This window comes from Streptomyces sp. NPDC007901 (assembly GCF_042959465.1).
In the GTDB taxonomy this organism is placed as follows: domain Bacteria; phylum Actinomycetota; class Actinomycetes; order Streptomycetales; family Streptomycetaceae; genus Streptomyces.
Window position 1 is genome coordinate 910,797 of the sequence record NZ_JBIBKW010000001.1, and the last position, 57,671, is coordinate 968,467.

Sequence of the window (57,671 nt, forward strand, 5' to 3'; positions counted from 1 at the left end):
CGACGGTCTCCGGGGCGGCGGCTGCCGTCTTCCGGGTGCGACGGGGCTTGGCCTCGACGGCCTCGGCCGTGTCCACGGCGGCTTCGGCGGCGGCTGCCGTCTTGCGGGTGCGACGCGGCTTGGGCTCCTCGGCGGCCTCCGCCTCAGGCGCGGTCGCCACCGGCTCGGCCGGCGCGGCGGTCTTGCGGGTGCGACGACGGGCCGGCGCCACCGGAGCCTCGACGGCTTCCTGCGCAGCCTCCGCGACCTCGGTCACGGTCTCGACCGCCTCGGCGGCCTTCCGGGTGCGGCGGCGCGGCTTGGCCTCGACGGCCTCGGCCGTGTCCACCGCGGTCTCGGCGGCGGCCGCCGTCTTGCGGGTGCGACGCGGCTTCGGCTCCGCGACGACGGTCTCGACCGCCTCGACGGCTGCCACAGGGGCGGCCTCGGGGGCTTCGGCCGCCTTGCGGGTACGGCGACGGGCGGGGGGCGCCGGTGCCTCCTCGGCCACCGGGGCCTCGGTCACCGCGGTCACCTCCGCCACCGGGGCGCTCTCCGCGGACCTGCGGGTGCGACGGCGGCGCGGCTTCTCCGGCTCGGCCGGCTCCACCACGGCCTCGACCGTCTCGACGACGGCCTCCGGCGTCACCGCCACCGGGGCGACGGCCGCCACCGGCTCCTGCGACGCCCCGGCGCGGGTACGGCGACGACGGCGCGGGGTCCGGGTGGCCGCGGGCTCCGACGCGGCGACGGCGCCGGCGGCGGGCGAGGCGGACTCGGCGGCCGGCGCCGTGGACGTCGTACCGTCGACCGATTCCAGTGTCGAACCGCCACGCGTACGGCGACGGCGGCGCGGGGTGCGGGCCGGGCGCTCGCGCTCCTCGGAGCGCGGGGCCTCGTTACGGCCGCCCCGGCCACCGCGACCGCGGCCACCACGGCCACCGGTCTCGCCCAGGTCCTCCAGCTCCTCCGCTTCGAGCCCGGCGCGGGTGCGCTCCGAGCGCGGCAGGACACCCTTGGTGCCCGCGGGGATCTTGAGGTCCTCGAAGAAGTGCGGGGAGGTGGAGTACGTCTCCACCGGGTCGGGGAACTTGAGATCCAGCGCCTTGTTGATCAGCTGCCAGCGCGGGATGTCGTCCCAGTCGACGAACGTGATCGCCGTACCCGAAGCGCCCGCGCGGCCGGTCCGGCCGACCCGGTGCAGGTACGTCTTCTCGTCCTCGGGGGACTGGTAGTTGATGACGTGGGTGACGCCCTCGACGTCGATGCCGCGCGCGGCGACGTCGGTGCAGACGAGGACGTCCACCTTGCCGTTGCGGAACGCGCGCAGCGCCTGCTCGCGGGCGCCCTGGCCCAGGTCGCCGTGGACGGCGCCGGAGGCGAAACCGCGGCGCTGGAGCTGCTCGGCGATGTCGGCGGCGGTGCGCTTGGTGCGGCAGAAGATCATCGCGAGCCCGCGGCCCTCGGCCTGCAGTATGCGCGCGATCATCTCCGGCTTGTCCATGGAGTGCGCGCGGTAGACGAACTGCGCGATGTTCGCGACGGTCGCGCCCTCGTCGTCCGGCGCGGTGGCGCGGATGTGGGTGGGCTGGCTCATGTACCGGCGCGCGAGGCCGATGACCGCGCCCGGCATGGTGGCCGAGAACAGCATGGTCTGGCGCTTGGCCGGCAGCATGTCGATGATCTTCTCGACGTCGGGCAGGAAGCCCAGGTCGAGCATCTCGTCGGCCTCGTCGAGGACGAGCGACTTGATGTGCTTGAGGTCGAGCTTCTTCTGGCCCGCGAGGTCCAGGAGCCGGCCCGGGGTGCCGACGACCACGTCGACGCCCTTCTTCAGGGCCTCGACCTGCGGCTCGTAGGCACGGCCGCCGTAGATGGCGAGAACGCGTACGTTGCGGACCTTGCCGGCCGTCAGGAGGTCGTTGGTGACCTGGGTGCAGAGCTCGCGCGTGGGGACGACGACGAGCGCCTGCGGGGCGTTGGTGAGGGCCTCGGGGGCGGCGCGCCCGGCCTCCACGTCGGCGGGGACGGTCACGCGCTCCAGGAGCGGCAGACCGAAGCCGAGGGTCTTGCCCGTGCCGGTCTTGGCCTGGCCGATGACGTCGGTGCCGGAGAGGGCGACCGGGAGCGTCATCTCCTGGATGGGGAAGGGGTTGATGATGCCGACGGCTTCCAGGGCCTCGGCGGTCTCGGGAAGGATTCCGAGTTCACGAAACGTCGTAGTCAGGGTTTTGCCTCTTCTGTGTGGCGCGGCGCGAGGCGAGCGCGGGGGTCTTTGACGGACCGTGCCGGGGACGTCGGCTGCCTTACGAGCGGGCCGTGGGGGCACGCCGTAGTGCACGGGACCTCTGCCGACGCTCTAGCGCTCGTACCGCTGAGGGTGTGTCCCTCCGGTCGTCGTACGCACAGTGCCGTACGAGCCGGGAGGGCTGTCGGGTCGGAGCCGATCGGGCCACCGACCGGGCATCCTCATACGTGCGGCCTGTCGAGGTACGACCGAATACGTCGGCGTACCAGCAGGCGCATTACCACCATACCCCGGAATCGTGCACATGTGATGGCCGATTTGGTCACGTCGTGGTAGTCACAGTGGATGACCAGGGGCTTCCCTGGGACTTCCCCCGGCTTCCCCCTGGCTTCCCCGGGACTTCCCTGGGGCGGCGGGCGGGCTATTGTGCGCTTCATGACGAGCTCTGACAAGCCTGAGAACGCCTCCGCCGAACCGACCGGTGTCGCCGCCCAGGACTGGGCCCAGGCCGCCGCCGACCCGCAGTACCGTGCCGCGGTCGTGGACCTGCTCGGCGCGCTCGCGTACGGCGAGCTCGCGGCGTTCGAGCGGCTCGCCGAGGACGCCAAGCTGGCGCCCACGCTGGTGGACAAGGCCGAGCTGGCCAAGATGGCGTCCGCGGAGTTCCACCACTTCGAGCGGCTGCGGGACCGGCTGACGGAGATCGGCTCGGACGCCGCGCAGGCGATGGAGCCGTTCGTCGCGGCCCTCGACGGCTTCCACCGGCAGACGGCGCCGTCGGACTGGCTGGAGGGCCTGGTCAAGGCGTACGTCGGCGACTCGATCGCGAGTGACTTCTACCGGGAGGTCGCGGCGCGGCTCGACTCCGACACGCGTGAACTTGTGCTGGCCGTCCTCGACGACACGGGGCACGCCGGGTTCGCGGTGGAGAAGGTACGGGCCGCCATCGACGCCGACCCGCGGGTGGGCGGCAGGCTGGCGCTGTGGGCGCGGCGGTTGATGGGGGAGGCGCTGTCGCAGTCGCAGCGCGTCGTCGCCGACCGGGACGCGCTGTCGACCATGTTGGTGGGCGGGGTGGCCGACGGGTTCGATCTCGCCGAGGTGGGGCGGATGTTCTCGCGGATCACCGAGGCACACACCAAGCGGATGGCCGCGCTGGGGCTGGCCGCGTGACGCGCTGAGGGTGTGTCAGGTCCCGGCGTTCGACAGCTACGCCGGGATCGATCGTCGGCGCAGGTGCCGGCCGGCCGGGCGGAGGAGCAGGGAGAGGGAGGCGGCCGAGATGATCGCCGCGCCCAGGAGGCTCACGAGGACCGTGCCGGGGCCGAGCGCGCTGTGGGTGACGAAGTCGCCGAACAGGGCTCCCGCGATGCCCGTGCAGAACACCAGAGGGCGGGCCGGGAGTCGGTGGGCCAGGCGGCTGGTCGCGGCCCAGGACAGGGCCACGCCGAGCAGTGCGGATCCAAGGACTTCCAGGAGCATCACGAGGGGTCCCTCCCACGGTCGGCCCGTGCTTCACGGTCGTAGCCCGTCATACCCGTGACCTGCGGAATGCAATCCTCCCTCTGTGGGCGACTTGTGCGCCGAATGTGGAGGGGCGACACGGCGGTGCGCCGGCACGGGGGAGTACGGGCAGGAGAGCGCGCCGACATGGCGGAGGGGCCGGGCGGACATGTGTCCGCCCGGCCCCTCCGCGCTGCTGTGGTCAGACCGCGCTGAAGCCGACCTTGCGCACGGTCGGCTCACCGAGCTCGATGTACGCCAGGCGGTCCGTCGGGACCAGGACCTTACGGCCGCGCTCGTCCTCCAGGGACAGCACCTGCGACTTGCCGGCCAGCGCGTCGGCGACGAGGCGCTCGACCTCCTCGGCGTTCAGACCGCTCTCCAGCACGATCTCGCGGGGCGCGTGCTGCACGCCGATCTTGACCTCCACGGCTATGTCCCTCCGACGGTCAGTGAAGTGCGCGACCTTCCGCGCCGTACGCTGCACACATTAGCCCGGTGAGGGGACGTACACGCTGCGCGCCTGCACGCCAAGAGCGAACAGCGGACGGGAATGCGGCGCGCGGACGGCGGCGGACGCCGGGAGGCGGACGTCAGTGGTGGCCGTCGATCCCGTGCAGCGGGAAACCGGCGATGCCCCGCCAGGCCAGCGAGGTCAGCAGCTGTACCGCCTGGTCACGCGGCACGGTGCGGTCGCTGTGCAGCCAGGAACGCGCCACCACCTGGGCCAGGCCGCCGAGGCCGGAGGCCAGCAGCATCGACTCCGCGCGCGGCAGCCCGGTGTCCTCGGCGATCACTTCGCAGATCGCCTCGGCGCACTCGGTGGTGACCTTGTCGACACGCTCGCGCACGGCGGGCTCGTTCGTCAGGTCCGACTCGAAGACGAGACGGAAGGCGCCGCCGTCGTCCTCGACGTACGCGAAATAGGCGTCCATGGTCGCCCGCACGCGCTGCTTGTTGTCCGTCGTCGACGCGAGCGCGCCGCGTACCGCCTGGATCAGGGCCTCGCAGTGCTGGTCCAGCAGGGCCAGGTAGAGGTCGAGCTTGCCCGGGAAGTGCTGGTAGAGCACCGGCTTGCTGACGCCGGCGCGCTCGGCGATGTCGTCCATCGCGGCCGCGTGGTATCCCTGCGCGACGAAAACCTCCTGGGCGGCGCCCAGCAACTGGTTCCGTCGGGCACGGCGCGGCAGGCGGGTGCCCCGCGGGCGCGCCGCCTCTGTCTGCTCGATGGCTGTCACGCCGCCTCCCAAAGTCGTCCACATGCGGATTGCGCCGCGCGGCCATCGTACTTTTCGGTAACCGTGTTGTGCGCGGTGCGAGCGCAGAATTTCACGTACCGGACCGCCGCGAAAGCCGCACAGGGAAAGCACCGGGAAATACGGACAGCCCAGGTGGCCCCGCCGGCGGCCGCTTCCGGTCAGCGATAGTCGTCCTCGTCGAGGGAGACCACGCGTGCCTGTTCGATCAGATCGGCCTCGTTCGCGCGGTCCGGGTCCACTCCGGTGAGCGGGTCGTCGTGGGACGGTGCGATGTCCGTGTGCTGCTCGGCTGCGTCGCCCTCCGGGGCCTCGACGTCGATCTCCGGGGCGTCCTCCGCCTCCAGATCGTCGAGCACGTCGGGGTCGGTGGGGTCATAGGCCATGGTGGGCTCCCTTCCTTCGAACGTCCCTGCCGGAAGCAGGGGGCCACAAACGGGTGCCCTCTTTACGAGCGTAGGAGACACGAGATGCGGACGCTATGCCATCGGCGGTCGTAAGCCCGGGCCCGTGTGCGGCTCGCCCGGGCGACTCTGTGATGGCGAACACACGAACCACTGTGTGATCGTCTCGTAACATTGGCCCATGTCTTCGACCGAGCTGCCATCCGTGCCGCCCACCAGCGTGCTCCCGAAGGCGGCGGCCGTCAGAGTCGCGGAGGGGGAGCGGCTGCGGTCGGTGGGGCTGCCCGGCGTCACTCTTACGATCCGTTCCCGCCCGCCCGCGCGCGAGGGTCTGCCGTCCGCGTTGTTCATCCACGGGCTCGGCGGCTCCTCGCAGAACTGGTCGGAGCTGATGGAGCGGCTCGAAGGCGTCGTGAACGGCGAGGCGGTCGACCTGCCGGGCTTCGGCGACTCACCGCCGCCGGACGACGGCGACTACTCGGTCACCGGGCACGCGCGCGCGGTCATCGGCTACCTCGACACCGCAGGCCGCGGTCCGGTCCATCTCTTCGGCAACTCGCTCGGCGGCGCGGTCGCCACCCGCGTCGCCGCCGTCCGCCCCGACCTCGTCCGCACCCTCACGCTCGTCTCGCCGGCCCTGCCCGAGCTGCGCGTGCAGCGCACGGCCATGCCGACGGTGCTGCTCGGCCTGCCCGGCGTCGCCGGACTGCTCGCCCGCACGACCGGCAAGTGGACCGCGGAGCAGCGCGTACGGGGCGTCCTGGCCCTCTGCTACGGCGATCCAGGCCGGGTCACGCCCGAGGCGTTCGGGCACGCGGTGGAGGAGCTGGAGCGGCGGCTGCGGCTGCCGTACTTCTGGGACGCGATGGCGCGGTCCGCGCGCGGCATCGTCAACGCGTACACGCTGGGCGGCCAGCACGGGCTCTGGCGTCAGGCCGAGCGCGTCCTCGCCCCCACCCTGCTGATCTACGGCGGCCGTGACCAGCTCGTCGGCTACCGCATGGCCCAGAAGGCCGCGCGCAGCTTCCGCCGCTCCCGGCTGCTGTCCATGCCGGACGCCGGGCACGTGGCGATGATGGAGTACCCGGGGGCGGTGGCGGGGGCGTTCTGTGAACTCCTCGCCGACGCCGACGACTTGGGCGGCGAACCGGCCGCGTCGGGTGCGGGGGGCTGAGGAGCGGGTGGGACGCCACAGCCGCCGCGGCCCGGCACCCAAAGGTGACGACGCGGATATAGCGCGCGCGGGCCGCAAGAAGGCCCCTGGGGACGGGGAACGCGGCACTCCGGGGACGACGGTGCCGCGCCCGGCCGACGGCACGCCCACGGGCGGAGCGCCGCGACTGCCGGACGGGACACCGGTGCGGGCCGAGACGCCGGTGCGCGGGACGCCCCGGTTCGCGGACGGCACGCCGGCCCACGGGATGCCTCGGACGGCCGACGGCACGCCCTCCCAGGGGGTCCCACGACTGCCCGACGGCACGCCCGCGCGGGGGGTGCCGCGCTTTGCCGACGGTACGCCCGCCCGTGGCGTTCCTCGTTTCACGGACGGCACGCCGGCCCGGGGGGTCCCGCGGCTGCCGGACGGCACGCCTGCCCAGGGGATGCCTCGCTTCGCCGAGGGCACGCCCGCCCGTGGCGTCCCCCGCTACCCCGATGGCACGCCCGCCCACGGTGTTCCCCGGTTCCCGGACGGGACCCCGGCCCACGGTGTTCCCCGGTTCCCGGACGGGACCCCCGCGCAGGGTGTTCCCCGGGTGCGTGGCGGTCACCCGCAGCAGCGTGAAGCGGGTGGTGGCTGGGGTGAGGTGGGCGGACCGGCCGCCGGCTCCGCGTCGGCCGGGGTGTCGATACCGCGCCAGCGACAGGGTGCTCCCGGCGCACCCCGGCAGGACTACGTCGACGCCTTCGACGAGGACGTCGACGTCTTCGCGCGTCGCCCCGGCATCGGCGCCCGGCGCGCGGAAACGTATCAGCCGGTCTCGGACCCACAGACCTCCGCGCTCCCGTCGGACGGCGGCGACGACGATGGCGCCGACGGCGGCACCCCGGCCGTCGGCGTAACGGCGCAGCCCAAGGGCGGCAAGGGGCGGGCCTTCACCGGGGTCGCGGCCGCCGCCGTCACCACGGTGCTCGCGGTGATCGTCGCCGGGCAGGTGGCCGACGGCCGCGACGGCGGTGCCGCACGGTCGCAGTCGGCCGCCGGCGACACACGGGCCACTGACGGCCCCGCCTCGCGCGGCAACAGCCGTACGACGCCGTCCGCCTCCGCGTCCGCCTCGCCGAGGGTCGCGACGCTGTCGTACGAGCAGGCGATGAACACCAAGTACCCGCTCAGCGCCAAGCTGGCCGGGTCCGGGAAGTTCGACGCCGTGCCCGGGGCCGCCAAGGCGCCCGGCAAGGGGCGCAAGTACACCTACCGCGTCGACGTGGAGCAGGGGCTGGGGCTGGACGGTGAACTGTTCGCCCAGGCCGTGCAGAAGACGCTGAACGACTCCCGCAGCTGGGCCCACGACGGCGCCCGCACCTTCGAGCGCGTCTCCTCCGGCAAGGCCGACTTCGTGATCACGCTCGCCAGTCCCGGGACCACCGCCAAGTGGTGCGCCAAGTCCGGTCTCGACACGACCGAGGACAACGTGTCCTGTGACTCGGCGTCCACCGAACGCGTCATGATCAACGCGTACCGGTGGGCGCAGGGCAGCAAGACGTACGGGGACAAGATCCACGCCTACCGGCAGATGCTGATCAACCACGAGGTCGGCCACCGGCTCGGCTACGGCCATGTGACGTGCGACAAGGACGGCCAGCTCGCGCCGGTCATGCAGCAGCAGACGAAGTTCCTCGACCACGACGGAATCCACTGTCTGCCCAACCCCTGGCCCTACCCCAAGAGTTGACAGGTGGCTCATACATCACATTGACATGCGCAGAAAGTTCGTACATATTTCTGGGTATGTCGTCCCTTCACGCCTCCGCGCGCGCCGCCATCGAGCTGGCGCTCATCGGCGTGACCGCGCTCTGCGTGGCCGACATTCACTGTCGCTGACGCTCGCCTTCCGGCGTTCGCGTCGCGATCTCTCTGTACCGCCGTGACCTGGGTCACGGCTCTTTCGACGACCTGACGCCGGGGCAGACGTCTGTTCACTTTCGTCTCACTCCTCGTCAATCTGTCTCGCTTGTCGAGACGCGCCTTCCGAGAGGTCGTCATTCCGATGCGTCAACCGTCCGTAAACAGCGCCCGCGCGGCGTACGTTTCGCTCGCCCTGGTCGTGGCAGCGGGCGCCGCCGCCTGCGGGCCGAAGGACAACGATGCCAACGGCTCCAGTGGCGACTCCGCGCCGCACAAGGGCGGCACGCTCAGCGTCCTGAACTCCGACCCCCAGTCGGACTTCGACCCGGCCCGCCTGTACACCTCCGGCGGCGGCAACGTGCCCTCCCTGGTCTTCCGCACGCTCACCACCCGCAACCGCGCGAACGGCGCCGCCGGCACCAAGGTCGTCCCCGACCTGGCCACCGACACCGGCCGCCCCAGCAAGAACGCGACCGTGTGGACGTACACGCTGAAGAAGGGCCTGAAGTACGAGGACGGGACCGCGATCACGTCCGCCGACATCAAGTACGGCATCGAGCGGTCCTTCGCCCCCGAACTCTCCGGCGGCGCGCCCTACCTGCGGGACTGGCTGGTCGGGGCGGCCGACTACCAGGGGCCGTACAAGGACAAGAAGGGGCTCTCGGCGATCGGGACGCCGGACGACCGCACGATCGTCTTCCATCTCAACAAGCCCGAGGGCGAGTTCCCGTACCTGGCCACGCAGACGCAGTTCACGCCCGTCCCGAAGACCAAGGACACCGGCACGAAGTACGAGGAGCACCCGATCTCGTCCGGCCCGTACAAGGTCGTCGAGAACGAGAACGACGGTGAGCACCTGGTGCTGGAGCGGAACAAGTACTGGTCCGCCGCCGTCGACGACCAGCGCAAGGCCTACCCGGACAAGATCGACGTCAAGTCCGGTCTTGACTCGTCCGTGATCAACCAGCGGCTGTCGGCGTCCCAGGGCGCGGACGCGGCGGCCGTGACGACGGACACCAACCTCGGTCCGGCCGAGCTCGCCAAGGTCACCGGCGACAAGGAACTCGCCTCGCGCGTCGGCACCGGTCACTTCGGCTACACGAACTACATAGCGTTCAACCCGAAGGTCAAGCCGTTCGACAACCCCAAGGTGCGGCAGGCGATCTCGTACGCCGTCGACCGGTCGTCCGTGGTCAACGCGGCGGGCGGCAGCGCGCTCGCCGAGGCCGCCACCACCTTCCTGCCGAACCAGAAGTCCTTCGGCTACACGCCGTACGACCTCTTCCCGGCCGGGGCCACCGGCAACGCGGCCAAGGCCAAGGAACTGCTGAAGGAGGCGGGCTACCCGAACGGGCTCACGGTCACGCTGACCCACGACAACGCCCAGAACTTCAAGACCAGCCCCGAGATAGCGACCGCGATCCAGGACGCGCTGAAGAAGGCCGGCATCACGGTCAAGCTCCAGGGCCTGGAGGACAACAACTACTCGGACACGGTCCACAGCGTGAAGACCGAGCCGGGCTTCTTTCTCGCCGCGTGGGGTGCCGACTGGCCCTCCGGCGGCCCCTTCCTCGCCCCGATTTTCGACGGCCGGCAGATCGTCAAGGACGGCGCGAACTTCAACGCTTCCCAGCTCAACGATGCATCGGTCAATGCCGAGATTGACGCGATCAACAAGTTGACCGATCTTGACGCGGCCGCCAAGCGGTGGGGTGCACTGGACCAGAAGATCGGCGCGCAGGCGCTGACCGTGCCGCTGTTCCACCCCGTCTACAAGCGACTGGTCGGCAAGGACATCAGGAACGTCGTGATCAGCGACTGGACCGGTGTCCTGGACATCTCCCAGGTCGCGGTGAAGTAGCACCGTGAGCGAGGCACTTGTCGCCTCCCAGGCCCCCGAGGCGCCCGCCTCGGGGGCTTCGGGGGCTCGTCGGTTCTGGCGGCGGCTGCGTACGCAGCGCGCCGCCCTCGTCGCGGCGGCCGTCGTCGCGCTGCTCGTCCTGGTCGCGCTCGCGGCGCCGCTGCTCACCACGCTGGAGGGCCAGGACCCGACCACGTACCACCCCGGCCTGGTGGACTCGGCGCGCGGCGGCGTGCCCATCGGCTCCCTGGGCGGCATCAGCGGCGACCACTGGCTCGGCGTCGAACCGCAGACCGGCCGGGACCTGTTCGCGCGGCTGGTCTACGGCGCCCGGGTCTCCCTGGGCGTCGCGCTGGCGGCGACCACCGTGCAGGTCGTGCTCGGTGTCGTCGTGGGTGTCACGGCCGCGCTCGGCAATCGATGGGTTGATCAACTGTTGAGCAGGATCACCGACATCATCGTGGCCATGCCGCTGATCATCATGGCGCTGGCGCTGCTGGCCGTCGTGCCCAGCAGCTTCCCGAGGCCGGTCCTGGTCTCCCTCATCATCGGCTTCGTCGCCTGGGGCACCATCGGGAAGATCACGCGCGCCGCGACGCTCTCCCTCAAGAACCTCGACTACGTGGCCGCCGCCCGGCTCAGCGGCTGGAGCACCTGGCGGATCGCCCGCCGGGAAGTGCTGCCCGGCCTCGCCGCGCCCGTCATCACCTACGCCGCGCTCATGGTGCCGGCCAACATCTCCATCGAGGCCTCGCTGTCCTTCCTCGGTGTCGGAGTGAAGCCCCCGACCCCGTCCTGGGGACAGATGCTCACCCCCGCCAACGTCTGGTACCAGGCCGCCCCGCAGTACCTGCTGCTGCCCGCGGGCGCCCTGTTCGTGACCGTGCTCGCCCTCACCGTGCTCGGCGACGGCGTCCGCACCGCCCTCGACCCGCGCTCGGCCTCCCGGCTGCGCGTCGGCACGGGCCGCAAGCAGGAGGCGAAGGCGAACGCCGCGACAGAGGCGGCGAAGGCGGCCGCCGCGCTGGAGACGGCGGAGACCACCGTCGCGAAGGAGGCGCGGTCATGAGCGGCTTCGCCGGATTCGCCCTGCGCCGCGCGGTCGGCGCGCTGATCACCCTGCTCGCCATCTCGGTGATCGTGTACGTCGTCTTCTACGTCACCCCCGGCAACGTCGCCCAGATCACCTGCGGCCCGCGCTGCTCGCCGGAACAGGTGCACCAGGTCACCCAGCAGCTCCGCCTCGACGACCCGCTGTACGTGCGGTACTGGCACTTCCTGGTGGGCATCGTCGCCGGCCAGGACTACTCGACCGGCACCTCCGTCGCGCACTGTTCGGCGCCCTGCCTCGGGCTCTCGTACCAGAGCGACCAGCAGGTCACCCAGATCATCCTGAACAAGCTGCCCGTCAGCCTGTCGCTGGTGATCGGCGCGATGGTGCTCTGGCTGCTGCTGGGTGTCGGCACCGGCATCCTCTCCGCCTGGCGGCGCGGCCGGTTCACCGAACGCGCGTTGACCGGCCTCACCCTGGCCGGCATCTCCACGCCGGTCTTCGTCATCGGCCTCGTCCTGATGATCGTGGTCTGCGGGCAGCTGGAGCTGCTGCCGTTCCCGGAGTACGTCTCCTTCTCGGACGACCCCGAGCAGTGGGCGTGGAACCTGCTGCTGCCCTGGCTCACCCTCGCGATCGCCGAGGCGGCCTACTTCGCCCGGCTGACCCGGGCGTCGATGCTGGAGACCCTCGCCGAGGACCACATCCGCACCTTCCGGGCCTACGGCGTCGGCGAACGGTCGATCGTCGGCCGGCACGCGCTGCGCGGCGCGCTGGCGCCGATCATCGCCCTGAACGCCAACGACTTCGGCAGTGCCGTGGGCGGAGCGGTCCTCATCGAGACCCTCTTCGGCCTCCCTGGCATCGGCCAGGAGCTCGTCCACGCCGTGACCGTGGTCGACCTGCCCGTCGTGGTCGGCATGGTCCTCGTCATCGGCTTCTTCGTGGTCCTCGCCAACGCCCTCGCGGACGTGCTGTACGCGGTGGCCGACCGACGGGTGGTACTGACGTGAGTCTCGTCCGAGTCACTGACCTGACCGTCGAGTTCGGCGACCTGCGGGCCGTGGACGGGCTCTCCTTCCAGCTGGAGCGGGGCGCCGCCCTCGCCCTGGTCGGCGAGTCCGGCTCCGGCAAGTCCACGGTCGCCTCGGCCCTGCTGGGCCTGCACCACGGCACGGGCGCGCGGGTCGGCGGTTCCATCGAGGTGGCCGGCGTCGACGTCCAGCAGGCCTCCGACGGCGAACTGCGGCGGCTGCGCGGTGCGAAGGCGGCGATGGTCTTCCAGGACCCGCTGTCCTCCCTCGACCCGTACTACGCGATCGGCGACCAGATCGCCGAGGTCCACCGCGTGCACACGCGCGTGTCGCGGCGAGCGGCACGCGCGCGTGCGGTGGAGGTCCTGGACCGGGTCGGCATCCCGGACGCCGCGCGCCGCTCCCGTTCCCGCCCGCACGAGTTCAGCGGCGGTATGCGCCAGCGCGCGCTGATCGCCATGGCGCTCTCCTGCGAACCCGACCTGCTGATCGCCGACGAGCCCACCACCGCCCTCGACGTGACCGTCCAGGCCCAGATCCTCGACCTGCTGCACACCCTGCGCGAGGAGACCGGCATGGGCCTGCTGCTCGTCACGCACGACGTGGGCGTCGCCGCCGAGAGCGTCGACCAGGTGCTCGTCATGCGGCACGGGCGGGCGGTCGAGCAGGGGCCGGTCACCGCCGTGCTCGGGGCGCCCGCACAGCCGTACACCCGCGAACTGCTCTCCGCCGTCCCGCGCGTGGACGCCGTCCGCGCTCCCTCGGCGGCCTCCGACGAGGTCGTCCTGGAGGCGACCGGTCTGCGGCGCGAGTTCGGACGCGGCAAGCGGGCCGTCACGGCCGTGGACGACGTGTCGCTGACCGTCCGCCGGGGCGAGACCCTCGGCATCGTCGGCGAGAGCGGCAGCGGGAAGACCACGCTCGGCCGGATGCTGGTCGGGCTGCTGGAGCCGACGGCGGGGGAGGTCCGCCACGACGGGCACGCGCGCGTGGGTGTGGACCCGGCCGTCCAGATGGTCTTCCAGGACCCGGTGTCCTCCCTCAACCCCCGGCGCAGCGTGGGCGAGTCGATCGCCGACCCGCTGAGGGCGCGCGGCGAAGGCGAAGAGGGTCGCATCCGGGAGCGCGTGACCGAACTGCTGGAGCGCGTGGGGCTCGAAGGGGCGCACTACGACCGCTATCCGCACGAGTTCAGCGGTGGTCAGCGCCAGCGCGTGGGCATCGCGCGGGCGCTCGCGGCCGACCCGCGCGTCATCGTCTGCGACGAGCCGGTCTCCGCGCTCGACGTCACCACCCAGGCCCAGGTCGTCGCCCTGCTCGGCGGACTCCAGCGGGAACTCGGCCTCGCGCTCGTCTTCGTCGCCCACGACCTCGCCGTCGTACGGCAGGTCAGCGACCGGGTCGCGGTCATGCGCCGCGGGCGGATCGTGGAGAGCGGGCCCGCCGACGAGGTCTACGACAACGCCCGGGACCCGTACACCCGGCAACTCCTGGCCGCCGTACCCGCGCTCGACCCCGAGGCCGCGGCCCGGCGGCGGGCGGCGCGGCGGGAGCCGGCGACGGCGTGACGTTCCTGCAGTTCCGGGCGTGACGTTCCGCCGCCGTTCGATCGCCTAGCGCGACCGAACGCCACCCGCACGGGAAAGTTACGACCGTTCACCCCTTTTGGTGGCGCGATGGACAACCGTCCGTCGCGCCACCGCCTTGTCCGCATACGTTCGTCCCGCTGCGAGCCACCGGAGCAACGGTGGCTCCCCTTACGGGAGATCGATCGGGGGTGCACACGTGCGCATCGGACTGCTTACGGAGGGTGGTTATCCGTATGTGAGCGGTGACGCCAGGCTCTGGTGCGACCGGCTCGTGCGCGGGCTCGGGCAGCACCAGTTCGACGTCTACGCGCTCAGCCGCAGCAGGCGCCAGGAGGACGAGGGCTGGCTGGAGCTGCCACCGCACGTCAGCCGGGTTCGTACGGCTCCCCTGTGGACCGCCGAGGAGGACGGGGTCGCGTACGGGCGGCGCGCACGCCGGCGCTTCGTCGAGAGCTACGCGGAGCTGGCGGGGGTGCTGTGTGCCGGACCGGGCGCGGACGGCCCGGACGGCCCAGGCGGCACGGAGGGCTCAGGTGCCGTTCCCGCCCATCTGGCGGACCGTTTCGGCAGCGCGCTCTACGGGCTCGCCGAACTCGCCCGCGACGAGGGCGGACTGGTCGGCGCACTCCGCTCCGACACCGCCGTGCGCACGCTGGAGCGCGCCTGTCGCGCACCGGGCGCACTCGGTACGGCGCGCGAGGCGCGCGTGCCCGATCTGCTCGCCGTCGCCGCCCACCTCGAACGTGCCCTGCGCCCCCTCTCCCTCGACTGGTACGGCGACGACGGCCTCGGTGCCACCGACCTCTGCCACGCCACCGCGGGCGGCCCGGCCGCGCTGCCCGGCCTGCTCGCCGCGCACTTCTCCGACGTGCCGCTGCTGGTCACCGAGTACGGCGTGCAGCTGCGCTCGCACTACCTCGCCTCCGGCCCGGACGCGGCCACCCCGGCCGTACGCGCCCTGCTCGCCGCCTTCCACGGCCGGCTCGCCACCGAGGTCTACGGCCGCGCCGCGATCATCACCCCGGGCAACGCGCACGCCCGCCGCTGGCAGGAGCGCTGCGGCGCCGACCGCGCCCGCATCCGTACCGTCCACCCCGGCATGGAGGCCTCCCGCTTCACCGAGGTGGGCGAGGCCCCGGACCGCGCCGACCCGGACACGCTCGTGTGGGTCGGCCGGATCGAGCCGTCCAAGGACCTGGTGTCGCTGCTGCACGCCTTCGCGGAGGTCCGCAGGGGGGAGCCCAAGGCGCGGCTGCGGGTGGTGGGTGCCCCGGCCGGCGCGGAGGGCGAGGCCTACCTGGGCCACTGCAAGGCGCTCGCCGCACAGCTCTTCCCGGACGAGGCCGAGGGCGTGCACGCCGTGGGTGACAACCCGGTCGCCTTCGAGGAGATCGGCGGCCCGGAGGCACCGACCCTCGCCGACGCGTACGCGTCCGGCACGGTCGTCGTCCTCTCCAGCGTCGTCGAGGGGTTCCCGGTCGGGCTGGTGGAGGCGATGTTCTGCGGTCGCGCGACCGTCTCCACGGACGTCGGCGCCGTGGTGGAGGCCATCGGTGGCACCGGACTCGTGGTACCCCCGCGCAATCCGCGGGCGCTCGCCGAGGCGTGCGTGGCCTTGCTGCGCGACCCCGAGCGCCGTGAGCGCCTCGGGGCCGCCGCGCGCGCCAGGGCGCTCGAACTGTTCACCGTCGAGCAGAACATCGCGGCATTTCGCAGCATTTACCTGGAGATCGTCTCGCACTGCCCGGTGCGCCGGGTCGTCCTGGACGCGACCGGCGAGCCGCTGCCGTTCGGCGTCCCGGCCGAGGCCCACGTCCCCGGCCGCTGGACCGGCCCCACGGCCCGCGTGGTGAGCCGGGGCGGACCCGGCTGGGCCCTGGGCGCCCCGGCCCGGCCCGCCCCGGTCCGGGCCACGCCGCTCGCGGCCACGGAGGGGGCGCTGTGAACGGCGACGAAGGCGGCACGGCCAACGGCGGCCTGGGCGAGCTGGACCGGCCCGGGCGGCCCGGCGCGGCGGACGCCTGGGACGCGCGGTCGGAGGGGTGGCTGCTGGGCACGGAGGAGGGCGGTGCGGCGGACACCTTCTCGGGGAGCGAGCCGCCGGCGTCCGGCGGCGGCTCCGCGGGGAGCCGGACCGCTGCCGCGCACACCGTCGGAAGCCGTACGCCTACCCGCCGAGGCGTCGCCGACCCCGTGAAGGCACTGCTGCACCGCCACCGCGACCTGTGCGAACGGGCCGTCGACCCGCTGGAGATCGCCGCCGGCCTCGAAGCGCACGGGGTCACCGACCGGACCGCCGCCCGCTTCCGGCACCGTGACGTCTTCTCGCTCGCCGAGGAGCTCTACGCACGCGTGCCCCGCGACGATGGTCCGCGCCCGCGTCCAGAACCGGCGCTCGCGCCCGGCGTGCGCGCCGACTGGGTGCTGCTCACGCTGCTCCCGGGCGCCGTGTGCGCGGCCGTCGTGACCGGTGTACGGCTCACCGAGGGCCGGCCTCGCCTCCTGGTGGCAGCCGCCGGGGCACTCGCCGTCGCCCTGACCGTCCGCCTGGCCCTGCGCCGCGGCCCCCTGGCCGTGCCGGACCGCACCCTCGCCCGGTACACCGCCACCGGCCCACGGGCGTGGACCTGCTGGCTCCTCGCCTACGCCCTCTTCGGCAACGGCCTGCTGCGCGCCGTCGTCGGCGGCGGCCCCGACGGCCTGCCGACCGGCGCCGCACACGGCCCCTGGCCGGTGACCACCGCCCCCGTCCTCGCCCTCACCCTGGCCTGCGCCCCGGCGGCCTGGAGCGCCCACCTGCTCACCGCCGGCGCCCGCCGCAGGCTCGCAGTCAGCCGGGGCCTGGAGGAGTTCACCGGGGCCGTACAGCCCTTGCTGCTCGGCGTGTTCGCGCTCTTCCTGGGCGCCCTCACCGCCCTGCTCGCGCTGTGCGGCGCCGCCCTGGGAGAGCCCGCCGGCTACCCGGAGGCCCTCACCCTCGGCGCCCTCCTCCTGCTGGCCCGCCTCCTCACCGTCCACAACGTCCCGCACGGACCCGGCCCGGCCCTCGCCGCCGCTGCCGTGGCGGAAGCGGCGGCCGTGGCCCTGGTCCTCGCGGGCCGACTGCCCGGCTGCGCCTTCCTTGCGGCCCCCGTCGACGCCCTGGCCGACGCGTGGGGCGCGGGCGGCGTCCCGGCGCTCGTCTGCGGCGCCGCCGCCCTGGCACTGCTGCTCCAGGCCACCCGCAGCCTCACCCGGGCCTCGGCCCACGCGCCCACGGGAGACCCCGAGTGAGCCCAGCCGCCGTTTTCCCCGCAGGCCTCGCCGAGCCGTCCCGGCGGCCGGCCCCCGGCATCCCGCCGAAGGCAACCGCACCACACCCAGAAGGAGACCACCAGATGACCACCTCCCGACCCGGACCCGGAGCGTCCGGAACCGCCGGAGTCGCCGGAGCGCACACCCCGGGAGCCGCACGATGAGGGTTCTGCTGATCGGAGCCAACGGATACCTCGGCCGCTTCGTCGCCGACCGGCTGCTCGCCGACCCGGCCGTCCAGCTCACCGCGCTCGGCCGCGGCGATGACGCCGACGTCCGCTTCGACCTCGCCACCGGCAGCCCCGGCGCGCTCACCCGCTTCCTCGACGCGGTCCACCCGGGCGTCGTCGTGAACTGTGCCGGCGCCACCCGCGGCGGCGCCCGCGAACTCACCCGGCACAACACCGTCGCCGTCGCCACCATCTGCGAGGCCCTGCGCCGCAGCGGCTGCGGCGCCCGCCTGGTGCAGGTCGGCTGCAGCTCCGAGTACGGCCCGAGCCAGCCCGGCTCCTCCACGGCCGAGGACGCCGTACCGCGCCCCGGCGGCCCGTACGGCGTCAGCAAGCTCGCCGCCACCGAACTGGTCCTCGGCTCCGGCCTGGACGCCGTCGTCCTGCGCGTCTTCTCGCCCGCCGGGCCCGGCACCCCGGCCGGGTCCCCGCTCGGCCGGCTCGCCGAGGCCATGCGCCGCGCCATGCAGTCCGGCGACGGCGAACTCAAACTCGGCGGCCTGGGCGCCCAGCGCGACTTCATCGACGTCCGTGACGTCGCCCGCGCCGTCCACGCGGCCTCGCTCTCCGCCGCCCAGGGCGTCATCAACATCGGCTCAGGCCGCGCCGTCCGGCTCCGCGACGCCGCCGCCGTCCTCGCCCGGGTCGCCGGATACGGCGGCGCCCTGCACGAACTCGACGGCCCGCCGGGACCGCTGCGCAGCCCCATCGGCCACCCCCGCCCGGACCCCGACCACGCGGCCCCGGTCGCGTACCCGTACCCGGACGGCTGCGGCAGCTGGCAGCAGGCCGACGTACGCTGCGCCCGCGACCGGCTCGGCTGGCGGCCCCGCATCAACCTGGAGGAGTCCCTCGCGGACATCTGGATGGAGGCGGCATGCCGCATCTGACCAGCACCCGGACCGGCGCCGCGACCACCGGCTTCCGCACCGCCTTCGGCATCCCCGGCTACGCCCACCCGCTGCTCGCCCCCGCCCAGTGGGCCGAACTCACCCGCCCCGGCACGCCCCTGCACTGGGTCGTCCTCGACGTGGCGAACGGCCCCGGCAGCCGCCCCGACCCGCACTGCCTGGAGGCGGCCGGCCGGCTCCGCAACGCGGGCATCCGCGTCCTCGGCCACCTGGACACCGGCTACGGCGCCCGCCCCCGGGCCGACCTGCTCACCGATGCCCGGCACTTCCACGACTGGTACCGCGTCGACGGCTTCCTGCTGGACCGCTGCCCCACCGAGCGCACCGCGCTCCCCGAGATCCGCCGGGCCGTCGCCGCGCTCCGCACCATCGGTGACGATCCCCACATCGTCCTCGGCCACGGCACCCATCCGCACCCGGGCTACGCGGAGAACGCCGACCAGTTGGTGACCTTCGCGGGCCCCTGGGGCGACTACCGCTGGTCCCAGGTCGCCGAGTGGACCGCCGACTACCCGCCCGACCGCTTCTGCCACTTCGTCCACGGCGTGCCCCTCGGACACCTCGACGAGGCACTGCGCATCGCCCGCTGGCAGGGCGCGTCGACCATCTACTTCACCGACCGCACGGACCGCGACGGCCGAGCCGACCCCTGGGAGACCATGCCCGGTTACTGGGACGAAATCGTCTCGCGGATCGGAACAGGTGTCTCGGAATGAAGAAGCCCGTGGCAGTGTTACACGGAGAACAAACGTAGTGATTGACCGATCAACGGAGTCTCCGTGTCGCTGCCACCCCTGGTCGAGCCAGCTTCTGAGCTCACCGTAGACGAGGTCCGCAGGTACTCCCGCCACCTGATCATCCCGGACGTCGGGATGGACGGGCAGAAGCGGCTGAAGAACGCCAAGGTGCTCTGTGTGGGCGCCGGCGGCCTGGGCTCGCCGGCGCTGATGTACCTGGCCGCCGCGGGTGTCGGCACCCTCGGCATCGTGGAGTTCGACGAGGTCGACGAGTCGAACCTGCAGCGCCAGATCATCCACAGCCAGGCCGACATCGGCCGCTCCAAGGCGGAGTCCGCCCGTGACTCCGTCCTCGGCATCAACCCGTACGTGAACGTGGTCCTGCACGAAGAGCGGCTCGAGGCCGAGAACGTGATGGACATCTTCAGCCAGTACGACCTGATCGTCGACGGCACGGACAACTTCGCCACCCGCTACCTGGTCAACGACGCGTGCGTGCTGCTCAACAAGCCGTACGTCTGGGGCTCGATCTACCGCTTCGACGGCCAGGCCTCGGTCTTCTGGTCCGAGTACGGTCCCTGCTACCGCTGCCTCTACCCGGAGCCCCCGCCGCCGGGCATGGTCCCCTCCTGTGCCGAGGGCGGCGTGCTGGGCGTGCTGTGCGCGTCCATCGGCTCCATCCAGGTCACCGAGGCCATCAAGGTCCTCACCGGCACCGGTGAGCCCCTGGTCGGCCGTCTGATGATCTACGACGCCCTGGAGATGCAGTACCGCCAGGTCAAGGTCCGCAAGGACCCGAACTGCGCGGTCTGCGGCGAGAACCCGACCGTCACCGAGCTCATCGACTACGAGGCCTTCTGCGGCGTCGTCTCCGAGGAGGCCCAGCAGGCGGCGGCCGGCTCGACGATCACTCCCAAGCAGCTCAAGGAGTGGATCGACGACGGCGAGAACATCGAGATCATCGACGTCCGCGAGCCGAACGAGTACGAGATCGTCTCCATCCCGGGCGCCAAGCTGATCCCGAAGAACGAGTTCCTCCTCGGCACCGCCCTGGAGGGCCTGCCGCAGGACAAGAAGATCGTCCTGCACTGCAAGACGGGTGTCCGCAGCGCGGAGGTCCTCGCGGTCCTGAAGTCCGCGGGCTTCGCGGACGCCGTCCACGTCGGCGGCGGCGTCATCGGCTGGGTCAACCAGATCGAGCCGTCGAAGCCGGTCTACTGAGTACAGGCTCCGCCGAGGGCGGGGGCCTCGGGCACGACAGGTGCCCGGAGCCCCCGCCTTCGTCATGAGCAGACCTTGCCGTCCTTCGGGACCGTGCCGTCCAGCAGATAGGCGTTGACCGTCGAGTCCACGCAGTCGCTCCCGCTGCCGTACGCCCCGTGCCCCTCGCCCTTCCAGGTCAGCTCGACCCCGACGCCCTTGCCCAGTTCGTCCGCCATCCTCCGGGCGCCCTCGTACGGCGTCGCCGGGTCGCCGGTGTTGCCGACCAGCAGGATCGGGGCCGCCCCCGGGGCGCTGACCTCCGGGGTGTCGTACTCCCCGGCCGCCGGCCAGTCGTGGCACCAGCCGGCCGTGTCCCAGCCCAGGAAGTCCCCGAACACGGGCGAGATCTCCTCGAACTGAGGCAGCAGCTTCTTCGTCTGGGCGAGCGTCGGCCGCTGCTTGTCGTCCAGGCACGATATGACCCGCTGGGAGTGCGTGGTCGTGCCGTAGTGCCCCGAGGAGTCCCGCTCGTTGTACTGGTCCGCGAGCGACAGCAGCTCCGAGCCGTCGCCCTCCTCGGCCGCCCGCAGCGCACTGGTCAGCGTCGGCCAGCTGTCCTGGCTGTACAGCGGCAGGACGATGCCGGTGACCGCGAGCGTCTGGGTCAGCTTCCGCCCGGAGGACGTCGGCAGCGGCTTCGCGTCGAGCCGGGTCAGCAGGTCCACGATCTTCTGCGAACCCTGCTCCGGGTCCTGCCCGGTGGACTTCAGATAGTCGTCCAGCGCCCGCTGGAAACCCTGGGCCTGGTTCTTCGCGTGACCGACCGAGTCCGCGGTCGGGTCGACCACCGCGTCCAGGATCAGCCGCCCCACCTTCTTCGGGAACAAGTGGGCGTACACGCCGCCCAGTTCGGTGCCGTAGGAGATGCCGAAGTAGTGCATCTTCGAGTCCCCGAGTACCTGGCGCATCAGGTCCATGTCGCGGGCCGTGTCGGTCGTCGAGACATGCGCGATCAGCTGCCCGGCGGCCTTCTCGCAGCCCTTGCCGAAGTCGGCGGCGTCCTGGAAGTACGCCGTCTCCTCCGCCGGCGTGTCCGGTGTCGCGTCGATCGGCTCGGCGGCCTGGATGGCCTTGTCGCTGCGGCAGCGGATCCCCTCGCTGGCGCCCACCCCGCGCGGATCCCAGCTCACCAGGTCGTACCGCTCACGCAGGGCGGAGACGGTGGTCGCGTAGTACGGCATCATCGAGATGCCGGAGCCGCCTGGACCGCCGAAGTTGAAGAGCAGCGAGCCGATCCGCTTGCCCGAACCGCCGCTCGCCTGCGCCCGGATCAGCGCCAGCCCGATGGTCTCCCCGTCCGGCTTCGCCCAGTCCAACGGCACCTTGAGCGTCGCGCACCGCCACTCGTCACCGGGCGCGGTGGAGTCGGAAGTGGCCTTGCAGCGGCTCCAGTCGAGTTTCTGGGAGGTGAGGGAGGCGGGCAGCGCGGCCGAGCCCGTGGCGCTGGACGTGGCGGCCGACGGCTGCCCGGACGAGGCCTTCCCCTCCTCCGTGCCCCCATCCGACGACCCGCCACTGCATCCGGCCATGAGCAGCCCCGCGGCGACAGCGGCCGCCCACCGTACACATCGCAACATGCGCGCACACCCCCCACACAGGCTCTCCGCACATTCGCCGCGGAAAGCGGTCTGGTCATAGTAGGCGGAGCGGGCGACGACCGTCGCAGCCTGTGGATAACCTTTTGACCTGCGGTTTTATGGTCTTTCGGAATTCGGGGCTGGTCAACGGACGGTCAGGTGCAGACCGTTCCGGCCTTCGGTACCGTCCCCTCCAGCAAGTAGCCGTTCACGGCCGCCTGCACGCACTTGTTCTTGCTGTCGTACGCCCCGTGCCCCTGCCCCTTGTACGTCAGCTCCACCCCGACGCCCTTCCCGAGCGCCTCCACCATCTTCCTCGCCCCCTCGTACGGTGTGGCCGGATCCCCGGTGTTGCCCACGACCAGGATCGGTGCCGAGCCGGGCGCGCTGACGTCGGGATGGTCGGCCGCGCCGGGCACCGCCCAGTTGGTGCAGCTGACCATGCCCCAGGCGAGGTAGTCGCCGAACAGCGGGGACGCGGCGCGGAACGTGGGAAGTCTCTGCTGGACGTAGTCGGCGGTGTACCGCGGCTTCTCGTCGGCGCAGTTGATGGCGATGTTCGCCGCCGTGATGTTGCTGTACTCGCCGTTCTGGCTGCGGCCGTTCATCGAGTCGGACAGCAGCATCAGGATCTTCCCGTCGCCGTCGTACGCCTCCTCCAGGCCCTCGGTGAGGTACTCCCAGAAGTCCTTGGAGTACAGGGACTGGGCGATGCCGTTGGTGGCGGCGGTCTGGGTCAGCATGCGGGGGAGGATGCCGGGGATCGGCTTCTTGTCGAGGTCCGCGAGGAGCTTGGCGATACGGTCCTTCACGTCCTGCGGGGTGTCGCCGATCGGGCACTCGGTCGTCTTCGAGGTGCAGTCCTGTGCGAAGTTGTCGAGCGCGAGCTGGAAGCCCTTGGCCTGCCCGAGCGAGCTCTCCTCCGGGTTCTGGGTGGGGTCGACGACGGCGTCGAGGACGGCCCGGCCCACGTTCTTCGGGAAGAGGTGGGCGTAGACGCCGCCGAGTTCGGTGCCGTAGGAGATGCCGAAGTAGTGCAGCTGTCTGTCGCCGAGCACCTGGCGCATCAGGTCCATGTCGCGGGCGGCGTCGGTGGTGGGCACGTGCGGCAGGATCGTCTTGGAGTTCTTCTCGCAGGCGGAGTTGAACTGCTTGGTGCGGTTGATGAGCTGGGTGCGCTCGGCGCTGGTGTCAGGCGTTCCGTCCTGCTGGAAGAAGTCGTCGAGCTGGGCGTCGTTCTCGCACTCCACCGGATCGCTGCGGCCGACTCCGCGCGGGTCGAAGCTGACCAGGTCGTAGCGGGTGCGCAGGGCCGCGTAGTCCTCGCCGAAGGCGGGGAGCGTGGTGACGCCGCTGCCGCCGGGTCCGCCGAAGTTGAAGATCAGGGAGCCGATCCGCTTGTCCGCGGCGCCGCTGGCCCTGGCGCGGATCAGCGCGAGCCCGATCGTGGCGCCCTTCGGTTTCGACCAGTCCAGGGGCGCCCTCATGGTGGCGCACTGCCAGTTGCCGCCGCCGGGCAGCGGCGACGGGGTGTCGCCGCCACCCTCCGCCTCGTCGGGGGCCGGGCAGTCCTTCCAGTCCAGCTTCTGTGCCGTCAGATCCCCGTCCTTGGAACCGTCGCTGCACCCGGTCAGCACGGAGGACAGCACCAGGGCGGTGGTCAGGGCGGCGACGCGGATCCGGAGGGGGTTCGGCATGCTCCCATCCTGCGGTCGCCCACGGTCACGCGCGCGGGGCGCGAGCCGTACGAGGTACGACCCTAGAGCGCGCCCTTGCGTGTGAGGTGGTTGAAGGCCAGCCAGCCCGGCAGGACCGGCAGCCACAGGGTCAGCAGCCGGTAGAGCAGCACGGCGGGGGCCGCGACCTCCTTGGGGAGGCCGACGGCGATCAGGCCGACGGTCAGGGTCGCCTCGACCGCGCCGACACCGCCCGGGGTGGGGGCCGCGGAGCCGAGCGCGTTTCCGGCGAGGAAGACGACGGCGACACTGGCGATGCTCAGCGAGGTCGACTCGTCGCCGAACGCGCGGATGGAGGCGTCCAGGCACATCACGAAGCAGGCGGTCAGCAGCAGCATGCCGCCGATGCCGGTGACGAGCTTCTGCGGCCGCTGCAGCACGTCCAGCATGCGCGGCACGACACCCGCGAAGAGCGACCGCACGCGCGTGACGAGGAACTTCCGCAGGAGCGGCACCGAGGTCACCACGAGGACCAGGACGGCGACGGTCAGCAGGCCCGCGATGACCGTGCGGGACGGGGACAGCGAGGGGGTCTTCTCGGTACCGGTGAGATAGCCGAAGGACAGCAGCATCAGGATGTGGCAGCCGAGTCCGAACAGCTGTGAGGCGCCGACGCTCGCGACCGCCAGCCCGGGGCGCACGCCGGCGCGCTGCAGGAAGCGCGTGTTGAGGGCGACACCGCCGACGGCGGCCGGTGCCACGATCTTCACGAAGGAGCCGGCCACCTGCGCCGCCACGGTCCGTACGAACGGCACCCGCTCGGGCACGAACCCGAGCAGCGCCATCGCGGCGGCGACGTAGCTGAGCGCCGAGAACGCCACCGCGGCGAGCACCCAGCCCCACTGGGCCTGCGCGAACAGGGTGTCGAACTCGATGTGGGTGAGCTGCGTGAGCAGGTAGTACGCGCCGACCGCACCGGCCATGAAACTGATCAGCGTGCGCGGCCGGACCCGCTCCAGACGCGCCGGCTCGACGGGGGCCTGCGGTCTGATCCGCAGCACCTGGTGCCGGATCTGGGTGAGCAGGTCCTCCTCGCGCGCCTCGTCCAGGGCCTCGTCGAGTGCCCGCTTCTCGGCCCGCTGCTCGGCTCGCACCGTCTTCTTGTCGGGCTTCTCTACCGACTCCTCCAGGCGGGCCTGCTTGGCCTGCCTGGACGCCTCCAGGACCGCGTCGCGCTCGCGCTGGGCGCGCTCCCTGGCGAGTCTGCGCAGCGTCGCGCGCGTGGAGCGGGTGAGCGCGATCGGCTGGAGCATCGGCAGACAGTCGGCGACGGCGTCGGGGCCGAGGACACCGACCGCCGAGGCCACCGCCCGCTCGGCACCCACCCGCAGACCGAGCGTGGTGACCAGCTGGGCGATGTCCATGCGCAGCAGCAGCTCGCCGGCCGCGATCTCACCGCCGCGCAGGTCGGTGAGGATCACCGTGCCGGAACGGTCCACGAGGATGGCGTCTCCCGCGAGCCTGCGGTGCGCGATCCGGCGCGACTGCAACGCCGCCACCTGGTGCCAGGTGTTGCGCAGCAGTTCGTCGGTGATCTCCTCGTCGGCCAGCGAGTCCAGGGTGCGGCCGCCGGTGTGCTCGTAGACGAGCATCACCGCGTCGGGGCCCAGCTCGGAGGTGGCGATCAGCTTCGGGGCGTTGGCGCCGGCCGCGATCGCCGCGTACGCCAGCAGTGCCTCCTGCTCCAGGGCCTGGCGCAGGGACTGCAGGCTGGAGCGGGTGGCGAAGCCGCGCAGGGTCAGATTGCGCCACGCGCGGTAGAAGAATCCCTGGGCCTGCTGTTCCCGGTCGACGACCGTGACGTCCAGCGGCGGGCCGTCCTCCAGGGTGACGAAGTAGCGTCGGCCCCGGTCGCCGTTCTCGCTGTCCAGGGCCTCCTCGCGGGCCGCGCCGACCGGGTGGAAGCCGACGTGCCGCAGGCCCGCCAGCAGGGTCCGCCCGGTGGGGCGGACGTTGGGGGAGCCGACCGCGTACAGCGTGCCGTAGGCGACGGTCCAGCCGATCAGCACCGTGAGGATGATCGAGAAGGGTGTCGTGTACCCGGTGACCAGCATGGAGAACGCGTCGAGCATCAGCACGATCCACAGGACCGCGCGCCATCTCGGCCGCCGGGACATGCCGACGGCCGTCATATAGGCGATGACGGGCGCGAGATAGCCGTGCACGGGGTCGGTGAGGGCGTGGATGTCGCCGGGGGAGGGCTGGGTGAGCGCCTCCTGGATCGAGTCCGGGGCGGCTCTCGCCACCCACAGGTCGGTGGCGAGGGTCACTCCGTGCGCGAGGACGGCCGCGAGCACGCCGTCGGCGATGCGCAGCCCGTCCCGCTTGATCAGCCGCTCGATCGCGAACGCGACCGGCACCAGCAGGATCGCGATGCTGGAGGCCAGCCCCGCGAACCTGATCAGCAGGTCGGGGGCCTGTCCGGTGCCCTTGTTGATGTCCTGTTCGAGCCCGGAGGTGGTGCCGTGCGCGAACGCGGCGATCCCGAGCAGCACGGCGATGGCGAGCACGCCGACCAGCAGACGCATGAGGTCGGAGGGGCGGTGCACGCGTGCGGGGAGCAGCGGTTCGTCGCCCTCCACCTCGTCGGTGTGCATCTCGTCCGGCACGTGTTCCGCCTCGGAGACGTCGGGTTCGGCGGCGGTGTCGGGGCGCGCGTCGTCGTCCGGGTCCACGGCGTCCCGGCCCTCGGCGTCCGGGCGTGCGGCGGCGTCAGAGGTGCCCGCCGCTCTGTCGGGGTGCACGCCCTGCTGCTCGGTCGTCTCTTCTTGATCTCGTATCACCAGTCACCGCCCGCACGATGGTGGCATGCCCCACCGACACCGGAGGGCATCAGGGTGCAGATGCGGGGGCGCACAGTCTGCCCCAAGCGCCGCGAGAGGGCGAGACGGCGGCCGGACGCGCACCGCGCCCGGTTGTCGGTGGGGTGCGGCAGGATGGGGCGAATGAGCGAGCAGAGCCTTCCCGAGGACACCCGAGAGGGGTACGCGGACGAACTGCCCGAGTACGCCGAGCGGGTCCTGGAGGTCGCCGAGCGGATCCCGCCGGGGCGCGTGATGACGTACGGCGACGTCGCGGAGTGGCTGGACGAGGGCGGACCGCGCCAGGTCGGGCGTGTGATGTCGCTCTACGGCGGTGCCGTCCCGTGGTGGCGTGTGGTGCGCGCCGACGGAGTCCTGCTCCCGGGGCACGAGCTGAGTGCGCTGGATCACTACCGCGCGGAGGGCACGCCGCTGAAGGAGGCGGGCAGGGCTGCGGAGGGCCATCTGCCGCGGCTCGACATGAGGCGGGCGCGGTGGGACGGCGGCGCGGACACGGAGGCTCACACCTGACAGCTTCCGCCATCCGAGGCCCTCGGGGGGAACCGGTGGCCCGTACGAGGGACAGCGGGGACGTCCGTGGCATGACGTACGTTCGTGAGATGTGGGGCGCGGGTGCCGCGGGGGGCGTAGGTGCCGCCCGAGGCGGACGGGAAGAATCGGAAGCCCTGCTTCCGTCCGGTTCGTCGGCGTAGCGTCGGCTGCGCGTGTCCCGCTCACCCCGCGGCCACCACTCCGCACGCGCGACCGCGCACCGACCAGCACACCCACCAGGACCGGCGAACCACGTGAGCTCCTCTTCCTCCACCAGGCGCCTGCCGCACCTCCCGGTGCGGCAGGGGAGCCGTGGCGCTTACCGACTGGTCCGTACCCCGCCGGCCGACATGGATCCCCCTCCTCTGGACGCGGCACAGCGCGCCGTGGTTGACCACGGGTCCGGTCCGCTGCTCGTCCTCGCGGGCCCCGGCACCGGAAAGACCACCACCCTGGTCGAGTCGGTGGCCTCGCGCATCGCCCGGGGCGGGGACCCCGAGCGGATCCTGGTCCTGACGTTCAGCCGCAAGGCCGCCGTCGAGCTGCGCGACCGGATGGCCCTGCGGGTGGGTGCCGCCCGCGCGCCCCGGGCGACCACCTTCCACTCGTACTGCTACGCCCTGGTCCGCTCACATCAGGACAGCGGCCGGTTCGTGGACCCGCTGCGGCTGCTGTCCGGCCCCGAGCAGGACGTCGCCGTCCGCGAGCTGCTGGCCGGCCAGCCCGACCTGGAACGGCTCGGGCTGAACCATGTGCGCTGGCCGGACGAGCTGCGCGCCTGCCTGACCACCCGCGGCTTCGCCGACGAGGTCCGCGCGGTCCTCGCCCGCAGCCGCGAACTGGGCCTGGACCCGGCCGCCCTGGACGCCTTCGCCCGCCGGATCGGCCGCCCCGACTGGCGGGCCGCGGCCGCCTTCCTCGCCGAGTACCTCGACGTCCTCGACCTGCAGGGCGTCCTCGACTACGCCGAACTCGTCCACCGTGCGGTGCTGCTCGCCCACCGTCCCGAGGTCGCCCTGGACCTCGCGGGGCGGTACGACGCCGTGTATGTCGACGAGTACCAGGACACCGACCCGGCGCAGGTGCGCCTGCTGCAGGCCCTGGCCGGCGGCGGCCGCACCCTGGTCGCGTTCGGCGACCCGGACCAGTCGATCTACACGTTCCGGGGCGCCGACGTGAACGGCATCCTGGACTTCCCGTCGGCCTTCGCGCGCGTGGACGGCCGTCCCGCCCCCGTCGAGGTGCTCCGCACCTCCCGCCGGGCCGGCGGCGGCCTGCTGGCCGCGACCCGCCTGCTGACCCGGCGGATGCCGCTGACCCGGCTGCCCGCCGCCCAGGTGCGCGCCCACCGCGAGCTTGCCGCCGCGCGGGACGGCGGCCGGGTCGAGGTGTACACGTACCCGACGTCCGGTACCGAGCTGGACAACATCGCCGACATCCTGCGCCGCGCCCACCTGGAGGACGGTGTCCGCTGGAGCGACATGGCCGTCCTGGTACGCGCCGGATCCGCCACCATCCCCACGGTCCGCCGCGCCCTCACCGCGGCCGGCGTGCCCCTGGACATCGACGGCGACGACGTACCGCTGCGCCACGAGCCCGCGGTGGCGCCCCTGCTGACGGCGCTCCGCGCGGTGGCGGAGGCCGACGCGGCGCAGGACGCGGACGAGGGCGCCTGCTGGCTCGACACCGAGACCGCGCTCACCCTGCTCACCTCCCCCCTCGCCGGCATGGACGCGGCCGACCTGCGCCGCCTCGGCCGCGCCCTGCGCGACGAGGAGCGGGCGGCCGGCAACGCGCTCCCGCCGCCCTCGGACGAACTGCTCGCGCGGGCGCTCGCCGAGCCCGAGCGCCTGGCCGTCCACGACCCCGGATACGCGCGCGGTGCCCAGCGGCTCGGCGCCCTGCTCGGCAGGGCCCGGGAGCGCCTGGCGGGCGGCGGTACGGCCGAGGAGGCGCTGTGGGTCCTGTGGAACGGCACACCGTGGCCCTCGCGTCTGGAACGCTCCGCCCGGCGCGGCGGCGCGGCCGGCCGCAACGCCGACCGTGACCTGGACGCCGTGTGTGCCCTGTTCGCCACCGCCGCCCGCGCGGAGGAGCGCAGCGGCGGCCGGGGCGCGCTGAACTTCCTGGCCGAGATCGAGGCCGAGGACATCGCCGCCGACACCCTCGCCGGGCGCGCGGTACGCCCCGATGCCGTCCGTCTGATGACTGCGCACCGCTCCAAGGGCCTTCAGTGGCGCCTGGTCGTCGTCGCCGGCGTCCAGGAGGGCCTGTGGCCGGACCTGCGCCGTCGCGGCTCGCTCCTGGAGGCCGACCGCATCGGCCGCGACGGACTCGCCGAACCGCTCACCCCCGGCGCGCTGCTCGCCGAGGAGCGCCGGCTGTTCTACGTCGCCGCCACGCGCGCGCGGGAACGCCTCGTCGTCACCGCGGTGAAGGCCCCCGCGGACGACGGCGACCAGCCCTCCCGGTTCCTCACCGAGCTGGGCGTCGAGCCCCAGGACGTCACCGGACGGCCCCGCCGCCCGCTCTCCGTGGCCGCCCTGGTCGCCGAACTGCGCGCGACCACCGTCGACCCGCGCGCCTCCGACGCCCTCCGGGAGGCCGCCGCCCGCCGTCTGGCCCGGCTGGCCGCGCTCGCCGACGAGGACGGCCGCCCCCTGGTGCCGTCCGCTCATCCCTACCGCTGGTGGGGCATGTTCGAGCCCACCGAGAGCAAGGTGCCGCTGCGCGACCGGGACCAGCCCGTCGTGCTCTCCGGCAGCGCCCTCGACCAGCTCGCCAACACCTGCTCCCTCCAGTGGTTCCTGGGCCGCGAGGTGAAGGCCGACGCGCCCGCCACCACCGCGCAGGGCTTCGGCAACGTCGTGCACGTCCTCGCCGACGAGGTCGCCTCCGGACGCACCCCCGCCGACCTCGCCGTCCTCATGGAGCGCCTGGAGTCGGTGTGGAACGCGCTCGCCTTCGACGCCCCCTGGAAGTCGGCCCAGGAGAAGGACAACGCGCGCGTGGCGCTCGAACGCTTCCTGAAGTGGCACGTCCTGGACCGCGCCGAACGCACCCCGGTCGCCAGCGAGCAGGACTTCGACGTCACCCTCGGCGCGGGCGACTACGAGGTGCGCATCCGCGGCCAGATGGACCGGGTGGAGGCGGACGGCGAGGGCCGCGCGTACGTCGTCGACTTCAAGACCGGCAAGCAGGCGCCCAGCGCGGCCGAGGTGGCCCGGCACCCGCAGCTCGCCGTCTACCAGCTCGCGGTCCGCGAGGGCGCCGTGGACGAGGCCTTCGACGGCGTCCGGCCCGAACCCGGCGGCGCCGAACTGGTCCACCTCAGACAGGGCGCCCCCCAGCGCGACGGCGGCGAGACCCTGCCCAAGGTGCAGGCGCAGGAGCCGCTGGAGGGGGAGTGGGTCGGCGAGCTGCTGGCCACCGCCGCCGGCAAGGTCCTCGACGAACGGTTCACCCCGACCACCGGCCAGCACTGCACGCACTGCGCCTTCCGGGCCTCCTGCAGCGCGCGGCCGGAGGGGCGGCACGTGGTGGACTGAGCGCTGGTTCCTCGATTGTCAGTGCCCGCCGCTAGCCTCTTTCCTCATGCCCGCCCTCATCACCGACCCCGAGCAGCTCAAGGAGCTCCTCGGTATCCCGTTCACCCCGGAGCAGACGGCCTGCATCACCGCGCCGCCCGCCCCGCAGGTGATCGTGGCCGGAGCCGGATCGGGCAAGACGACGGTGATGGCGGCCCGCGTGGTCTGGCTGGTCGGCACCGGACAGGTCGCCCCGGAACAGGTCCTCGGCCTGACCTTCACCAACAAGGCGGCCGGCGAACTCGCCGAACGCGTCCGCAAGGCACTCGTGAAGGCCGGCGTCACCGACCCCGACGTCATCGACCCCGACCACCCGCCCGGCGAGCCGGCCATCTCCACCTACCACGCCTTCGCGGGCCGGCTGCTGACCGACCACGGCCTGCGCATCGGCCTGGAGCCGACCTCCCGGCTGCTCGCCGACGCCACCCGCTTCCAACTGGCCGCACGCGTGCTGCGCGAGGCCCCCGGCCCCTACCCGGCCCTCACCCGCTCCTTCGCCGACCTGGTCAGCGACCTGCTCACCCTCGACTCCGAACTCGCCGAACACCTGGTACGCCCAGAGGACCTGCGCACCTGGGACGCCGGGCTGCTGAACACCCTGGCGGGCGTCCGGCTCGGCAACGCCGACCTGCGCAAGGTGCCCGAGACGGCCGCCGCCCGCCGTGAACTGGCCGAACTCGTCCACCGCTACCGGTCCGCCAAGCGCGAGCGGGACCTGCTCGACTTCGGCGACCAGATCGCGCTGTCCGCGGCACTGGCCGGCCTCCCCGAGGTGGGCCGGCTGCTGCGCGAGGAGTTCCGGGTCGTCCTCCTCGACGAGTACCAGGACACCTCGGTCGCCCAACGCGTGCTCCTGGCGGGCCTGTTCGGCGGCGGCACCGGCCACCCCGTGACCGCGGTCGGCGACCCCTGCCAGGCCATCTACGGCTGGCGCGGCGCCTCCGTCGCCAACCTCGACGACTTCCCCGAGCACTTCGCCCACGCCGACGGCCGCCCCGCCACCCGTCAGGCGCTCAGCGAGAACCGCCGCAGCGGCGGCCGCCTCCTCGACCTCGCCAACGGCCTCGCCGAGCCGCTGCGCGCCCTGCACGCGGGCGTGGAAGCCCTCCGCCCCGCCCCGGGCGCCGAGCGGGACGGCACGGTCCGCTGCGCCCTGCTGCGCACCCACGCCGAGGAGATGGCCTGGATCGCCGACTCGGTCGCCCACCTCGTCCGCACCGGCACGGCACCCGGCGAGATCGCGGTCCTGTGCCGGACGGCCACCGACTTCGCGGAGATCCAGGGCGCTCTGGTCGCCCGCGACATCCCCGTGGAGGTGGTCGGCCTCTCCGGGCTGCTGCACCTGCCCGAGGTGGCCGATCTCGTCGCCGTCTGCGAGGTCCTCCAGGACCCCGGGGCCAACGCCTCCCTGGTCCGGCTGCTGACCGGCCCGCGCTGGCGCATCGGCCCCCGCGACCTCGCCCTCCTCGGCCGCCGCGCCCGGCTGCTGGTGGCCCACGCGCGCGTGGGCGACGCCGACGACCCGGACCGCCGGCTCGCCGAGGCCGTCGAGGGGGTCGACCCCTCCGAGGTGATATCGCTCGCGGACGCCCTCGACACCTTCCTGGAGCTACCGCTCGGCATCGAGCAGGCGGACGACGGGCTGCCGTTCTCGCCGGACGCGCGCGTGCGCTTCGCCCGCCTGGCCACCGAACTGCGCGAGCTGCGCCGCTCCCTGTCCGACCCGCTCATGGACGTCCTGTACCGGGTCCTCGCGGTCACCGGCCTGGAGGTGGAGCTGTCGGCGTCCCCGCACGCGCTGGCCGCCCGCCGCCGCGAGACGCTGTCCAACTTCCTGGACGTCGCCGCCTCCTTCGCGGCCGGCGACCAGGAGGCGACCCTGCTCGCCTTCCTCGGCTTCCTGCGCACCGCCGCCCAGTACGAGAAGGGCCTGGACAACGCCCTGCCCGGCGGCGAGAACACCGTCAAGGTGCTCACCGCGCACAAGTCCAAGGGCCTGGAGTGGGACGTCGTCGCCGTCCCCGGACTGGTCAAGGGAACCTTCCCGAGCAGCCAGGGCCGGGAGAGGTGGACCGCCCAGGCCAAGGTGCTCCCGCACGCCCTGCGCGGCGACGGGGACACCCTGCCCGACGTCGAGGCCTGGGACTCGCGCGGCATGAGGGCCTTCCACGAGGCCATGAAGGACCACCAGCACACCGAGGAACTCCTCCTCGGCTATGTCACCTTCACCCGCCCGCGCTCCCTGCTCCTCGGCTCCGGCCACTGGTGGGGCCCCAACCAGAAGAAGCCGCGCGGCCCCTCCGACTTCCTTCAGGCGCTGTACGAGCACAGCGTCGCCGGACACGGCGAGATCGAGGCCTGGGCCGACGAACCGGAGGAGGACGAGGAGAACCCGGCCCTGCACGCGGCGAGCGCCGACCAGGTGTGGCCGCTGCCCCTGGACGACGCCGCCCTGGCCCGCCGCCGCGCGGCCGCCGAGACCGTCCTCGCCCACCTGGACGCACTCACGGCGGAGACCGACGGAGGGGTCCCCGCCGACCACGACCCCGCCGCTCACGAGGACCCGGACTGGCCCCCGCCGCCCGAGGACGAGGACGTCCCCTACGGCGAGGACGTCCCTTTCGGCGAAGCCGCCCCCTACGCGGACGGCCTCCCGGGCGAGGACTCCGCCGACTGGGACTCCTGGAGCACCGACCGACCCACGGTCCCGCACCAGACCGCGCCCGCCGAGCGCACGCCCCCGCGCACGCCGGAGCACGAGCGTGCCCTCCCCACCTCCGCGGCCGCCTTTACTCCCGAGGCCCGCCTCACTCCCGAGGAGGCCCGCGCCATCGCCTCCTGGGACCGTGACCTCGACGCGCTCGCCGGCGAGCTGCTGCGCGCCCGCCGGAGCGTCACGGACGTCCCGCTGCCGGCGACCCTCTCCGCGACCCAGCTGATGCGGCTGGCCGAGGACCCGGACGGGCTCGCGCAGGAACTCGCCCGCCCCATGCCGCACCCTCCGCAACCGGCCGCGCGCCGGGGCACCCGCTTCCACGCCTGGGTCGAGGCGCGCTTCGAAGAGCTCACGCTGCCCATGCTCGACCCCGACGAGCTGCCCGGCAGCGACGCGGAGATCGCCGACGAGCGGGACCTCGAAGCCCTGAAGGAGGCCTTCGAACGCACCGAGTACGCCCACCGCACGCCCTACCGCGTCGAGGCCCCCTTCCAGCTCTCCCTCGCCGGCCGGGTCGTCCGGGGCCGTATCGACGCGGTCTACCGGACGGGGCAGGGCGACGCGGCGACGTACGAGATCGTCGACTGGAAGACCAGCCGCACCCGGCTCGCCGACCCGCTCCAGCTGGCGATCTACCGGATCGGCTGGGCCGAGCAGCAGGGCGTGCCGCCCGAGTCGGTCACGGCCGCGTTCGTGCACGTCCGTACCGGCGAGATCGAACGACCGGAGGGGCTGCCGGACCGGGCCGGACTGGAAAGGCTGATCGTCGGACAAGCCGAGTGTGACGAACCGCCCGCCGAGGATGTCGGTCCGGGCCGATAGGCTCGTGACCATGAGCCAGACCCCGGACAGCGCTGTCCGTACGTACATCGAGCAGCATCGCGCCGCCTTCCTCGACGACCTCGCCGAATGGCTGCGCATCCCGTCGGTGTCGGCCCAGCCCCACCACGCCCCCGATGTACGCCGCAGTGCCGACTGGCTCGCCGCCAAGCTCACGGAGACCGGCTTCCCGACCACCGAGGTCTGGGAGACACCCGGCGCCCCGGCCGTCTTCGCCGAGTGGCCCGCGGGCGACCCCGAGGCACCCACGGTCCTCGTCTACGGCCACCACGACGTGCAGCCCGCCGCCCGTGAGGACGGCTGGGACAGCGACCCCTTCGAGCCGGTCGTCCGGGAGGACCGCCTCTACGCGCGCGGGGCGGCCGACGACAAGGGCCAGGTGTTCTTCCACACACTCGGCGTCCGCGCCCACCTCGCCGCCACCGGCCGCACGGCCCCCGCGGTCCACCTGAAGCTGCTGATCGAGGGCGAGGAGGAGTCCGGCTCCCCGCACTTCCGGGCGCTGGTCGAGCAGCACGCCGAGCGGCTCGCCGCCGACGCCGTGATCGTCTCGGACACCGGCATGTGGTCCGAGGACACCCCCACGGTGTGCACGGGCATGCGCGGGCTCGCCGAGTGCCAGATCGTCCTGCACGGCCCCGACCAGGACATCCACTCCGGCGCCTTCGGCGGTGCCGTCCCCAACCCGGCCACCGTGGCCGCCCGCCTGGTCGCGGCCCTGCACGACGAGCACGGGCGCGTGGCCGTTCCCGGCTTCTACGACGGCATCGTCGAGCTCGGCGACCGGGAGCGGCAGCTCTGGGCCGAGCTGCCCTTCGACGAGCAGAGCTGGCTGCGCGAGGCGCACTCGTACGCCACCGAGGGCGAGGCCGGGCACACCACGCTGGAGCGCATCTGGGCTCGCCCCACCGCCGAGGTCAATGGCATCGGCGGCGGCTACCAGGGCCCCGGCAGCAAGACGATCATTCCGTCCTCGGCCCTGCTGAAGCTGTCGTTCCGGCTGGTCGCCGGACAGGAACCCGACCACATCGAGAAGATCGTCCGTGCCTGGGCCGACAACCGGATCCCCGCCGGGATCCGCGCCGAGATCACCTTCCTGCCCGCCACCCGCCCGTGCCTGACCCCGCTCGACCACCCCGGCCTCCAGTCACTGGCCCGAGCCATGGGCCGGGCCTTCGAGAGCCCCATCAGATTCACCCGTTCGGGTGGCTCCGGTCCCGCCGCGGATCTGCAGGACGTCCTCGCCGCCCCCGTCCTCTTCCTGGGTATCTCCGTCCCCTCCGACGGCTGGCACGCCCCGAACGAGAAGGTCGAGCTGGGCCTTCTCCTCAAGGGCGTCGAGACCAGCGCCTACCTGTGGGGCGACCTTGCGGAGAACTGGCGCCATGCCCCCTGAGCCGTCGGCGCCGTCCGGAGCGGTACCGCGCGCGGGGCACACTGGAAGAACCGCCCCGCCCGCCCCCGCCCCACCCGGTCTCCTCCCGCCCTTCGTCCCGCTGAACCGCCCACTGAAACAACCGTTGCACTGGGGGAGTTGGAAGCACCCGTGACCACCTGGACCGACCACACCGCCGATCGACCCATCTCGCTCACCGCCCCGAGCGGCATCGACCGCGCCGCCCACCACCGGCTCGACGAGGCCTGGCTCGCGGCGGCGTGGAGCCACCCCGACACCCGCTGCTTCGTGGTCTCCGGCGGTCAGGTCCTCATCGACGAGACGCCCGACGGCCGCACCGAACTCGTCATGACCCCCTCCTTCGAGGCCCCCCTCACCGAGGCGCACCGCTACTTCCTCGGCACCGACGAGGACGGCGTAAGCTACTTCGCCCTCCAGAAGGACGCCCTGCCCGGCCGCATCGACCAGTCCGCGCGGCCCGCGGGCCTGCGCGAGGCCGGGCTGCTGCTGTCACCCCGTGACGTCGGCCTGATGGTGCACGCGGTCGGCCTGGAGAACTGGCAGCGCACCCACCGGTTCTGCTCCCGCTGCGGCGAGCGCACGGTCATCGCCGCCGCCGGCCACATCCGCCGCTGCCCCGCCTGCGGCGCCGAGCACTACCCGCGCACCGACCCCGCCGTGATCATGGCCGTCACCGACGAGGACGACCGCATCCTGCTCGGCCGCCAGGTCCACTGGCCGGAGGGCCGCTTCTCCACGCTCGCCGGTTTCGTCGAGCCCGGCGAGTCCATCGAGCAGGCGGTGCGCCGCGAGGTCTCCGAGGAGGTCGGAGTCACCGTCGGCCCGGTCGAGTACGTCGCCAGCCAGCCCTGGCCGTTCCCGTCCAGCCTCATGCTCGGCTTCATGGCCCGCGCGACCACGACCGAGATCGACGTCGACGGCGACGAGATCCACGAGGCCCGCTGGTTCTCCCGCGACGAACTCGGCGCCGCCTTCGACTCCGGCGACGTCCTGCCGCCGTACGGCATCTCCATCGCGGCCCGCCTGATCGAGATGTGGTACGGAAAGCCGCTGCCGACGAGGAGCTTCGTCTGAGACGGCCCGCGATGACCGCCGAGACGTACTGGAACCACAACGTCCACTACCACCCCGTGGTGCTGGACGCCGTACCGGACGGCTGCCGTGCCGCCCTGGACGTCGGCTGCGGCGACGGCCTGCTGGCCGCCAGGCTCGCGGCCCGGGCGGAGACGGTGACCGGCGTGGACCGGTCGGCGGAGATGATCCGGCAGGCGCGCAAGCGGGACATCGGGAACGCCACCTTCGTGGAGGGCGACTACCTCGGCGGCGCCTCCCTCGACGAGGGCGGCTACGACTTCGTCAGCGCCGTCGCCGTCATCCACCACTCCCCGTTCGACGACGCGATCGACCGGCTGGTGGAACTGCTCGCGCCCGGCGGCCGGCTGGTCGTCGTCGGGCTGGCCGACAACCACACCACCCTGGACTGGGTGATCAGTGGCTGCGGGGTCCCGGCGAGCCTGCTGGCCGCGCGTCGGCACGGGGGCAAGGAGGATCCGGCCGACATGCCCGTCGAGGACCCGATCATGAACTGGGGCGAGGTCAAGCGGTCCACCGCCCATCGCCTCCCCGGACGCCACTACCGGCGTCGGCTGCTGTGGCGCTACACGGTGGTGTGGGACAAACCACGCTGACGACGCACTGATACGCGCGAAGGCGGTCCCTGATCAAGCCAGGGACCGCCTTGTCGCAGAAAAACCTACGCGTTGACCTTCTGCTTCACCTGGGCCAGCGAAGGGTTCGTCAGCGTCGAGCCGTCGGCGAAGAGTACCGTCGGGACCGTCTGGTTTCCGCCATTCGCCTTCTCCACGAACGCGGCCGAATCGGGGTCCTGCTCGATGTTGATCTCGGTGTACGCGATGCCCTCGCGGTCCAGCTGGCTCTTCAGCCGACGGCAGTAGCCGCACCACGTGGTGCTGTACATCGTCACAGTGCCCTGCATCTCGCTCGCGCTCCTTCGGCAGGTCGGGGAAGCTCATCCAGGAGAGGAACGTACGCGACCCGTCCGCCATTCCCGCAGCACCGGCCCCGAGTGACGCCTGCCGCATTAGTACGACTGCGAGGGGCTGCCTGTGGACAACCGGCACAGCCGTCTCCGGCGACCTGGCAGCATGGCGGTGTGACAGCAGCAACGCACTCCTCCCTCTTCCCGCAGGCACCGGAGTCGGCCGACGCGGTGCTCGAAGGGCTCGACCCCGAGCAGCGCGAGGTGGCCACCGCCCTGCACGGTCCGGTGTGTGTGCTGGCCGGAGCCGGTACCGGCAAGACCCGGGCGATCACCCACCGGATCGCCTACGGGGTGCGGGCCGGCATCCTCCAGCCGTCCAGCGTGCTCGCCGTCACCTTCACCAACCGCGCCGCCGGGGAGATGCGCGGCCGGCTCCGCCAGCTCGGCGCCCAGGGCGTCCAGGCCCGCACCTTCCACTCGGCCGCGCTCCGCCAGCTCCAGTTCTTCTGGCCGAAAGCGATCGGTGGCTCCCTGCCCCGACTGGTCGACCGCAAGATCCAGCTCGTCGCCGACGCGGCCACCGCCTGCCGCATCCGCCTCGACCGCGGCGAGCTGCGGGACGTCACCGCCGAGATCGAGTGGTCCAAGGTCACCCAGACCGTCCCCGCCGACTATGCGCCGGCCGCCGCGAAGGCCGGCCGAGAGTCCCCCCGGGACCCGGCCGAGATCGCCCAGATCTACTCCGTCTACGAAGCCCTCAAGCGTGACCGCGCGGTCATCGACTTCGAGGACGTCCTGCTGCTGACCGTCGCCGTCCTGCAGGACCGGCACGACATCGCCGACCAGGTCCGCGCCCAGTACCAGCACTTCGTCGTCGACGAGTACCAGGACGTCAGCCCGCTCCAGCAGCGTCTGCTGGAACTGTGGCTCGGCGACCGCGACAGCCTGTGCGTCGTCGGCGACGCCAGCCAGACCATCTACTCGTTCACAGGAGCAACCCCCGACCATCTGCTCGACTTCCGTACCCGCCACCCCGGGGCCACCGTCGTCAAACTGGTCCGCGACTACCGCTCCACACCCCAGGTCGTCCACCTCGCCAACGGGCTGCTGGCCCAGGCCCGCGGCCGCGCCGCCGACCACCGCCTGGAGCTGATCTCCCAGCGCCCCGCCGGACCCGAGCCCGTCCACACCGAGTACACCGACGAGCCTGCCGAGGCCGAGGGCGCAGCCCGTCGCATCCGGGAACTCGTCGACTCCGGGGTCCCGGCCGCCGAGATCGCCGTGCTCTTCCGGACCAACGCCCAGTCCGAGACCTACGAGCAGGCGCTCGCCGACATCGGAGTGCCCTACCAACTGCGGGGCGCCGAGCGGTTCTTCGACCGGCCCGAGGTGCGCAAGGCCGGTGTCGCCCTGCGCGCCGCGGCCCGTTTCGGTGGCAACGACGCACTGCTCGACGACACCGTGGACCTGCCCTCCCAGGTGCGCGCGGTCCTCTCCGGGGAGGGCTGGACCACCACGCCCCCGGCCGGTTCCGGCGCGGTCAGGGAACGCTGGGAGTCGCTCGCCGCCCTGGTCAATCTCGCCCAGGACGTCGCCGCCGCGCGGCCGACCGCCACCCTCGCCGACTTCGTAGCGGAACTCGACGAGCGGGCGAACGCCCAGCATGCCCCGACCGTCCAGGGCGTCACCCTCGCGTCGCTGCACTCGGCGAAGGGCCTGGAGTGGGACGCCGTCTTCCTGGTCGGGGTCGCCGAGGGCATGATGCCGATCACCTATGCGAAGACCGACGAACAGGTCGAGGAGGAACGCCGTCTCCTCTACGTCGGCGTGACCCGCGCGAGGGAACGGCTGTACGTCTCCTGGTCCCTCTCCCGCACCCCCGGCGGCCGGCCCAACCGCAGGCCGAGCCGGTTCCTGGACGGCCTGCGCCCCGGCTCCACCGGCACCGTCGGCCGCGGTGGCGGCGCCGGCACCGGGGGCGTCGAACGCGGCTTCTCCGGCAGCCCCGGTGCAGCCGCGCCCCGGCGCACCCAGCGCACCCCGGCCCGCTGCCGGGTCTGCGGGCGCACCCTCACCGACGCCGGTGAGATGAAGCTGATGCGCTGCGACGGCTGTCCGTCCGACATGGACGAGGGGCTCTACGAGCGGCTGCGCGAATGGCGCGCCGACCAGGCCCGGCTCAGCGGTCAGCCCGCCTTCTGCGTCTTCACCGACCGGACGTTGATGGCCATCGCCGAGAGCGCTCCGGACGACGATCGCGAACTGGCCCGCATCCCCGGCGTCGGCATGCGCAAGCTCAACCGTTACGGCGCCGATGTTCTGGCCATCTGCGCAGGCCAGGAGCCCGGGGGAGACCCGGCGGGCGACTGATGAGAACTCGTCGAAAAAATAGTTTGCGCATGCCCCAGCAATCCCCATAGGTTCTAGGCACGGAAGCGGCGGCCTTCTCGAAGGCCCGGTTCCGTGATGTACTTGCATATCCGAAGGACTGGCTCAACCCCAGTCCCTTAGACGCCGAGAGGAGGCGAGTCCAGTGATCAGCATCAAGACCAACATCAGCGCGGCCAAAATGACCGATCTCTCGGCCGTCTCCGTGTGCATGCTCGGCGTCTCGAACCTGGGCACCGGTCTGTCCGGCATTCCTGCCGTGCGTCCGGCGTCCTCCGTTTCTCTCGCGGGTCTTCCTGTCCGTGAGCGCGATGAGCGACCGACTGAGGCACTGGAAGCAGTAGCGGCACAGGCCAAGGCCTATGCCTTTACGGCAGCCGGTGCCGGAAGCCGGAAGCAGACGACGCAGCACCACCTGATGTGGGCCTTCCGTGGGCCAGAACCCTGGAGTGATCCAGCCTGATCGATCAGGCCGGCGCCTTCAGGGCCGCGGAACCCCATCCGGGATCCGCGGCCCTTCTGTTTTCCCCGAACGGGGAGAGCGGAGCGAAGGGGCCTCGGGGCAAGAGCAGAACCCGGTACCAGCCGCCAACCGGTCCAACCCGACCGGCACGACCAGACGAGGAACAACAACCGTGCAACTCGAAGCGCACGCCCCGTCCGTACCGCCTTCCGAAACGATCCCCCCGCCCGGCCTCACGGAGGACTCCACCTTGATCCCGCTCACCGCGCTCACCGCGCTCGACGACGCCATCGAGAACCTCGGCGTACCCGTCCCCTGCCGGTCCTACGACCCGGAGGTCTTCTTCGCCGAGACGCCGGCGGACGTCGAGTACGCCAAGTCCCTCTGCCGCACCTGCCCGCTGATCGAGGCCTGCCTCGCCGGCGCCAAGGAGCGGCGTGAGCCCTGGGGTGTCTGGGGTGGCGAGCTGTTCGTCCAGGGTGTCGTCGTCGCCCGCAAGCGGCCCCGTGGCCGCCCGCGCAAGAACCCGGTCACGGCATGAACATCCTCGGAACGATCGACCGCCCCCTCACGCACGACCCCAAGAAGCAGGCCCCGATGAAGCCGTCCACCAGCGAGCCCGCCGGCTCCGCGACTCCAGACTTCACCTCCGCCGGTATCACCACCGGCTCGCGTCAGAACAGGACCCGAGAGATGCAACTCATCCCAGAAGCCTTGGCTCGTGCGCATATGCACGAGCGACTGCACGAGGCCGAGCGGGAACGCCGGGCGGTTCGCCTGGTGACCGCTCGCCGGATGCAGCGCAGGGCCGAGCGCGCCTCGATGCGTGCCCGCCGTGCGCTCGCCATGGCCGTCATGCAGTGACCCAGCACACCTGAAGCGGTGGCCTCCCGATCCCGGGAGGCGAAAGCTCCCCGCGGGGGCCGGTCCGGCCGAACGGACCGGCCCCCGCGGTGCGTTGTGCGCTCGGATCGGCGCCGCGGAGTTATCGTCGCCTGGTGACGAGTCTTCCCGGAGGCAGTGATCACGGCGGCTCCGCCACGGAGCCCCACCCGCTCGCGTGCGCGCGCTGCGGCACCCCGGCCGACGTCCCCCATCCCACCACCTGGACCTGCTCCGTGGAGAACGGCGTCCGTCAGTTCTTCTGCGACACCTGCTCCAGGGAGAACCTCCGCGCGATCGAGGGCCGGCTCGACTCGTCCTGGTGGTGACCCCTGCCCCTACTGCGCTTCCAGGGCCGCCCCCGCCGTGTCGGCCGCCTCGGCTTCCTCGGCCGCCGCGAACTCCTCGTACTCGTCGTACGCGTCGAGGTCCTCGGGCACGAAGCCGGGCAGCCATGCCTCCAGTTCCTCCCGCAGCCGTACCGTCGCGCCCAGCTGGCACAGCACACCGATGGTGCTCAGGGTCACCCGGTGTATCAGCAGGTAGGCCGGCGGCAGGTTGAGCTGTTTGCCCAGCTGGTGGGCGGGGTTGCGGGGGTCGGCGATACGGGCCGCCTGGCTGCGCATCCAGTTCCGGGTGAACGTGAACTCGTCGACCTGGGCCGGCTCGATGATCGGCAGCAGATAGTCCAGGACGGCGTCGGGGTCCAGCTCTATGGACTCCTTGACGAACCCCTCCGTGCGCAGCAGCTCGTAGACGGCCTCGGCGTCACCGTCCAGCGTCATCCGCAGGGAGTCGCCGATCGGGGCGGGCAGGCCGCCGGCGAGGCGGTCGACCGTGCCGAAGTCCAGTACGCCCAGACGCCACTCCTCCTCGTCCTCCGGCTCGGCCGGCAGCAGACGGAAGTTGCCCGGGTGGGGGTCGGCGTGCAGCAGGCCGGTGCGGGCGGGGCCCGAGAACAGGAACCGGGCCAGCAGCTGACCGGCCCGGTCGCGCTGCTCCTGGGTGCCCTCCGAGATGATCTCGGAGAGCGGTATCCCGTCCATCCACTCCGTGACCAGGACCTGTTCGCACTGGTGCACCACCGCCGGGACCACCACGTCGGGGTCGTCCTCGAACTCCTCCGCGTGCGCCGCCTGGGCCTGCGCCTCCAGGGCGTAGTCCAATTCCTCCGAGACCCGGTCGCGCAGCTCCGCGATCAGCGGCTTGATGTCCATCCCGGGGATCAGCGGACCCAACAAGCGGGCGAAACGACTCAATTGCCCCAGGTCGGACAGGAGGGCCTCGCCCGCTCCCGGGTACTGCACCTTGACCGCGACCTCACGGCCGTCGTGCCACACCGCACGGTGCACCTGGCCGATCGAGGCCGCCGCCGCGGGCTTCTCCTCGAACTCCATGAAAAGCTCCCGCCAGTCCTCTCCGAGCCGCTCGGTGAGCACGGCGTGCACGGTGCGGGTCGGCATCGGTGGCGCGGCGTCCTGGAGTTTGGTGAGGGCCGCCCGGTAGGGGCCGGCGATCTCCTCCGGGAGGGCGGACTCGAAGACGGACATGGCCTGCCCGAACTTCATGGCCCCTCCCTTCAACTCGCCGAGGACTTTGAAGAGTTGCTCCGCCGTGCGCTGTTGCAGCTCGCGGCCGACGATCTCCGCGGACTCGCCCACGATGCGCTTGCCCAGACCCCAGGTCGCCCGGCCGGCGAAGCCGAGCGGGAGCGCGGCGAGCTTGGCGGTCCGGGTGACCGCCTTCCGGGGAAGATCAGACATGCGCCCTCCAAGTCCCAGTCGGCCGCGCCGCGTCCGTGTGCTCTCGTCGCTCCGCCGACGGCCGTTGCACCACCATTGTCTCGTGTCGATCCCCGTTGGTTGAGGAGTGTTCCCCCTTAGCTTTCTCCGCCGCGCCGCACGGGCATGCGGGATGAGGCCAGACCGGTCGCGCGTGCCAGTGCAGCGTGGGCACGGACGCCTCCCAGCGCACTCCTGTACCGGCCGGTGACTCCCCGTCGAGAAAGGCGAGGGCATGTGCGGCGGCCAGTCCGGCCACGGCCGTCGCCAGCGTCAGATCGCAGGCGCCCACCCGGCGGGCCTGACCGGAACGCCACTGGGCGACCAGGCGCGGCCAGGCCGGGTCCCGGTCCGTGCGGTGCTCGTGCAGACAGCGGGCGCAGCCCGTCCCGCCGGGCAGGACGAGCGGGCCGACGACACCCGTGCCCTCCACCACGCCCGTGTAGAGGTGAGGAGTCCCCGAGGCCATGAGCGGCTCGGCGGCGAGCGCGTCCGGGGCGTGCACCAGGACGTCGTCGCGCGGGGCGACGACCACCAGGGAGAGGCCGGGCTCCTCGGCCGCCGGGTCCGGGCGGCGCGGCGGGCGGTCCGGGGCCGCCCGGCGGACGACCCGGCGCGCGGCCTCGTCGCGGCGCTCGCCGATCGCCTCCGCGGGGAGTCCGCCCGGTGCCACGTCCCACGGCTGGACCCGGCCCACGTCGCGCACGTCGACCTCCCCGACCCCCGCACCCGACAGCAGCGCGGCCAGCGTGACCCCGACCCGGCCCGCACCCCGCACCTGCACCCGCAGCGCACGCCGGGCCGCCAGCCGGCCGAGCGCACCGCCCGGCTCCGGAGTGATCAGCGAGAGCGACGCCAGATCGGGGCCCAGCCGGTCCAGGACCTCCTTCTTCGCGCGCAACGCCTGCGCCGCCGGCCCGCCGCCGTGCGGGTCGTCGACGAGACCGGCCCGCGACAGCCGCTCCACCAGCGCGTCGACCTGCCCGTCCGGCAGGTCCATGCGCCGCCCCTCCGCGCGCAGCAGCGCCAGCCCCCGGGCGCCGTCGAGCAGGTCCAGGAAGCTGCCGGTCGCCGTGTCCATCGGCCCGAGTGTCATGGCGTGCGCCGGGGTCATCCCGAACTGCACGGTGTTGAGATCACGCCAGCCGCGCCGGAGCGCGGACTTCACCAACGGATGCATGACAGGCCCCCGTAACTGTCGAAAGGTCGTGGAACGTCCCCGTCTGCCGGTGGAGCCGGTCACGCTCCGCCGACGAGTGCCAGCATGCCCGGGCCGCCCGGCGGCTGCCGGAAGTTGTCCACAGGCGGTGGGTATTCGTCGTACAAATCAAACGCATGGTGGGGGATCGGCACCGAACCGTCCCGGACCCGGGACTTCCCGCATGTGCAGCGGGTAACGTCGGGGCGTGCCCGCCGACCCACTGCACCGCGCCGGAAAGCCACAGCGCAGCACGACGAGCCAGCCGCCCAGCGGCCCGGGGGTGAGCGCGATCGAGGTACGAAGGAGCGCCCGGCGCCGCCGGACCGTTTCTGCGTACCGCGAGGGCGATCGCACCGTCGTGCTGATCCCCGCCCGGATGTCCGAGGCGGAGGAGAAACGCTGGGTGACCGTCATGCTCAACAAACTCGCCGCCCAGGAGAGCAGGCGAGTGCTGGGCGACGCCGAACTGGCCGAGCGCGCCCAGCGGCTGTCGGACCAGTACTTCGACGGCCGGGCCCGCCCCGCCTCGGTGCGCTGGGTCACCAACCAGAACACCCGCTGGGGTTCGTGCACCCCGGCCGAGGGCAGCATCCGGCTCTCGCACCGGCTCCAGGGCATGCCGGAGTACGTCGTCGACTACGTCCTCTGCCATGAACTGGCGCATCTGCTGGTGCCGGGGCACGGGCCCCGGTTCTGGCGGCTCCTGGAGGCGTATCCGCGGACCGAGCGGGCCCGGGGCTATCTCGAAGGGGTGGTCGCCGCCGACCGGTTGCCCCCGGTGCCCGGCTCGCGCGATGAGTGACACGCCTCGGGAGCGCTCCCTCCGGGGTCGCTGAGCGCGGTTGTGTACCGGGTCTGTACCGACTTCTTCCGATGTCCGAGTTAGCCGTTAGCCTGGCGCGACGCACTCACATTCGGGATGGGGGACGGTCGTAACGCATGGCCAGGGAATTCCAACGCGGCCACAAGGCCAGGATCAGTGACCTCACGGCCGGCACGGACCTGTACGTAGGGGTGCAGATCTCCGGGCCCGGTCTGACGTTCGACATCAGCTGCTTCGGCCTCGACGCCGACGAACGGCTCTCGGACGACCGCTACTTCGTCTTCTTCAACCAGCCGAAGTCCCCCGAGGAGTCCATCCAGCTGCTGGGCGCGCAGGCGGGTGACACGGAGTCCTTCCGGATCACGCTGGACCGGATCCCGCAGCAGATCCAGAAGCTGGCGTTCACGGCGACCCTCGACGGCGCCGGGCAGATGTCGCAGGTCGCTCCCGGATACATCCGGATCGTCGCGGGCGGCGAGGAGGTGGCCCGGTACTCCTTCACCGGCGCGGAGTTCTCCACCGAACGCGCCGTGATGCTGGGCGACTTCTACCTGAAGGACGTGTGGCGCTTCGCCGCCGTCGGCCAGGGTTTCGACGGCGGTCTGGAGGCGCTGCTGAAGAACTTCGGCGGCGAGGTGATGGAGGAGGAGGCGCCCGCCGCGCCGGAGCCGCAGCAGCCGCAGAGCGGCGCCGCGCCCGGCTTCGCGCCGCCCGCGTTCTCCGTCCCGTCCGCCCCGGCCCCCGCCCCGGCCCCCGCGCCTGCCCCGCAGGGTTTCACCCCGCCGCAGGCCCCCGGTCCGGTACCGGCCCCGAACGTGCACGGCGCGCCCACCGTCATCGCCCCGATGACCCCGCCCGTCCCCGGCACCGTGCCGCCCCCCGCCCCGGCGCCCGCGCCCTACGGCCAGCCGCCCGCCCCGAGCGCGCCCATGCCGCCCGGCTACGGCCAGCCCCCGGCGCCCCCGCAGGCCCCGGCCGCGCCGCCCGGATACCCGCAGGCTCCGCAGGCCCCGACCCCGCCCCCGGGCTACGGCCAGCAGCCGCCGTTCGGACAGGTCCCCGGTCAGCAGAGCTACGCCGTCCCGCAGGGTGCTCCGCAGGGCGGCGCCGGAGTGAGCGCCGCGCTCCAGAAGTTCAAGGAGACCCCGACCGGGCAGCGCTGGACCCCGCAGAACAGCAAGCTCATCCGCGTCGACCTCGGGATGGGCGGTCAGCCGGTGCTGGCCCGGCAGGGCAGCATGGTGCTCTACCAGGGCAAGGTCGATTTCAGTTACAAGGGCGCCGGATTCGCCGGCCGGCTCGTGGGCAACGCCACCGGCCAGGAGATGCAGCTGATGCGCTGCACCGGCCACGGCCAGGTCTTCCTCGCCGAGAACTCCGCGCATCTGCACCCGATCGAGCTCCAGGGCGACGCGATCTGTGTCTCCGCCGAGAGCGTCCTCGCCTTCGACGAGAGCCTCCAGTACGAGGTCCGCCGGGTCGAGGGCCACGGCATCCCCGGCGGCGCGCTGTTCACGATGCAGTTCCAGGGCACCGGCACGATCGTCGTCAAGACGCACGGCACGCCCGTGGTGCTGCCCGTGACCCCGACGACCTTCGCGGACTGCAACGCGATCGTCGCCTGGTCGGCGGCCTCCCAGGTGATCGTCTCCAGCCAGGTCCGGATGCGTCGCAACGCCTACCCGGGCGATACCGGCGAGAGCGTCAACCTGCAGTTCCGCGGTGCGCCCGGGAACTTCATCGTCGTCCAGCCGTACGAGGTCTGAGGGAGCCCGTCATGAACCAGCCGCTCGCGGGCTTCGCCCCCGCACCCGTCACCGCCCGCATGGAGAACCACGGCGACCACATGCTGAAGGTCGCCATGCAGACCGGGAACGACCTCCTCGCGCGCGTGGGGTCGATGGTCGCCTACGAGGGCTTCGTCCAGTACGAACCCAACCCGCCGGCCGTGCGCCAGATCGCCCGCGACTGGATGACCGGCGAGGGCGCGCCCCTGATGAAGTGCTCCGGCGACGGCCTGCTCTACCTCGCCGACTACGGTGCGAACGTCGTCGTCATCAACCTCAACGGCGACGGCATCTCCGTCAACGCCACCAACCTGCTCGCCTTCGACGCTCATCTGACGTGGGGCGTGGAGCGGGTCAAGGGGCTGGCGAAGTTCGCCGGTCAGGGCCTGTGGAACACCAAGATCTCCGGGCAGGGCTGGGTCGCGCTGACCTCCCGGGGCAAGCCGATCGTCGTCGACTGCGGCGGCGGCGAGGACGAGACGTACGTCGACCCGGACGCGCTGGTCGCCTGGTCGCCGAACCTCAAGGTGAAGGGCAAGCGCAGCTTCAAGGCGCAGTCGCTGATCGGCCGGGGCAGCGGCGAGGCCTACCAGATGGCCTTCTCCGGCCAGGGCATCGTCGTCGTCCAGCCCAGCGAGGACAGCACCGACCGGCTCCGGTTCCGGGGCTGAGGGGGAGTCAGAGAACCATGCAGAGCCCGCTTTTCGCCTTCAACGACTCCCAGGCCCCAGACCGCTACAGCCTCCAGAACAAGCAGATGCTGCGGGTCGTCCTGGAGGGCCACGACGACATCCTCGCCCGCAAGGGCACGATGGTCGCCTACCAGGGGCTCGTCGAGTTCGACGCCGAGTACCAGGGCCACAACCAGGCACGCGCGCGTGCGTACACCGGTGAGGGCCTGGACCTGATGCGCTGCCACGGGCAGGGCACGGTGTACTTCGCCAACCTGGCCCAGCACATCCACGTCCTGGACGTCGAGCAGGACGGCCTGACCGTGGACAGCTCCTACGTCCTCGCCATGGACTCCTCGCTGCACCACGAGGTCGTCGCCGTAGACAGCCTCTACGGCATCTCCGGGTCCGGGAAGTACCAGCTCAACATCACCGGGCGCGGCAAGGTCGCCCTGATGACCTCCGGCGCGCCGCTGCTGATGCAGGTCACGCCCGACAAGTACGTCAACTGCGACGCCGACGCGATCGTCGCCTGGTCCACCGGGCTGCGCGTCCAGATGCAGGCCCAGACGCATTCCTCGGGTGTGTGGCGGCGCCGGGGCAACACCGGTGAGGGCTGGGAGCTGAGCTTCATGGGAAGTGGCTTCGCGTTGGTCCAGCCGAGTGAACTGCTGCCTCCGCAGAGCGCCCAGATCGGCCAGGGCCTCGCCGCCCAGTTCGGCATGGGCCAGCAGGGCGCGCGCGGGATGAACCAGGGCAACGTCTGGAGCTGAGCGATCGCGTAAGGGGCGACCGCCAGGGCGGTCGCCCCTTACCCGTCGGTCGGTCTCAGAGCCGTGCGCGGGTCGCTTCCAGCAGGCGTACGACCGAGTCGTCGGCGACCGCCGGGACCTCGTCGTAGGCGAACCAGCGCAGGTCGAGGGACTCGTCGCTGATCGCGTGGGCGGCGCCGGGCGGGGCCAGGGCCGCGTACTGGACGTCGAAGTGCCAGTGGCAGGGCTCCGGGATCGCATGCCGGTCCAGGCGGACCGGGCCGCCCGGCAGCAGGGTCAGGCCGGGGATGCCGGACTCCTCGGTCGCCTCCCGCAGGGCCGCGGCGGCCACGTCGGCATCGCCCGGCTCGCAGTGGCCGCCCATCTGCAGCCACATCCGCAGCTTCCTGTGCAGGGTCAGCAGCACCCGGCCGGGCCCGGGGTCCACGACCAGGGCGCTCGCCGTCACATGGCCCGCGTGACAGGCCTTCCACATGCCGTCGGGGTGGGCCGCGAGATGGTCCAGGTAGGCCTGGCGCAGCTCTTCCTGGCCCTCGTACCCCTTGAGGACGAGGACCGCGTCGTCGTACAGGCTCACTCGGTGTCGTCGCCCTCGGCCCGGTCGTCCTTCTTGCGCAGGTCGGGCTTCTCGGCCGCCTCGCCGAGCATCTTGTCCAGCTCGGAGAAGTCCAGCTGCTCGCGGTGGACGAAGCCGTCCGGGTCGTCCAGGTCGGACGCCGTCGGCAGCATGTCCGGGTGGGCCCACAGGGCGTCCCGGCCGTCGACACCGCGCGCGTCCGTGAGCGAGGCCCACAGCCGGGAGGCGTCGCGCAGCCGGCGCGGGCGCAGCTCCAGGCCGATCAACGTGGCGAAGGTCTGCTCCGCCGGGCCGCCCGTGGCACGGCGGCGGCGCAGGGTCTCGCGCAGCGCGTCGGCGGACGACAGGCGCGGTTTCGCGGCCGCGTGGACCACCGCGTCCACCCAGCCCTCCACGAGCGCCAGAGCGGTCTCCAGTCGGGCCAGGGCCGCCTTCTGCTCGGGGGTGTCCTCCGGCTGGAACATGCCCTGCTGAAGGGCGTCCTGCAGCTGCTCGGGGTTCTGCGGGTCGAACTGGCCGACCACGTCCTCCAGCTTGGCCGTGTCGACCTTGATCCCGCGCGCGTACCCGTCGACCGCGCCGAACAGGTGCGAGCGCAGCCACGGCACGTGCGCGAACAGGCGCTGGTGGGCCGCCTCGCGCAGCGCGAGGTACAGCCGCACCTCCTCCTTCGGCACGCCGAGGTCCTTGCCGAACGCCTCGACGTTCACCGGCAGCAGCGCGGCCTTGCCGGCCGGGCTCAGCGGCAGGCCGATGTCGGTCGAGCCGACCACCTCGCCCGCGAGCACACCGACGGCCTGCCCGATCTGCGTGCCGAACATGGCGCCGCCCATCGAGCGCATCATGCCGATCAGCGGGCCCGCCATGGCCTGCATCTCCTCCGGCAGCACGTCGCCCATCGCGGCGCCGACCCGCTCGGCGACCGGGTCGACCAGCTCCTGCCAGGCGGGCAGCGTCGCCTCGACCCACTCCGCGCGCGACCACGCCACGGCCGAGCCGGAACCGGACGGCAGCGACGTCGCGTCGTCCAGCCACAGGTCGGCGAGCCGCACGGCCTCCTCGACCGCCGTGCGCTCGGCGGGACCCACGCTCGCGTCCTTGACGCCGTCCGACGTGCCCTGGGAGACCGTCTGGCGGGCGATCTGCTTGGCCATGTCCCAGTTCACCGGGCCGCCCTCGTACGAGAGCATCTGGCCCAGCTGCTGGAAGGCGGCGCCCAGGTCGGTGGGGTTCAGCGAACCGAACATGGCAGCGAACGGATTGTCGGCGCCGGGGCCGCCGAAGCCGCCGGCTCCGGGTGTGCCGAAACCGAACGGGTTGGCCGGTCCCTGCCCACCACCGCTCTGCTGGTCCTTCTCCTTGCCCTCGTCGCCGTCTTCCGGCTCCTCCGGCGGAAGGCCGAAACCGAATGGGGTGTCACTCACGGGAATCCTCGGCTGGTAAGGCCACCGGTTCTCTCCGGCGGCGCGGCTGCCCGACAACACCACCCAGCGTAGACACCCCGGCCCGATCGGGCCTTGGTGCTTCGCCGACAGTCGGCCTGCGGCAGGATGGATGCCACCTGGTACGTACGCGTCACTCGCGCTCGTACTGAAGACAACCGCTGGAGACGCCCGGTGAGTTCCCCAGATCCGCAGGTTCGCGCAGCGCGAAACCACTCAACCCCTCCCGCTCTGCGCGGGCCCGTCGTCGCCGTGACCGGCGCCGCGACCGGGGTCGGCGCGCTGCTCACCGAGCGGCTGGCCGCGTCCGAGGAGATCAAGCAGGTCATCGCCATCGACGAGCGGCGCGGGGAGTGCGCGGACGCCCAGTGGCACATCCTCGACGTACGGGATCCGGCCATCGCCGACAAGCTCCGCGGGGCCGACGTGGTGGTGCATCTCGCGCTCGACCTCGACCTCGAGACCGATCCGGCGGCGCGCACGGCGTACAACGTGCGCGGCACGCAGACCGTGCTGACGGCCGCGGCCGCCGCCGGTGTGCACCGCGTGGTGCTGTGCACCTCCGCGATGGTCTACGGCGCGCTGCCGGACAACGAGCTGCCACTCTCCGAGGACGCCGAGCTGCGGGCGACCGCCGAGGCCACGGGCGTGGGCGACCTGCTGGAGATCGAGCGGCTCGCGCGCCGGGCGCCCCGCGCGCACCCCGGGCTCAATGTCACCGTCGTGCGCCCCGCGGTGCTCGTGGGCGGCACCGACACCGCGCTGACCCGGTATTTCGAGTCGCCCCGGCTGCTCGTCGTCGCCGGATCGCGGCCCGCCTGGCAGTTCTGCCATGTCGAGGATTTGTGCAGTGCGCTCGAGTACGCCGTCCTGGAGAAGGTCGACGGGGAACTCGCCGTCGGGTGCGACGGGTGGCTGGAGCAGGAGGAGGTCGAGGAGCTCACCGGGATCCGGCGGATGGAGCTGCCGTCGGCGGTCGCGCTCGGCGCGGCGGCCCGCCTGCACCGCATCGGGCTCACGCCGTCGCCGGCCGGGGACCTCGCGTACACGATGTATCCGTGGGTGGTGAGCGGGAGCCGGCTGCACGACGCCGGGTGGCGGCCCGGGTGGACGAACGAGGAGGTGCTCGCCGAGTTGCTGGAGGAGGTGTCCGGCCGGCACACCGTCGTCGGACGGCGGCTCGGGCGGAAGGACGCGACGGCCGCGGGCGCGGCGGGAGCGACGGTCGCGCTGCTGGGCGCGGCGGCCGTGGTCCGGCGGGCCCGCAAGGCGCGGCGGCGGATCTGAGATTTCCCCGCCCCTCGACCCCGTCGATAAGAGCGGCGTTCAACAGAGCTGTAGAAGTCTCCAAAGCCGTACGCGCCTGTGCCTGGTGTTAGGCGTATTCCGTGTGGGCCCGGGCTTGCGGCACGATGGGGGTATGGCTGCTATGAACGATCATCCCGGTGAGCAGGGTGCCGAAGACCCCGTCAAGCTGATCGGGATCCGGGAGACCGCGCTCTCCGTGGACGAGGTCTTCGCGGCCGTCGGGGACGACGCGGCCGGCGGGATCGCGCTGTTCGTGGGCACCGTGCGGAACCACGACGGCGGCGCCGACGTGGACGCGCTCGGGTATTCGTGTCATCCCAGTGCCGAGAGCGAGATGCGGCGGATCGCCGAGAAGGTCGTCGCGGAGTATCCGGTGCGGGCGCTGGCCGCCGTGCATCGGGTGGGGGACCTGCGGGTGGGTGATCTCGCCGTGGTCGTCGGCGTGTCGTGTCCGCATCGGGGGGACGCCTTTGAAGCCTGTCGGAAGCTGATCGACGACCTCAAGCACGAGGTGCCCATCTGGAAGCACCAGACGTTCTCCGATGGCACCGAGGAATGGGTCGGGGCCTGCTGAAGGAGCCCGTCCGGTTTCCGGTTGCGTAACCGTACCCCCCGCGTGAGCGTTGTCACTGCGGATGTTTAATCTGCTGATCAGTCAGTCGCGGACGCTCAAGGGGTTGGGAGGTCGGCATGGCGGCGCTCGTCTGGTTGCTGATTCCGCTTGTGGCGGCGGTCGGTGCCGGCCTGTGGGGCAGCTGGGCCAATCGGACCAGGAGAGCGCGCGGCGACGGGCCGGAACTCGACGGGTACGCGCGGTTCCGCGAGGCCATGGAGAAGTCCCACACCGGCAGCTGAGACGCGTGCGACGGGTGGCCCTGACGGTGCGCTGACAGACGCGTCCCGTACTGTCTTCGCATGCCACGCCGCACCGCGACGATGCTCGCCTCGACTCTGATGCTGATCGCGCTCCTGTGCGCCGGAGTGCTCATCAACGTGCCGTACTCGGAGATGTCCCCCGGCCCGACCGTGAACACGCTCGGGGACCACGACGGCGAGCCGGTGCTGCAGATCTCCGGGCACAAGACCTATGCCACGTCCGGGCATCTGAACATGACCACGGTGAGGGTCACCAGCGCCGACTACAAGATGAACCTCGTGGAGGCGGTTTACGGGTGGCTCTCGCACGACACCAAGGTCGTGCCGCACGACACGCTGTATCCGAACGGCAAGACGGAGCAGCAGTCCACCCAGGAGAACGCCGAGGAGTTCAGCGAGTCCCAGGAGAGCGCCAAGGTCGCCGCCCTGAAGGAACTGGGCGTCCCGGTGAAGTCCTGGGTGATCGTCTCCACGGTGCTCAAGGACTCGCCCGCCGAGGGCAAACTGCACGCCGGTGACGTGATCAAGGCCGTCGACGGTACGGCGGTCAAGCAGCCGGAGGACGTCGCCACGCTGGTGACCAAGCACAAGCCCGGCCAGGACGTCGTCTTCACCGTGGTGCCGGCCAAGGAGCAGGCCGCCGCCGAGAAGGCCAACAAGACGGCCACCAAGACCACGGACGTCACCATCAGGACCGCCACGTCCGACGACAGCGGCGAGAAGCGGGCCATCGTCGGGATCTCCGCCGGGACCGATCACACGTTCCCGTTCTCCATCGACATCAAGCTCGCCGACGTCGGGGGCCCCAGCGCGGGCCTCATGTTCTCGCTCGGCATCTACGACAAGCTCACCCCGGGCAGCCTCACCGGCGGCAAGTTCGTCGCCGGCACCGGCACCATCGAGGACGACGGCACGGTCGGCCCGATCGGCGGCATCTCGATGAAGACCATCGGCGCGCGCAGCAAGGGCGCCCAGTACTTCCTGACCCCGGCCGACAACTGCGCCGAGGCCGCCAAGGACACCCCGAGCGGGCTCACCCTGGTCAAGGTCAAGACCATCGGCGACGCCCTGGACGCCCTCAAGGACATCCGTGGCGGGGACACCGCCGCCCTGCCGAAGTGCAGCACCAAGGGCTGACACGCGGACCCGGACACGACTGGGGGCGCCCTTCCTGACGAAGGGCGCCCCCAGTGCCGTGGCCGAGAGCCTCAGTCCTCGAAGGTCGCCTTCAGGGCGTCCGCCAGACCCGGGACCAGGTCGGGGCCGGTGAGGACCTCCGTCGGCGAGTCCTTCTCGCGCAGGCGTACGGCCGAGTCGCGGGTGCCGTCGCGCAGCACGCCGACCGTCATCCGGACCTCCTGGCGGTCGGGGTGCTGGGCCACCCACTTGGCCAGCTTGGCCTCGCTCAGTCCCTCGGGGACCTGGGACTCGGCGGACGGCGGCAGCATCAGGCGTTCCACCGTGAGCGCGCAGCCGACCACCGCGTCCGGCCAGGCGATGGTGCCCAGGAACTCGTCCAGCGCCTTGTCCGTTGGCACTTCGTCCTGCTCGATCGGGGTGAGACCGGTGGTCGCGGACTCCTCCTCCAGACCGAGCTGGGCGGCGAGGGCCGGTTCCTGGGTGCGCAGCCGTGCGGTGTCGACGAGGGCGAAGAGGCGAGCGGGCTGGTCCCAGCCGAGGCCGGAGGTGTACTCGTCGATCTCGAGCACGGCCCGGCTGAGCGGGTTCGCTGCCATGGGAGTGTTGGACATGGTCACAATCCTGCCTCGTTCATGGCCGGAATCGGGAACCGAGTAAGCCGTGAGTAAGTTGCATAGGTGTGGCTCTGCGATCACAGGGGGCCACGGAAGGCCCACCGACACCGGGGCCTGACGGAACAAAAGCGGATCAACAGCGGATCAATCAACAGCGACTTCGAGGTGCGCACCTTGGCTTTCCAGATGCCGGACCGCGGCGGAGGCCCGACGGGGCCACGGATCAGGGCGACGGGACGTCCGTCCCGGCGCGTCCGGGCCCTGCTCATGACCCTGGGCGTCCTTGCCGTGCTCGGCATGGCGTTCACCATGTTCGCGGGCTTCTGGACGGACTGGCTCTGGTACCGGTCGGTGCACTACTCCTCGGTGTTCACCACCACCCTGTGGACCAAGATCGGGCTGTTCTCCGTCTTCGGCCTGCTGATGGCGGCCGCGGTGGGCTTCAACATCTGGCTCGCGCACCGGCTGCGGCCCCCGCTGAGCGCCATGTCCATGGAGCAGCAGAGCCTCGACCGGTACCGGATGGGCATCGCGCCGTACAAGAAGTGGCTGCTGTTCGCGGTCACCGCGCTGGTCGGGCTGATCGCCGGCGCGTCCGCGGCCGGCCAGTGGCGCACCTGGCTGATGTGGGTCAACGGCGTGCCCTTCCACCAGAAGGACCCGCAGTTCCATCTCGACGTCTCCTTCTACGCCTTCGACCTGCCCTGGTACCGCTTCCTGCTGGGCTTCGGCTTCGCCACCGCGATCCTCTCCCTGATCGCCGCCGCGCTCACCCACTACCTGTACGGCGGGCTGCGTGTCACCAGCCCGGGGGCGCGCGCCACCGGTGCCGCGACCGGCCACCTGTCGGTGCTGCTCGGTTTCTTCGTCGCCCTCAAGGCGGTCGCCTACTGGCTCGACCGGTACGGACTGGCCGTCAAGTCCAGCGACTTCAAGGCCACCGGCAACTGGACGGGGCTCAGATACGTCGACGCGAACGCGTATCTGCCCGCCAAGACGATCCTGTTCTGCATCGCCGTCATCTGCGCGCTGCTGTTCTTCGCCACCCTGTGGCGGCGCACCTGGCAGCTGCCCGTCATCGGCTTCGGCCTGATGGTCCTGTCGGCCATCCTCATCGGCGGTCTCTACCCGGCGATCGTCCAGAAGTTCCAGGTCCAGCCGAACGAGCAGGCCAAGGAAGCCCCGTACGTCCAGAAGAACCTCAAGGCGACCCGCGAGGCCTACGGCATCGACGACACCAAGGTCACCGAGTACACGGGCAAGAGCACCACCACGGACAAGAGCAAACTCCGGGACGACGTCGACGCCACGGCGAGCATCCGGATCATGGACCCGAACATCGTCTCGCCCACGTTCCAGCAGCTCCAGCAGATGCGGAACTACTACGCGTTCCCGAACAATCTGGACGTGGACCGCTACACCAAGGACGGCAAGGTCCAGGACACCGTCATCGGGCTGCGCGAGCTGAACCTCGCCGGCATCCCGAAGAACAACTGGATCAACGACCACTTCCGCTACACCCACGGCTACGGCGTGGTCGCCGCCAAGGGCACCGAGGCCGACAGCCAGGGCCAGCCGGTCTTCACCGAGTCCGACCTGCCGTCCCAGGGCGACCTGGGCACGTACCAGCAGCGGATCTACTACGGCGAGAAGACCAACACGTACTCGATCGTCGGCGGTCCCCAGAAGGAGATCGACTACTCCGACGACAGCGGTGAGAAGACCACCAGCTACGAGGGCAAGAGCGGGGTCAGCCTCTCCAGCCCGATCAACCGGGCCGCGTACGCGGTGGCGTTCAACGAGCCGCAGATCCTGTACTCGGGCGCGATCGGCGAGGGCTCGCGGATCCTGTACAACCGCACGCCCAAGGAGCGGGTCGAGGCGGTCGCCCCGTGGCTGACCATCGACGGCGACGCGTACCCGGCGGTCGTGGACGGCCGTATCCAGTGGATCGTCGACGCGTACACGACGACGAACGGCTATCCGTACGCCTCCCGTACGACCCTCGGTGACACCACCGCCGACTCGCTGACCGCGACCAACAACTCCCGCGCGGTGGTGGCCCAGCAGAACCAGGTCAACTACATCCGCAACTCGGTGAAGGCGACGGTCGACGCGTACACCGGCGCCGTCAAGCTCTACCAGTGGGACACCGAGGACCCGGTCCTGAAGACCTGGATGAAGGCGTTCCCGGGCACGGTGGAGCCCCGGACCGCCATCTCGCAGTCCCTGATGAACCATCTCCGGTACCCGCAGGACCTGTTCAAGGTGCAGCGCGAACTGCTCACCCGCTACCACGTGACGGACGCCCAGACGTTCCTGACCGGCAGCGAGGTGTGGCAGGTGCCCGACGACCCGACCAACAAGTCGGGCGACGCCGTGCCGCCGTACTACCTGAGCATGAAGATGCCCGACCAGAGCGCGCAGACGTTCTCGCTGTCGACGACGTTCACGCCCAACGGCCGGGACAACCTCAGCGCGTTCATGTCGGTGGACTCCGAGGCCGGTTCGAAGGACTACGGCAAGATCAGAATCCTGAAACTGCCGACCAGCACGACCGTCGACGGACCCAAACAGGTACAGAGCCAGTTCAACTCCGAACAGGACATCGCCGCCGCGATCAAGCTCCTCAAGGGCGGCGACTCCGAGGTGGAGTACGGCAATCTGCTGACCGTGCCACTGGACGGGGGCCTGCTCTACGCGGAGCCCGTCTACGTCCGCGGTGCCGGCGTCAAGTACCCACTGCTGCGCAAGGTGTTGGTCACCTACGAGGGCAAGACCGCCTTTGAGAACACTCTCGACGAGGCGCTCAACAAGGTGTTCGGGACGGAGGGTTCGGACACCGGATCCTCGGACACCGGGACGACCACGCCGCCGACATCCTCCAACCCCACGGTCCAGGAGGCGCTGAACGACGCCCAGAAGGCCTTCGACGCGGGCCAGGAGGCCCTGAAGAAGGGCGACTGGACGGCGTACGGCAAGGCGCAGGACGAGCTGCAGGACGCGCTGAAACGGGCCGAGGACGCGCAGTCCAAGGCCGACAGGACGAGCGGCGGCGGTACGAAGGCGAGCGGCAGCCCGAGTCCGAGCAGCAGTCCCGGCGGCAGTGCCAGTCCTGCTTCCAGCGGCAGTCCCAGTCCGGGCGCGAGCGCCAGTCCGAGCGGGTAGCCCGGGCCGATGATCGAACCCGCTCCGCGCCGTGATACGGTTGCAACACAACGGCGCGGGGTGGAGCAGCTCGGTAGCTCGCTGGGCTCATAACCCAGAGGTCGCAGGTTCAAATCCTGTCC

The 57,671-nt window shown here is 71.9% G+C and carries 47 protein-coding genes and 1 tRNA gene (1 of these 48 only partly in view); 34 read left to right on the plus strand and 14 right to left on the minus strand.

Annotated elements, in window-relative coordinates:
• On the minus strand, nucleotides 1–2,113 hold a 2,113-nt coding region (locus ACFZDK_RS04385; RefSeq protein WP_390970100.1), incomplete at its 3' end, for a DEAD/DEAH box helicase.
• Between the two features lie 540 nt (nucleotides 2,114–2,653).
• On the opposite strand from ACFZDK_RS04385, the gene ACFZDK_RS04390 reads away from it, so the two are divergent.
• A complete protein-coding gene (locus ACFZDK_RS04390) occupies nucleotides 2,654–3,400 on the plus strand; it encodes a ferritin-like fold-containing protein (protein ID WP_390969605.1) in 747 nt (248 codons plus the stop codon).
• A 36-nt stretch (nucleotides 3,401–3,436) separates the two neighbouring features.
• On the opposite strand, the gene ACFZDK_RS04395 is transcribed toward ACFZDK_RS04390, so the two are convergent.
• From ACFZDK_RS04395 to ACFZDK_RS04410, 4 genes are all read right to left on the minus strand, one after another.
• Nucleotides 3,437–3,709: a hypothetical protein gene (locus ACFZDK_RS04395; RefSeq protein WP_390969607.1), complete on the minus strand. Its 273-nt coding sequence runs from the start codon at nucleotides 3,707–3,709 to the stop codon at nucleotides 3,437–3,439.
• Between the two features lie 223 nt (nucleotides 3,710–3,932).
• Nucleotides 3,933–4,160: a DUF3107 domain-containing protein gene (locus tag ACFZDK_RS04400; protein WP_046730492.1), complete on the minus strand. Its 228-nt coding sequence runs from the start codon at nucleotides 4,158–4,160 to the stop codon at nucleotides 3,933–3,935.
• A gap of 163 nt (nucleotides 4,161–4,323) precedes the next feature.
• Complete coding sequence (locus ACFZDK_RS04405) at nucleotides 4,324–4,968, minus strand: TetR/AcrR family transcriptional regulator (protein WP_355722865.1); 645 nt, start codon at nucleotides 4,966–4,968, stop codon at nucleotides 4,324–4,326.
• Nucleotides 4,969–5,147: 179 nt separating this feature from the next.
• A complete protein-coding gene (locus ACFZDK_RS04410) occupies nucleotides 5,148–5,372 on the minus strand; it encodes a hypothetical protein (protein WP_390969610.1) in 225 nt (74 codons plus the stop codon).
• A 199-nt stretch (nucleotides 5,373–5,571) separates the two neighbouring features.
• Here ACFZDK_RS04410 and ACFZDK_RS04415 point away from each other — a divergent pair, with 199 nt between their 5' ends.
• The 12 genes from ACFZDK_RS04415 (at nucleotide 5,572) to moeZ (ending at nucleotide 20,385) form a co-directional block, all read left to right on the plus strand.
• Nucleotides 5,572–6,564: an alpha/beta fold hydrolase gene (locus tag ACFZDK_RS04415; RefSeq protein WP_390969612.1), complete on the plus strand. Its 993-nt coding sequence runs from the start codon at nucleotides 5,572–5,574 to the stop codon at nucleotides 6,562–6,564.
• 7 nt (nucleotides 6,565–6,571) lie between these two features.
• Nucleotides 6,572–8,284 (plus strand): DUF3152 domain-containing protein, encoded by a 1,713-nt coding sequence (locus ACFZDK_RS04420; protein ID WP_390969614.1) that lies wholly within the window; start codon nucleotides 6,572–6,574, stop codon nucleotides 8,282–8,284.
• Nucleotides 8,285–8,340: 56 nt separating this feature from the next.
• Entirely contained in the window at nucleotides 8,341–8,433 is a 93-nt protein-coding gene (locus tag ACFZDK_RS04425) for an Ms4533A family Cys-rich leader peptide (RefSeq protein ID WP_351321593.1), read from the plus strand.
• A gap of 166 nt (nucleotides 8,434–8,599) precedes the next feature.
• The gene (locus ACFZDK_RS04430) at nucleotides 8,600–10,318 is read left to right on the plus strand and encodes an ABC transporter substrate-binding protein (protein ID WP_390969616.1); all 1,719 of its coding nucleotides are present in this window, start codon (nucleotides 8,600–8,602) and stop codon (nucleotides 10,316–10,318) included.
• Nucleotides 10,319–10,322: 4 nt separating this feature from the next.
• A complete protein-coding gene (locus ACFZDK_RS04435) occupies nucleotides 10,323–11,387 on the plus strand; it encodes an ABC transporter permease subunit (protein WP_390969618.1) in 1,065 nt (354 codons plus the stop codon).
• Complete coding sequence (locus tag ACFZDK_RS04440) at nucleotides 11,384–12,382, plus strand: ABC transporter permease subunit (RefSeq protein WP_390969620.1); 999 nt, start codon at nucleotides 11,384–11,386, stop codon at nucleotides 12,380–12,382. Before ACFZDK_RS04435 ends, ACFZDK_RS04440 begins: the two co-directional genes overlap by 4 nt.
• Complete coding sequence (locus ACFZDK_RS04445) at nucleotides 12,379–13,971, plus strand: dipeptide ABC transporter ATP-binding protein (protein WP_390969621.1); 1,593 nt, start codon at nucleotides 12,379–12,381, stop codon at nucleotides 13,969–13,971. Before ACFZDK_RS04440 ends, ACFZDK_RS04445 begins: the two co-directional genes overlap by 4 nt.
• Nucleotides 13,972–14,227: 256 nt before the next feature.
• Nucleotides 14,228–15,937, plus strand: coding sequence for a glycosyltransferase (locus ACFZDK_RS04450; RefSeq protein ID WP_390969623.1), 1,710 nt, complete (start codon nucleotides 14,228–14,230; stop codon nucleotides 15,935–15,937).
• Nucleotides 15,934–17,265, plus strand: coding sequence for a hypothetical protein (locus ACFZDK_RS04455; RefSeq protein ID WP_390969625.1), 1,332 nt, complete (start codon nucleotides 15,934–15,936; stop codon nucleotides 17,263–17,265). Before ACFZDK_RS04450 ends, ACFZDK_RS04455 begins: the two co-directional genes overlap by 4 nt.
• A gap of 181 nt (nucleotides 17,266–17,446) precedes the next feature.
• Nucleotides 17,447–18,406, plus strand: a complete 960-nt coding sequence (locus tag ACFZDK_RS04460) for an NAD-dependent epimerase/dehydratase family protein (RefSeq protein WP_390969627.1) — start codon at nucleotides 17,447–17,449, stop codon at nucleotides 18,404–18,406.
• Nucleotides 18,394–19,143: a spherulation-specific family 4 protein gene (locus ACFZDK_RS04465; protein WP_390969629.1), complete on the plus strand. Its 750-nt coding sequence runs from the start codon at nucleotides 18,394–18,396 to the stop codon at nucleotides 19,141–19,143. The genes ACFZDK_RS04460 and ACFZDK_RS04465 overlap by 13 nt, the downstream gene beginning before the upstream one ends.
• Nucleotides 19,144–19,206: 63 nt before the next feature.
• The gene (moeZ, locus tag ACFZDK_RS04470) at nucleotides 19,207–20,385 is read left to right on the plus strand and encodes an adenylyltransferase/sulfurtransferase MoeZ (RefSeq protein ID WP_181805304.1); all 1,179 of its coding nucleotides are present in this window, start codon (nucleotides 19,207–19,209) and stop codon (nucleotides 20,383–20,385) included.
• 62 nt (nucleotides 20,386–20,447) lie between these two features.
• On the opposite strand, the gene ACFZDK_RS04475 is transcribed toward moeZ, so the two are convergent.
• The 3 genes from ACFZDK_RS04475 to ACFZDK_RS04485 form a co-directional block, all read right to left on the minus strand.
• Nucleotides 20,448–22,004 (minus strand): alpha/beta fold hydrolase, encoded by a 1,557-nt coding sequence (locus tag ACFZDK_RS04475; protein WP_390969631.1) that lies wholly within the window; start codon nucleotides 22,002–22,004, stop codon nucleotides 20,448–20,450.
• A gap of 155 nt (nucleotides 22,005–22,159) precedes the next feature.
• On the minus strand, nucleotides 22,160–23,701 hold the full coding sequence (locus ACFZDK_RS04480; protein ID WP_390969633.1) for an alpha/beta fold hydrolase: 1,542 nt from the start codon (nucleotides 23,699–23,701) through the stop codon (nucleotides 22,160–22,162).
• A gap of 62 nt (nucleotides 23,702–23,763) precedes the next feature.
• Nucleotides 23,764–26,523, minus strand: a complete 2,760-nt coding sequence (locus ACFZDK_RS04485; RefSeq protein ID WP_390969635.1) for a lysylphosphatidylglycerol synthase domain-containing protein — start codon at nucleotides 26,521–26,523, stop codon at nucleotides 23,764–23,766.
• Nucleotides 26,524–26,685: 162 nt separating this feature from the next.
• Here ACFZDK_RS04485 and ACFZDK_RS04490 point away from each other — a divergent pair, with 162 nt between their 5' ends.
• The 6 genes from ACFZDK_RS04490 (at nucleotide 26,686) to ACFZDK_RS04515 (ending at nucleotide 37,341) form a co-directional block, all read left to right on the plus strand.
• Nucleotides 26,686–27,072, plus strand: coding sequence for an MGMT family protein (locus ACFZDK_RS04490; RefSeq protein WP_390969637.1), 387 nt, complete (start codon nucleotides 26,686–26,688; stop codon nucleotides 27,070–27,072).
• A 275-nt stretch (nucleotides 27,073–27,347) separates the two neighbouring features.
• A complete protein-coding gene (locus ACFZDK_RS04495) occupies nucleotides 27,348–30,641 on the plus strand; it encodes a UvrD-helicase domain-containing protein (protein ID WP_390969639.1) in 3,294 nt (1,097 codons plus the stop codon).
• 46 nt (nucleotides 30,642–30,687) lie between these two features.
• On the plus strand, nucleotides 30,688–34,218 hold the full coding sequence (locus tag ACFZDK_RS04500; RefSeq protein ID WP_390969641.1) for a UvrD-helicase domain-containing protein: 3,531 nt from the start codon (nucleotides 30,688–30,690) through the stop codon (nucleotides 34,216–34,218).
• Nucleotides 34,219–34,228: 10 nt separating this feature from the next.
• Nucleotides 34,229–35,632, plus strand: coding sequence for a dipeptidase (locus ACFZDK_RS04505; protein WP_390969643.1), 1,404 nt, complete (start codon nucleotides 34,229–34,231; stop codon nucleotides 35,630–35,632).
• Nucleotides 35,633–35,782: 150 nt separating this feature from the next.
• Nucleotides 35,783–36,727: an NAD(+) diphosphatase gene (nudC, locus tag ACFZDK_RS04510; RefSeq protein ID WP_365686631.1), complete on the plus strand. Its 945-nt coding sequence runs from the start codon at nucleotides 35,783–35,785 to the stop codon at nucleotides 36,725–36,727.
• Between the two features lie 11 nt (nucleotides 36,728–36,738).
• On the plus strand, nucleotides 36,739–37,341 hold the full coding sequence (locus tag ACFZDK_RS04515; RefSeq protein WP_390969645.1) for a methyltransferase domain-containing protein: 603 nt from the start codon (nucleotides 36,739–36,741) through the stop codon (nucleotides 37,339–37,341).
• A gap of 65 nt (nucleotides 37,342–37,406) precedes the next feature.
• On the opposite strand, the gene ACFZDK_RS04520 is transcribed toward ACFZDK_RS04515, so the two are convergent.
• A complete protein-coding gene (locus ACFZDK_RS04520) occupies nucleotides 37,407–37,649 on the minus strand; it encodes a mycoredoxin (protein WP_390969647.1) in 243 nt (80 codons plus the stop codon).
• A gap of 177 nt (nucleotides 37,650–37,826) precedes the next feature.
• On the opposite strand from ACFZDK_RS04520, the gene ACFZDK_RS04525 reads away from it, so the two are divergent.
• From ACFZDK_RS04525 to ACFZDK_RS04545, 5 genes are all read left to right on the plus strand, one after another.
• The gene (locus ACFZDK_RS04525; RefSeq protein WP_390969650.1) at nucleotides 37,827–40,025 is read left to right on the plus strand and encodes a UvrD-helicase domain-containing protein; all 2,199 of its coding nucleotides are present in this window, start codon (nucleotides 37,827–37,829) and stop codon (nucleotides 40,023–40,025) included.
• Between the two features lie 163 nt (nucleotides 40,026–40,188).
• Entirely contained in the window at nucleotides 40,189–40,506 is a 318-nt protein-coding gene (locus tag ACFZDK_RS04530) for a hypothetical protein (protein WP_390969652.1), read from the plus strand.
• A gap of 172 nt (nucleotides 40,507–40,678) precedes the next feature.
• Nucleotides 40,679–41,047: a WhiB family transcriptional regulator gene (locus tag ACFZDK_RS04535; RefSeq protein WP_355715805.1), complete on the plus strand. Its 369-nt coding sequence runs from the start codon at nucleotides 40,679–40,681 to the stop codon at nucleotides 41,045–41,047.
• A complete protein-coding gene (locus ACFZDK_RS04540) occupies nucleotides 41,044–41,370 on the plus strand; it encodes a hypothetical protein (RefSeq protein ID WP_355715807.1) in 327 nt (108 codons plus the stop codon). The genes ACFZDK_RS04535 and ACFZDK_RS04540 overlap by 4 nt, the downstream gene beginning before the upstream one ends.
• Nucleotides 41,371–41,504: 134 nt before the next feature.
• A complete protein-coding gene (locus tag ACFZDK_RS04545; protein ID WP_390969655.1) occupies nucleotides 41,505–41,717 on the plus strand; it encodes a hypothetical protein in 213 nt (70 codons plus the stop codon).
• A gap of 9 nt (nucleotides 41,718–41,726) precedes the next feature.
• On the opposite strand, the gene ACFZDK_RS04550 is transcribed toward ACFZDK_RS04545, so the two are convergent.
• Nucleotides 41,727–43,151, minus strand: a complete 1,425-nt coding sequence (locus tag ACFZDK_RS04550) for an AarF/UbiB family protein (RefSeq protein WP_390969657.1) — start codon at nucleotides 43,149–43,151, stop codon at nucleotides 41,727–41,729.
• Entirely contained in the window at nucleotides 43,144–44,349 is a 1,206-nt protein-coding gene (locus ACFZDK_RS04555; protein ID WP_390969658.1) for a TOMM precursor leader peptide-binding protein, read from the minus strand. Before ACFZDK_RS04555 ends, ACFZDK_RS04550 begins: the two co-directional genes overlap by 8 nt.
• 226 nt (nucleotides 44,350–44,575) lie before the next feature.
• Between ACFZDK_RS04555 and ACFZDK_RS04560 the strand changes: the two genes are divergently transcribed.
• From ACFZDK_RS04560 to ACFZDK_RS04575, 4 genes are all read left to right on the plus strand, one after another.
• Nucleotides 44,576–45,172 (plus strand): SprT-like domain-containing protein, encoded by a 597-nt coding sequence (locus ACFZDK_RS04560; RefSeq protein WP_390969660.1) that lies wholly within the window; start codon nucleotides 44,576–44,578, stop codon nucleotides 45,170–45,172.
• Between the two features lie 137 nt (nucleotides 45,173–45,309).
• Entirely contained in the window at nucleotides 45,310–46,959 is a 1,650-nt protein-coding gene (locus ACFZDK_RS04565) for a TerD family protein (protein ID WP_390969661.1), read from the plus strand.
• Nucleotides 46,960–46,970: 11 nt separating this feature from the next.
• Nucleotides 46,971–47,651, plus strand: a complete 681-nt coding sequence (locus tag ACFZDK_RS04570; protein WP_390969663.1) for an AIM24 family protein — start codon at nucleotides 46,971–46,973, stop codon at nucleotides 47,649–47,651.
• A 17-nt stretch (nucleotides 47,652–47,668) separates the two neighbouring features.
• Nucleotides 47,669–48,424: an AIM24 family protein gene (locus ACFZDK_RS04575; protein ID WP_390969665.1), complete on the plus strand. Its 756-nt coding sequence runs from the start codon at nucleotides 47,669–47,671 to the stop codon at nucleotides 48,422–48,424.
• Nucleotides 48,425–48,479: 55 nt separating this feature from the next.
• On the opposite strand, the gene ACFZDK_RS04580 is transcribed toward ACFZDK_RS04575, so the two are convergent.
• Both ACFZDK_RS04580 and ACFZDK_RS04585 read right to left on the minus strand, forming a co-directional pair.
• A complete protein-coding gene (locus ACFZDK_RS04580; RefSeq protein WP_390969667.1) occupies nucleotides 48,480–49,001 on the minus strand; it encodes an NUDIX domain-containing protein in 522 nt (173 codons plus the stop codon).
• Complete coding sequence (locus ACFZDK_RS04585) at nucleotides 48,998–50,425, minus strand: zinc-dependent metalloprotease (RefSeq protein ID WP_390969669.1); 1,428 nt, start codon at nucleotides 50,423–50,425, stop codon at nucleotides 48,998–49,000. Before ACFZDK_RS04585 ends, ACFZDK_RS04580 begins: the two co-directional genes overlap by 4 nt.
• Nucleotides 50,426–50,617: 192 nt before the next feature.
• On the opposite strand from ACFZDK_RS04585, the gene ACFZDK_RS04590 reads away from it, so the two are divergent.
• From ACFZDK_RS04590 to ACFZDK_RS04605, 4 genes are all read left to right on the plus strand, one after another.
• Nucleotides 50,618–51,730, plus strand: coding sequence for an NAD-dependent epimerase/dehydratase family protein (locus ACFZDK_RS04590; protein WP_390969671.1), 1,113 nt, complete (start codon nucleotides 50,618–50,620; stop codon nucleotides 51,728–51,730).
• Between the two features lie 133 nt (nucleotides 51,731–51,863).
• Nucleotides 51,864–52,325 carry a molybdenum cofactor biosynthesis protein MoaE gene (locus ACFZDK_RS04595; protein ID WP_355715835.1) on the plus strand — a complete coding sequence of 154 codons (462 nt, stop codon included), beginning with the start codon at nucleotides 51,864–51,866 and terminating at the stop codon, nucleotides 52,323–52,325.
• A gap of 116 nt (nucleotides 52,326–52,441) precedes the next feature.
• Nucleotides 52,442–52,606, plus strand: coding sequence for a hypothetical protein (locus ACFZDK_RS04600; protein ID WP_355715838.1), 165 nt, complete (start codon nucleotides 52,442–52,444; stop codon nucleotides 52,604–52,606).
• A gap of 60 nt (nucleotides 52,607–52,666) precedes the next feature.
• Complete coding sequence (locus ACFZDK_RS04605; protein WP_390969674.1) at nucleotides 52,667–53,764, plus strand: PDZ domain-containing protein; 1,098 nt, start codon at nucleotides 52,667–52,669, stop codon at nucleotides 53,762–53,764.
• Between the two features lie 71 nt (nucleotides 53,765–53,835).
• Here ACFZDK_RS04605 and ACFZDK_RS04610 read toward each other — a convergent pair whose 3' ends face one another.
• Nucleotides 53,836–54,378, minus strand: coding sequence for a PPA1309 family protein (locus ACFZDK_RS04610; RefSeq protein ID WP_390969676.1), 543 nt, complete (start codon nucleotides 54,376–54,378; stop codon nucleotides 53,836–53,838).
• A 189-nt stretch (nucleotides 54,379–54,567) separates the two neighbouring features.
• On the opposite strand from ACFZDK_RS04610, the gene ACFZDK_RS04615 reads away from it, so the two are divergent.
• Nucleotides 54,568–57,549, plus strand: a complete 2,982-nt coding sequence (locus tag ACFZDK_RS04615; protein ID WP_390970102.1) for a UPF0182 family protein — start codon at nucleotides 54,568–54,570, stop codon at nucleotides 57,547–57,549.
• A gap of 54 nt (nucleotides 57,550–57,603) precedes the next feature.
• Nucleotides 57,604–57,671: transfer RNA gene (locus ACFZDK_RS04620), tRNA-Met, on the plus strand; it runs 6 nt beyond the window's last position.

Bases quoted from the DNA above. Each gene is read 5' to 3' on its own strand.
- ACFZDK_RS04600 (WP_355715838.1), top strand. From the start codon at position 52,442: ATGGCGGCGCTCGTCTGGTTGCTGATTCCGCTTGTGGCGGCGGTCGGT.
- ACFZDK_RS04395 (WP_390969607.1), bottom strand. From the start codon at position 3,709: ATGCTCCTGGAAGTCCTTGGATCCGCACTGCTCGGCGTGGCCCTGTCC.
- ACFZDK_RS04465 (WP_390969629.1), top strand. From the start codon at position 18,394: ATGCCGCATCTGACCAGCACCCGGACCGGCGCCGCGACCACCGGCTTC.
- ACFZDK_RS04595 (WP_355715835.1), top strand. From the start codon at position 51,864: ATGGCTGCTATGAACGATCATCCCGGTGAGCAGGGTGCCGAAGACCCC.
- ACFZDK_RS04440 (WP_390969620.1), top strand. From the start codon at position 11,384: ATGAGCGGCTTCGCCGGATTCGCCCTGCGCCGCGCGGTCGGCGCGCTG.
- ACFZDK_RS04615 (WP_390970102.1), top strand. From the start codon at position 54,568: ATGCCGGACCGCGGCGGAGGCCCGACGGGGCCACGGATCAGGGCGACG.
- ACFZDK_RS04515 (WP_390969645.1), top strand. From the start codon at position 36,739: ATGACCGCCGAGACGTACTGGAACCACAACGTCCACTACCACCCCGTG.
- ACFZDK_RS04550 (WP_390969657.1), bottom strand. From the start codon at position 43,151: ATGTCTGATCTTCCCCGGAAGGCGGTCACCCGGACCGCCAAGCTCGCC.
- ACFZDK_RS04425 (WP_351321593.1), top strand. From the start codon at position 8,341: ATGTCGTCCCTTCACGCCTCCGCGCGCGCCGCCATCGAGCTGGCGCTC.
- ACFZDK_RS04500 (WP_390969641.1), top strand. From the start codon at position 30,688: ATGCCCGCCCTCATCACCGACCCCGAGCAGCTCAAGGAGCTCCTCGGT.
- ACFZDK_RS04555 (WP_390969658.1), bottom strand. From the start codon at position 44,349: ATGCATCCGTTGGTGAAGTCCGCGCTCCGGCGCGGCTGGCGTGATCTC.
- ACFZDK_RS04565 (WP_390969661.1), top strand. From the start codon at position 45,310: ATGGCCAGGGAATTCCAACGCGGCCACAAGGCCAGGATCAGTGACCTC.
- ACFZDK_RS04520 (WP_390969647.1), bottom strand. From the start codon at position 37,649: ATGCAGGGCACTGTGACGATGTACAGCACCACGTGGTGCGGCTACTGC.
- ACFZDK_RS04540 (WP_355715807.1), top strand. From the start codon at position 41,044: ATGAACATCCTCGGAACGATCGACCGCCCCCTCACGCACGACCCCAAG.
- ACFZDK_RS04505 (WP_390969643.1), top strand. From the start codon at position 34,229: ATGAGCCAGACCCCGGACAGCGCTGTCCGTACGTACATCGAGCAGCAT.
- ACFZDK_RS04575 (WP_390969665.1), top strand. From the start codon at position 47,669: ATGCAGAGCCCGCTTTTCGCCTTCAACGACTCCCAGGCCCCAGACCGC.
- ACFZDK_RS04570 (WP_390969663.1), top strand. From the start codon at position 46,971: ATGAACCAGCCGCTCGCGGGCTTCGCCCCCGCACCCGTCACCGCCCGC.
- ACFZDK_RS04410 (WP_390969610.1), bottom strand. From the start codon at position 5,372: ATGGCCTATGACCCCACCGACCCCGACGTGCTCGACGATCTGGAGGCG.
- ACFZDK_RS04475 (WP_390969631.1), bottom strand. From the start codon at position 22,004: ATGTTGCGATGTGTACGGTGGGCGGCCGCTGTCGCCGCGGGGCTGCTC.
- ACFZDK_RS04460 (WP_390969627.1), top strand. From the start codon at position 17,447: ATGAGGGTTCTGCTGATCGGAGCCAACGGATACCTCGGCCGCTTCGTC.
- ACFZDK_RS04415 (WP_390969612.1), top strand. From the start codon at position 5,572: ATGTCTTCGACCGAGCTGCCATCCGTGCCGCCCACCAGCGTGCTCCCG.
- ACFZDK_RS04610 (WP_390969676.1), bottom strand. From the start codon at position 54,378: ATGTCCAACACTCCCATGGCAGCGAACCCGCTCAGCCGGGCCGTGCTC.
- ACFZDK_RS04480 (WP_390969633.1), bottom strand. From the start codon at position 23,701: ATGCCGAACCCCCTCCGGATCCGCGTCGCCGCCCTGACCACCGCCCTG.
- ACFZDK_RS04605 (WP_390969674.1), top strand. From the start codon at position 52,667: ATGCCACGCCGCACCGCGACGATGCTCGCCTCGACTCTGATGCTGATC.
- ACFZDK_RS04490 (WP_390969637.1), top strand. From the start codon at position 26,686: ATGAGCGAGCAGAGCCTTCCCGAGGACACCCGAGAGGGGTACGCGGAC.
- ACFZDK_RS04430 (WP_390969616.1), top strand. From the start codon at position 8,600: ATGCGTCAACCGTCCGTAAACAGCGCCCGCGCGGCGTACGTTTCGCTC.